Annotated in this window: 50 protein-coding genes (1 of these 50 running past the window's edge); 20 read left to right on the top strand and 30 right to left on the bottom strand. The window is 42.1% G+C overall.

The features are described 5' to 3' along the window. Nucleotides 1-157 precede the first annotated feature (157 nt). Genes V6E90_RS16740 through V6E90_RS16730 form a run of 3 tightly spaced genes read right to left on the bottom strand, consistent with a single transcriptional unit; the run spans nucleotide 158 to nucleotide 2,965 of the window. The gene (locus V6E90_RS16740; protein ID WP_016542465.1) at nucleotides 158-1,219 is read right to left on the bottom strand and encodes a DUF6670 family protein; all 1,062 of its coding nucleotides are present in this window, start codon (nucleotides 1,217-1,219) and stop codon (nucleotides 158-160) included. 16 nt (nucleotides 1,220-1,235) lie between these two features. Continuing rightward, nucleotides 1,236-2,069 carry a CDP-diacylglycerol--serine O-phosphatidyltransferase gene (gene pssA, locus V6E90_RS16735; RefSeq protein ID WP_016542464.1) on the bottom strand — a complete coding sequence of 278 codons (834 nt, stop codon included), beginning with the start codon at nucleotides 2,067-2,069 and terminating at the stop codon, nucleotides 1,236-1,238. 38 nt (nucleotides 2,070-2,107) lie between these two features. Then, nucleotides 2,108-2,965 (bottom strand): 23S rRNA (adenine(2030)-N(6))-methyltransferase RlmJ, encoded by an 858-nt coding sequence (locus V6E90_RS16730; protein ID WP_004802589.1) that lies wholly within the window; start codon nucleotides 2,963-2,965, stop codon nucleotides 2,108-2,110. Between the two features lie 442 nt (nucleotides 2,966-3,407). Here V6E90_RS16730 and V6E90_RS16725 point away from each other — a divergent pair, with 442 nt between their 5' ends. Beyond that, nucleotides 3,408-4,034 carry a 2OG-Fe(II) oxygenase gene (locus tag V6E90_RS16725; RefSeq protein WP_016542463.1) on the top strand — a complete coding sequence of 209 codons (627 nt, stop codon included), beginning with the start codon at nucleotides 3,408-3,410 and terminating at the stop codon, nucleotides 4,032-4,034. A gap of 63 nt (nucleotides 4,035-4,097) precedes the next feature. Continuing rightward, nucleotides 4,098-4,625: a hypothetical protein gene (locus V6E90_RS16720; RefSeq protein ID WP_332605962.1), complete on the top strand. Its 528-nt coding sequence runs from the start codon at nucleotides 4,098-4,100 to the stop codon at nucleotides 4,623-4,625. Nucleotides 4,626-4,655: 30 nt separating this feature from the next. On the opposite strand, the gene V6E90_RS16715 is transcribed toward V6E90_RS16720, so the two are convergent. The 4 genes from V6E90_RS16715 to V6E90_RS16700 form a co-directional block, all read right to left on the bottom strand. After that, entirely contained in the window at nucleotides 4,656-4,898 is a 243-nt protein-coding gene (locus V6E90_RS16715) for a DUF2789 family protein (protein WP_004802586.1), read from the bottom strand. Between the two features lie 157 nt (nucleotides 4,899-5,055). Further along, entirely contained in the window at nucleotides 5,056-6,042 is a 987-nt protein-coding gene (locus tag V6E90_RS16710; RefSeq protein WP_004655942.1) for a malate dehydrogenase, read from the bottom strand. Nucleotides 6,043-6,209: 167 nt separating this feature from the next. Beyond that, nucleotides 6,210-6,896 (bottom strand): ribonuclease T2 family protein, encoded by a 687-nt coding sequence (locus V6E90_RS16705; RefSeq protein ID WP_016542460.1) that lies wholly within the window; start codon nucleotides 6,894-6,896, stop codon nucleotides 6,210-6,212. Between the two features lie 27 nt (nucleotides 6,897-6,923). Further along, on the bottom strand, nucleotides 6,924-8,831 hold the full coding sequence (locus V6E90_RS16700; RefSeq protein ID WP_332605970.1) for a lytic transglycosylase domain-containing protein: 1,908 nt from the start codon (nucleotides 8,829-8,831) through the stop codon (nucleotides 6,924-6,926). 300 nt (nucleotides 8,832-9,131) lie between these two features. Here V6E90_RS16700 and miaB point away from each other — a divergent pair, with 300 nt between their 5' ends. From miaB to V6E90_RS16680, 4 genes are all read left to right on the top strand, one after another. After that, on the top strand, nucleotides 9,132-10,583 hold the full coding sequence (gene miaB, locus V6E90_RS16695) for a tRNA (N6-isopentenyl adenosine(37)-C2)-methylthiotransferase MiaB (protein ID WP_016542458.1): 1,452 nt from the start codon (nucleotides 9,132-9,134) through the stop codon (nucleotides 10,581-10,583). 39 nt (nucleotides 10,584-10,622) lie between these two features. Next, nucleotides 10,623-11,699, top strand: a complete 1,077-nt coding sequence (locus V6E90_RS16690) for a PhoH family protein (protein ID WP_004655946.1) — start codon at nucleotides 10,623-10,625, stop codon at nucleotides 11,697-11,699. Nucleotides 11,700-11,767: 68 nt separating this feature from the next. After that, the gene (gene ybeY, locus V6E90_RS16685) at nucleotides 11,768-12,253 is read left to right on the top strand and encodes an rRNA maturation RNase YbeY (protein ID WP_016542457.1); all 486 of its coding nucleotides are present in this window, start codon (nucleotides 11,768-11,770) and stop codon (nucleotides 12,251-12,253) included. 11 nt (nucleotides 12,254-12,264) lie between these two features. Beyond that, entirely contained in the window at nucleotides 12,265-12,564 is a 300-nt protein-coding gene (locus tag V6E90_RS16680) for an antibiotic biosynthesis monooxygenase family protein (RefSeq protein ID WP_016542456.1), read from the top strand. Nucleotides 12,565-12,635: 71 nt separating this feature from the next. On the opposite strand, the gene V6E90_RS16675 is transcribed toward V6E90_RS16680, so the two are convergent. Both V6E90_RS16675 and V6E90_RS16670 read right to left on the bottom strand, forming a co-directional pair. Next, complete coding sequence (locus V6E90_RS16675; RefSeq protein ID WP_332605959.1) at nucleotides 12,636-14,786, bottom strand: TonB-dependent siderophore receptor; 2,151 nt, start codon at nucleotides 14,784-14,786, stop codon at nucleotides 12,636-12,638. Between the two features lie 287 nt (nucleotides 14,787-15,073). Then, the gene (locus V6E90_RS16670) at nucleotides 15,074-15,961 is read right to left on the bottom strand and encodes an energy transducer TonB (protein ID WP_016542454.1); all 888 of its coding nucleotides are present in this window, start codon (nucleotides 15,959-15,961) and stop codon (nucleotides 15,074-15,076) included. Between the two features lie 243 nt (nucleotides 15,962-16,204). Between V6E90_RS16670 and V6E90_RS16665 the strand changes: the two genes are divergently transcribed. The 3 genes from V6E90_RS16665 to V6E90_RS16655 all read left to right on the top strand — a co-directional run bounded on the left by V6E90_RS16665 (nucleotide 16,205) and on the right by V6E90_RS16655 (nucleotide 18,448). Further along, entirely contained in the window at nucleotides 16,205-16,885 is a 681-nt protein-coding gene (locus V6E90_RS16665) for a hypothetical protein (protein ID WP_332605957.1), read from the top strand. Nucleotides 16,886-17,079: 194 nt separating this feature from the next. Continuing rightward, the gene (locus V6E90_RS16660) at nucleotides 17,080-17,784 is read left to right on the top strand and encodes a DUF3108 domain-containing protein (protein WP_016542452.1); all 705 of its coding nucleotides are present in this window, start codon (nucleotides 17,080-17,082) and stop codon (nucleotides 17,782-17,784) included. An 88-nt stretch (nucleotides 17,785-17,872) separates the two neighbouring features. Then, nucleotides 17,873-18,448, top strand: coding sequence for a xanthine phosphoribosyltransferase (locus V6E90_RS16655; protein ID WP_005239835.1), 576 nt, complete (start codon nucleotides 17,873-17,875; stop codon nucleotides 18,446-18,448). A gap of 48 nt (nucleotides 18,449-18,496) precedes the next feature. Here the strand turns inward: V6E90_RS16655 and V6E90_RS16650 are convergent, their stop codons facing one another. Next, on the bottom strand, nucleotides 18,497-19,321 hold the full coding sequence (locus V6E90_RS16650) for a YwqG family protein (RefSeq protein ID WP_016542451.1): 825 nt from the start codon (nucleotides 19,319-19,321) through the stop codon (nucleotides 18,497-18,499). 159 nt (nucleotides 19,322-19,480) lie between these two features. On the opposite strand from V6E90_RS16650, the gene thyA reads away from it, so the two are divergent. The 3 genes from thyA to V6E90_RS16635 are packed head-to-tail and all read left to right on the top strand — an operon-like array spanning nucleotide 19,481 to nucleotide 21,923. Further along, entirely contained in the window at nucleotides 19,481-20,323 is an 843-nt protein-coding gene (gene thyA / locus V6E90_RS16645) for a thymidylate synthase (protein ID WP_016542450.1), read from the top strand. 16 nt (nucleotides 20,324-20,339) lie between these two features. Next, nucleotides 20,340-20,849: a dihydrofolate reductase gene (locus V6E90_RS16640; RefSeq protein WP_065343703.1), complete on the top strand. Its 510-nt coding sequence runs from the start codon at nucleotides 20,340-20,342 to the stop codon at nucleotides 20,847-20,849. A gap of 18 nt (nucleotides 20,850-20,867) precedes the next feature. Continuing rightward, entirely contained in the window at nucleotides 20,868-21,923 is a 1,056-nt protein-coding gene (locus V6E90_RS16635; RefSeq protein ID WP_332605956.1) for an Lnb N-terminal periplasmic domain-containing protein, read from the top strand. Nucleotides 21,924-21,982: 59 nt separating this feature from the next. Here V6E90_RS16635 and V6E90_RS16630 read toward each other — a convergent pair whose 3' ends face one another. Next, nucleotides 21,983-24,220 carry a TonB-dependent siderophore receptor gene (locus tag V6E90_RS16630; protein WP_332605954.1) on the bottom strand — a complete coding sequence of 746 codons (2,238 nt, stop codon included), beginning with the start codon at nucleotides 24,218-24,220 and terminating at the stop codon, nucleotides 21,983-21,985. Between the two features lie 182 nt (nucleotides 24,221-24,402). Between V6E90_RS16630 and msrA the strand changes: the two genes are divergently transcribed. Then, nucleotides 24,403-24,927 (top strand): peptide-methionine (S)-S-oxide reductase MsrA, encoded by a 525-nt coding sequence (gene msrA, locus V6E90_RS16625; RefSeq protein ID WP_332605953.1) that lies wholly within the window; start codon nucleotides 24,403-24,405, stop codon nucleotides 24,925-24,927. Between the two features lie 53 nt (nucleotides 24,928-24,980). Here msrA and V6E90_RS16620 read toward each other — a convergent pair whose 3' ends face one another. From V6E90_RS16620 to V6E90_RS16600, 5 genes are all read right to left on the bottom strand, one after another. Further along, a complete protein-coding gene (locus V6E90_RS16620) occupies nucleotides 24,981-25,385 on the bottom strand; it encodes an ExbD/TolR family protein (protein ID WP_332605951.1) in 405 nt (134 codons plus the stop codon). Nucleotide 25,386: 1 nt separating this feature from the next. Continuing rightward, entirely contained in the window at nucleotides 25,387-26,007 is a 621-nt protein-coding gene (locus V6E90_RS16615; protein WP_016542444.1) for a MotA/TolQ/ExbB proton channel family protein, read from the bottom strand. A 42-nt stretch (nucleotides 26,008-26,049) separates the two neighbouring features. Then, nucleotides 26,050-26,799 carry an energy transducer TonB family protein gene (locus V6E90_RS16610; protein ID WP_016542443.1) on the bottom strand — a complete coding sequence of 250 codons (750 nt, stop codon included), beginning with the start codon at nucleotides 26,797-26,799 and terminating at the stop codon, nucleotides 26,050-26,052. A gap of 207 nt (nucleotides 26,800-27,006) precedes the next feature. After that, complete coding sequence (purU, locus tag V6E90_RS16605; RefSeq protein ID WP_016542442.1) at nucleotides 27,007-27,870, bottom strand: formyltetrahydrofolate deformylase; 864 nt, start codon at nucleotides 27,868-27,870, stop codon at nucleotides 27,007-27,009. A gap of 88 nt (nucleotides 27,871-27,958) precedes the next feature. Next, entirely contained in the window at nucleotides 27,959-28,657 is a 699-nt protein-coding gene (locus V6E90_RS16600; protein WP_004655980.1) for a TetR/AcrR family transcriptional regulator, read from the bottom strand. A 121-nt stretch (nucleotides 28,658-28,778) separates the two neighbouring features. On the opposite strand from V6E90_RS16600, the gene V6E90_RS16595 reads away from it, so the two are divergent. From V6E90_RS16595 to V6E90_RS16580, 4 genes are all read left to right on the top strand, one after another. After that, nucleotides 28,779-30,233, top strand: coding sequence for a coniferyl aldehyde dehydrogenase (locus V6E90_RS16595; protein WP_016542441.1), 1,455 nt, complete (start codon nucleotides 28,779-28,781; stop codon nucleotides 30,231-30,233). Nucleotides 30,234-30,401: 168 nt separating this feature from the next. After that, nucleotides 30,402-30,638 carry a 50S ribosomal protein L28 gene (gene rpmB / locus V6E90_RS16590; RefSeq protein ID WP_004649871.1) on the top strand — a complete coding sequence of 79 codons (237 nt, stop codon included), beginning with the start codon at nucleotides 30,402-30,404 and terminating at the stop codon, nucleotides 30,636-30,638. A 12-nt stretch (nucleotides 30,639-30,650) separates the two neighbouring features. Further along, nucleotides 30,651-30,806 carry a 50S ribosomal protein L33 gene (gene rpmG, locus V6E90_RS16585; protein WP_003654787.1) on the top strand — a complete coding sequence of 52 codons (156 nt, stop codon included), beginning with the start codon at nucleotides 30,651-30,653 and terminating at the stop codon, nucleotides 30,804-30,806. Nucleotides 30,807-31,012: 206 nt separating this feature from the next. Beyond that, a complete protein-coding gene (locus V6E90_RS16580; RefSeq protein WP_332605947.1) occupies nucleotides 31,013-32,728 on the top strand; it encodes a cation:proton antiporter in 1,716 nt (571 codons plus the stop codon). Nucleotides 32,729-32,782: 54 nt separating this feature from the next. Here the strand turns inward: V6E90_RS16580 and V6E90_RS16575 are convergent, their stop codons facing one another. Continuing rightward, the gene (locus V6E90_RS16575) at nucleotides 32,783-33,064 is read right to left on the bottom strand and encodes a hypothetical protein (protein ID WP_065343702.1); all 282 of its coding nucleotides are present in this window, start codon (nucleotides 33,062-33,064) and stop codon (nucleotides 32,783-32,785) included. 103 nt (nucleotides 33,065-33,167) lie between these two features. Continuing rightward, nucleotides 33,168-33,671 carry a DUF6586 family protein gene (locus V6E90_RS16570; protein ID WP_004655987.1) on the bottom strand — a complete coding sequence of 168 codons (504 nt, stop codon included), beginning with the start codon at nucleotides 33,669-33,671 and terminating at the stop codon, nucleotides 33,168-33,170. Nucleotides 33,672-34,023: 352 nt separating this feature from the next. Here V6E90_RS16570 and V6E90_RS16565 point away from each other — a divergent pair, with 352 nt between their 5' ends. After that, nucleotides 34,024-34,368, top strand: a complete 345-nt coding sequence (locus V6E90_RS16565; RefSeq protein ID WP_065343701.1) for an EF-hand domain-containing protein — start codon at nucleotides 34,024-34,026, stop codon at nucleotides 34,366-34,368. Nucleotides 34,369-34,380: 12 nt separating this feature from the next. On the opposite strand, the gene V6E90_RS16560 is transcribed toward V6E90_RS16565, so the two are convergent. The 8 genes from V6E90_RS16560 to V6E90_RS16525 form a co-directional block, all read right to left on the bottom strand. Beyond that, nucleotides 34,381-34,743, bottom strand: coding sequence for an ASCH domain-containing protein (locus V6E90_RS16560; protein WP_065343700.1), 363 nt, complete (start codon nucleotides 34,741-34,743; stop codon nucleotides 34,381-34,383). A 6-nt stretch (nucleotides 34,744-34,749) separates the two neighbouring features. After that, complete coding sequence (locus tag V6E90_RS16555; RefSeq protein WP_004802550.1) at nucleotides 34,750-34,995, bottom strand: RNA recognition motif domain-containing protein; 246 nt, start codon at nucleotides 34,993-34,995, stop codon at nucleotides 34,750-34,752. A 64-nt stretch (nucleotides 34,996-35,059) separates the two neighbouring features. After that, entirely contained in the window at nucleotides 35,060-37,039 is a 1,980-nt protein-coding gene (locus tag V6E90_RS16550) for an ATP-dependent helicase (protein ID WP_332605941.1), read from the bottom strand. 117 nt (nucleotides 37,040-37,156) lie between these two features. After that, nucleotides 37,157-37,729 carry an HdeD family acid-resistance protein gene (locus V6E90_RS16545; RefSeq protein WP_065343698.1) on the bottom strand — a complete coding sequence of 191 codons (573 nt, stop codon included), beginning with the start codon at nucleotides 37,727-37,729 and terminating at the stop codon, nucleotides 37,157-37,159. 177 nt (nucleotides 37,730-37,906) lie between these two features. Continuing rightward, nucleotides 37,907-38,665 (bottom strand): hypothetical protein, encoded by a 759-nt coding sequence (locus tag V6E90_RS16540; RefSeq protein ID WP_332605938.1) that lies wholly within the window; start codon nucleotides 38,663-38,665, stop codon nucleotides 37,907-37,909. Between the two features lie 89 nt (nucleotides 38,666-38,754). Beyond that, nucleotides 38,755-41,394 carry a type I DNA topoisomerase gene (topA, locus tag V6E90_RS16535; protein ID WP_016542433.1) on the bottom strand — a complete coding sequence of 880 codons (2,640 nt, stop codon included), beginning with the start codon at nucleotides 41,392-41,394 and terminating at the stop codon, nucleotides 38,755-38,757. Between the two features lie 33 nt (nucleotides 41,395-41,427). Next, complete coding sequence (locus V6E90_RS16530) at nucleotides 41,428-41,877, bottom strand: hypothetical protein (RefSeq protein ID WP_016542432.1); 450 nt, start codon at nucleotides 41,875-41,877, stop codon at nucleotides 41,428-41,430. A 157-nt stretch (nucleotides 41,878-42,034) separates the two neighbouring features. Beyond that, nucleotides 42,035-42,397: a winged helix-turn-helix transcriptional regulator gene (locus V6E90_RS16525; protein WP_332605937.1), complete on the bottom strand. Its 363-nt coding sequence runs from the start codon at nucleotides 42,395-42,397 to the stop codon at nucleotides 42,035-42,037. A gap of 114 nt (nucleotides 42,398-42,511) precedes the next feature. On the opposite strand from V6E90_RS16525, the gene V6E90_RS16520 reads away from it, so the two are divergent. Beyond that, the gene (locus V6E90_RS16520; RefSeq protein WP_332605935.1) at nucleotides 42,512-43,522 is read left to right on the top strand and encodes a zinc-binding alcohol dehydrogenase family protein; all 1,011 of its coding nucleotides are present in this window, start codon (nucleotides 42,512-42,514) and stop codon (nucleotides 43,520-43,522) included. Nucleotides 43,523-43,578: 56 nt separating this feature from the next. On the opposite strand, the gene V6E90_RS16515 is transcribed toward V6E90_RS16520, so the two are convergent. Then, nucleotides 43,579-43,824, bottom strand: a complete 246-nt coding sequence (locus V6E90_RS16515; RefSeq protein ID WP_016542429.1) for a SlyX family protein — start codon at nucleotides 43,822-43,824, stop codon at nucleotides 43,579-43,581. A 32-nt stretch (nucleotides 43,825-43,856) separates the two neighbouring features. Here V6E90_RS16515 and V6E90_RS16510 point away from each other — a divergent pair, with 32 nt between their 5' ends. Beyond that, entirely contained in the window at nucleotides 43,857-45,758 is a 1,902-nt protein-coding gene (locus V6E90_RS16510; protein WP_332605933.1) for an ATP-binding cassette domain-containing protein, read from the top strand. Between the two features lie 78 nt (nucleotides 45,759-45,836). Here the strand turns inward: V6E90_RS16510 and V6E90_RS16505 are convergent, their stop codons facing one another. From V6E90_RS16505 to V6E90_RS16495, 3 genes are all read right to left on the bottom strand, one after another. Next, complete coding sequence (locus tag V6E90_RS16505) at nucleotides 45,837-47,198, bottom strand: MFS transporter (RefSeq protein WP_023270858.1); 1,362 nt, start codon at nucleotides 47,196-47,198, stop codon at nucleotides 45,837-45,839. Between the two features lie 124 nt (nucleotides 47,199-47,322). Next, nucleotides 47,323-48,762 carry an NAD-dependent succinate-semialdehyde dehydrogenase gene (locus V6E90_RS16500; protein ID WP_332605931.1) on the bottom strand — a complete coding sequence of 480 codons (1,440 nt, stop codon included), beginning with the start codon at nucleotides 48,760-48,762 and terminating at the stop codon, nucleotides 47,323-47,325. A 4-nt stretch (nucleotides 48,763-48,766) separates the two neighbouring features. Then, nucleotides 48,767-49,652 carry the 3' portion of an aldo/keto reductase gene (locus tag V6E90_RS16495; protein ID WP_023270860.1) on the bottom strand. Its footprint extends 143 nt past the window's final position, so the window shows 886 of its 1,029 coding nt (coding positions 144-1,029); the start codon falls outside the window, past its right edge; its stop codon occupies nucleotides 48,767-48,769.

Genomic DNA, 49,652 nt, shown 5'->3' with positions numbered 1-49,652 from the left:
ACTTATCAACCAACCCAAGAATCTAACCATTTTAGCCAAATCCTTGTTTCTCAACAAGTTTTTATCTGCATCACCGCCGATGGATGTGCATTCTACAGTATTTCAGTTCAGGTGCAACCCCCTTTTTCAAATTTATTTAAATTATTAAATCAAGCGACTATTTTTTGCACAAATAAGGCTGAAAATGTGCGATTTGGTCGATTATTTGCTCAGTTTTATTTTTTTCTTGCCAGTGTAACGGCCTGCAATCGATATATTCACAGTATCCAGTCCCCTCATAGTTTTCATTTCCCCATAAGAGTTGATAGTGAAAGCTGCCCACATAGCCTGCAGCCAAACCAAATTTATAATCACCTCGGCTTTGTGCTGTCAGATGAAATACAACTGCATCATTTTCTGAATATTGCCATGTAAATTCTCGTGGTAAATACATGTCACGCCCATTCGGTGTTTGCACCTTTGGATAGACACGGCTGACATCAAAAATGACTTGATGATCATAAAGTACCGAATGTTGTTCATTCGATTGTATTTCAATGCGAGAAAAAACAATGTTATTCCATTGATTCCTAAGTTCAGACAAGATGATCTGAAAGTCTGAATTGACCTGAATAATTTGATAGGTAAAAAAGTGAAAGGCAATAAAAGGTAAATAGATGGCTCGGGCATGTTTTAAAATTCCCTGCGCCTCAATTTGATAGTGTTGTTTTTTATAGGTGATTTCCCCTTCACATTGGCAGCGTACATACCAGTAATCCCCTACCCCCCATTGCAAAGCTGAATGGTTTTCAATGTCCGTGCCAATATTGACTTTGAGCTGGCAACTGAGTTCCTCATCATCACGCTTAAAATAATAATTTGGGAAATCAACCTGAATATGATCAACATCTAGAAATTGATAACGATCTTGCTCTAATTGACACTGCTCTTTGGCGCTATAACTTTTGAGATGTCCGACAGTCGATAAACTACTGGCAACTAAAACCGTCGCAGTATCGATTGCAGTCGTGGTAATCGCACTGGCGTTATAACAAATGGGGATGCGAGGTTGGCCGATTAGGCTAATGAAATTTAAATAATGAAAGGGTTCAGGTAAATTGGGCAAGATCAAAGCCTGATAGACGATCTTAAATAAGCCTTTAGGTGGGTGGAACGTTAAAGCATCTGACTTATTAAGGTTCAGCTGCTTTAATTGATTGTTATTCATCAATATTGGCATACTGAACCTCCGTATTTTAACTTGTTATTTTGGCATCATTTTTTTTGGCAAATAGTGTCGTTACAAATCCTGAAAGGACGTAGATGATACAGACAATCAGTATCCCTACAGGAATGTTGTACGTGATTGCAGCAAAAATCAAGACCACAGGTAACATCACGACGAAAGGTACACGCTTACGGTCCATTTGTTTAAATGAATAGTATTTGATGTTGGAAATCATCAGTAAACCCACAGCAACCATAACCACTGAGTTAATCACTTGAATAACAATATCATTTAAATCAAAGATGAATGGATAATCACGGCCGACCCAAACCAATGAAATCACCGTCACTGCTGCAAGAGGACTAGCAATACCAATGAAGTAACGTTTATCTACAACACCAATCTGTACATTAAAACGTGCTAAACGGAAAGCTGCACAAGCCGTATAGATAAAGCAACAAGCCAAACCAATACGCCCAAGATCATGTAAACTCCAGCTATACATCAAGATCGCTGGGGCAACACCAAACGCCAACAAGTCAGAAAGCGAATCGTATTGCTCACCAAATGCACTTTGTGCACCAATGGCACGTGCCACACGACCATCTAATCCGTCAAGTAATGCAGCCAAGAAAATGGCATAGATCGCTTGATTAAAGTTTCCATTCATACTGGCAATAATAGAATAAAAACCAGAAAGCAGTGCGGCTGTTGTAATTAAATTCGGCCATAAATAAATACCACGGCGTTTCACTTTTTGTCCTTCGTGCGTATGCTCTTCTTCTTCTACTTCAAAAGTGATTCCATCAAAAGAATGATCTTCTTTATTCAAATTAGAATCAGGTTTAAGAGAATTTGTCATTATTTTCAATTCCTCGAGAATATTTGGACATTGATGGGTTATTCACCCACCAACCAACGCACAGCAGCATGTCCACCATTTTCACTCATGCGCAAATGTGGAAACAACCATTGTAATGCTTGATCCGCATCTTCTGAGAACTTCCAAGGTGGGTTAATTACCAATAAACCACAACCATTTAATCCAACTGGTGTGTCATCTGGCCATACGCAAATTTCACAAATGAGCTGACGGCGAATCCCCGTTTTCATCATTTTCTTTTCAAAACGCTCAATCATGGCGCGATCTTTGATTGGATACCACACAGCAAATACACCGGTTGGCCATTTTTTATGTGCGGCTTGGAGTATTTCAACCAATTGCGGGAAATCTTTACGCTCAATTTCGTAAGGAGGGTCAATCATGACCAATCCACGCTTTTCTTTAGGCGGAATGACACCCATCAAGCCTTCATAGAAATCACGCTCATGCAAACCCGCACGTTTATCGCGAATATTAAAATACAATTGCTGAAATACATCACGCTGCATTTCAAATATAGTCGCTTTATCAATATCACGCATGCCTTCAAGTGCAAACCAAGGTGAACCTGGATAAGCACCTTTACCCGAACCTGCACGCATATCTTCAACAATTTTAAGATATTGTTTTACACCTTCAGGCGCATTACGTTTAATCGAATCGTCAAGCTTGACCAAACGATGGATACCCGTTAAGAATTCACCTGATTTTTGTGCTTCCGACGTAGATAAATCATATTTACCTGCACCACCATGGGTATCGATATATCGATAAGGTTTATCTTTAGCATTTAAACGAGCGAGCAGTTGAAGCAAAAGTACATGCTTCATAACATCGGCAAAGTTACCCGCATGGAAATGGTGACGGTAATTCATGTTGACAATTTATTCCTCAATTCAGCAGGTAGTTTAACATGAAAATAGGGGCCGATGACATTTCACCTTGCGAGCTCTAGCTCTCATTGCGACTGTAGACATTTTTTAGCTGATACAAGGCATGGTTTACGAAATTTAGTATCCTAAATGAGAAAAACATAACGCTGTAGCAGCAAAAAACGTCACAGTCCTTGAGCTTCGCCTTGCGCTGCAACCAAAGCAATGCTTTGCTTTTGCTCAGGGTTATAGCTAAAACTACCCTAAACTTCGTTATGAAACTTGACAAGGGAATCGCCATTGCCTACGTTCCATGCCTCGTTTATGTCGTTTTAGCTTATAACGCAAAGCATGGTTGAAACGTCAGCAGCCCCTAAATTATTCTTTAGCGTTGATGTGATCGTCTAAAATTGTCCTGTAATCAACCCAATGTCACTGGAGTGCCATGCAAGCAACCTCTCTCCCCCAAGCTTTTAATCTTCAATCTTGGAATTTGGACCAAGTGCTGAATGATTTAAATGAATTTGGTTTTGCCTTGATTGATCAAGTGTATTCAGATGAATATGTACAAGCACTTGCACATGAATGTAGTGCTCATCTTGCAGAATTCAGAGCAGCTGGGATACAAAATGGTGTGGTCAGCCATATCCGCAGTGATCATATTTTATGGATTGATGGACAACTGCCGATTGCACAACAACATCTACAAACGCTAGAGCATTTATCGCAAGCATTGAATCAGGCCTTCTATTTAGGTATTAAAGAAGTTGAGGCTCATTTTGCCTGCTATAACGCAGGCGAATTTTATGCGTTGCATCGAGATAATCCGCAGCAGAAAAACGACCGAATGATTTCAACCGTGTTTTATTTGCATGAAAATTGGCAAGAGGATTGGGGTGGGCAATTACGCTTACAAGATAAAAAGGATCAATGGCATATCATCCAACCGCAACCGAATCGTCTGGCGATTTTTCAAAGTGACGTTTTGCACGAAGTCCTGCTTTCCAAACAACAGCGTTTATCGATCACCGCATGGCTACGCAGTGGCGGTTCTATTTGGAATCAGCGCTAAGACCTTTAAATTACTAAAAACACCCTTATATACCACGCATAACTGACGATTTTGGATCAATGAATGTCAAATGAAACTCAACAAGTGGTTGCTCGAATTGGTGAAACAGACCAACTCTATTTAGACAGCAATACTCCCGAACTTGCTCTAGAGCGTGCTGACCTACGTTTGCAATTAGTGGTACTGAGTCATATTCGTCAGGAACAATTGCATTTCTTGCAAGAAGCCATCGTACTGCTTGAACAAGCTCGTGTTGAATATGATGAAATGCCATTAAGCTTGTATTTAAATTTGTCTTTATGTTTAGCCAAAGCCTATATGATTTACTTTGAGTTGACTAAAGAACAACGCTTTGCCTTGATTACCCAACAGATCTTAAAACCTTTGGCATATACAGAACACTTAGATATTTATTTCTTCTTGGCTTACGCTTCAGCTGCTAAGCAAGAACTCGCACTCACACGGCATTGGCTAACGAAATACGTATCTTGCTTGGATCATGATTTAGAGTTATTACAACTCCACCCTGCATTTAATGCCATACGCCAAGAAGATTGGTTTAAAACCTTGATTCAAAAAAAAGCTCACTAATGTGAGCTTTTTTTTGATCGGACTAATGAATTATCTGGTGCTATCGACATGCAGTTGTTGATTCAACTCATCAATCACGATCGCCCACTCATCATCTTTATCCCAGTGACTTTTGAGAAAATCACGCTGTCCTGCACTCCAGAACTCAGCTTCATGTAACTTTTGATCAGCGGGTAGTTGATGAGTTTTCACAAAATTTTCGATTGCTGCCTCATCAGCCCCAAGCCCAAGTTGTTCGAATAAAAGCTCAAGTGTCGGTTGCTGTTCAAACATTGTTATTCTCCAAGTGATGTCCTTTATCAAAATAATCTAACAGTAAATCGCCTTGGGATGCAGCGATAGGTCTATCTTTTCTTGTTGTTTTTTGTTCTTAAGCGACATAAAAAAAGCACTCTCAAAGAGAGTGCTTTCAATTTATCAAAAAGATAAATTATTTAACCATGTCAGCAATTGCTGCACGTTCTTCTTCAAGCTCATTCAACGTGAAGTTGATGCGCTCACGGCTGAACTCGTCAATTTCTAAGCCTTGAACGATTTTGTATTCACCGTTTTCAGTTGTTACAGGGAAACCGAACATTACGCCTTCTGGAATACCATAAGAACCATCAGATGGAATACCCATCGTTACCCATTTGCCGTTTGTGCCCAACGCCCAATCACGCATATGGTCGATTGCAGCGTTTGCAGCTGAAGCAGCTGAAGACAAACCACGCGCTTCGATGATCGCAGCACCACGTTTACCAACAGTTGGAAGGAACACATCTTTGTTCCATGCCGCATCGTTGATTTTGTCTTTTAAGCTTACGCCATTTGCAGTTGCAAAACGGTAGTCAGCATACATTGTTGGAGAGTGGTTACCCCAAACAGTCATGTCTTCGATGTCAGAAACTGCAACACCTGCTTTTTGAGCAAGTTGAGTTAATGCACGGTTGTGGTCAAGACGTAACATTGCGGTAAAGTTTTTCGCTGGAAGATCTGGAGCAGATTTCATTGCGATGTATGCATTGGTGTTTGCTGGGTTACCAACAACCAATACTTTAACGTCACGGCTCGCAACTTCGTTGAGCGCTTGGCCTTGACCGATAAAGATTTCGCCATTCACTTTCAACAAGTCAGCACGTTCCATACCAGGACCACGTGGGCGAGAACCAACTAATAACGCATAGTCAGCATCTTTAAATGCAACTTTAGGATCATCAGTCCCGATCATGCCTGCCAATAATGGGAAAGCACAGTCATCAAGTTCCATCATCACGCCTTTAAGCGCTTGTTGAGCTTTCTCAAAAGGAACTTCAAGCAATTGTAAAATTACTGGTTGATCTTTACCTAACATTTCTCCGCTTGCGATACGGAATAATAAGCTATAACCAATTTGACCAGCAGCGCCTGTAACGGCAACACGAACGGGTTGCTTCATGTGATATTCTCCAATGAGATGCGTTTGCACGATTGAACGCTATTATTATTCAATCGAATTATCATAAACGGCAAAGATTGTACTCTAAAGCGAATACAGATGCATGTAAAAGAGAATGAATTTCAACGAAAGTCTAATAGAAAATACAAATCAAACTAGGTAAATACCTAGTAACTGCCTTTAATTGTAAATTCACTTGGGCAGCCCGTCACAATATGGCTTGCGCACTGTTTGTATTGACCATTTTTCTGATAGCAGACCCGTATTTCAGTCAAGACCGAATCAAATCTCGATGACTGGCAAGTAAAGCGAATACCATTCGGCGGTAACGATGGATTGAGCTTGGTAAATTGCTGTCTCAAGCTTTCTTTTTGTACTTCTATCGTATTCGGGCTAGTCAAATCTGCGGGGATTTTTAAACGCTCTGCAAAGTTAATAATGGTTCTAAAATATTGGCTGGCATTCATTGGCATACATCCACCCACATCCTGCCATAACTGCACACGTGCATTTTCATCAGGCATGACGCGCGCCACCACCTTGGCTTGTAAAGGTGAGAGTTTGGCAGACGTTTTGGTTGAGCAATCACGGTTGGGCGGTACTTCAGGCAATAAACTTGCAATGGTCAGTGAATAGCCTTCTAGACATTTGCGTTGCTTTTGTCTTGACGAATCAAAAGAGCACGCGGCGGGTGTCATCTGCACATGCATCACATAGCCCGTAACGTCTGAATTACTCGCAGCATGTAATGGCATAGCAAAAGACAAGACCAAATAACAAGCCAATGCCTGCAAAGATCTCATCAACTGCCCTGTGAGTAATTCGATTGGTTTCATCAAATGCAAAAACTTCATTATTTCACTTAAACATCTTGCTGTGTCTTAAGGCCCACTGCGTACAGGAATCGTGCTCATTCGTTTTTCTAACGATTGTGACCCCTGCCCTAACACCACGCCATAATGCGTGGCGTTGGTCATGACATGTTTAACATAGTCACGTGTTTCCAATAATGGAATGGTTTCAGTGTACTGATCTGCCGCCATATTCTGAGCATCTGGCTGCCAACGGCGCGCACGATTTGGGCCCGCGTTATAGCCTGCTGTTGCCAATACGGCATTACCGCTCAATTGACTTTGAATCATTGAAAGATAATAGGTGCCATAACGAATGTTGGTATTCATCTCACTCAGTGCCGCAGGATTATACGTTTCACCCATTTGTCTTGCGATCAGTTTGGCTGTGTTTGGCATAATCTGCATTAACCCCCCTGCTCCAACATGAGAGCGTGCGGAGGTTACAAAACGGCTTTCTTGGCGCATTAAACCATAGGCCCACGCAGGATCAATACCAGCATTGTAACTATGACTGGTTACGTTGCTACGATGTGGCGTAGCATAGCGATAAGTGTCGTTATGTCGAGACGTGGTACGATCCGCTGCATAGATTGCACGATCATACCAACCCATATCATGCGCGCGTTTCGCGGCAGCTAAAAGCAGACCATCGTCGTGTTGCAAATAGGCTTGACGAACTGCCCAGTTCCATTCACGGTTAGTATAGTTGGCAGGCGCATTGACATCTCTGAGTGCAAAAGCACGTCTAAAATGAATATTTTGATTCAGACGCTGAATATCTTGGGTGCTTGGCTGCTCATTATAAGGCTGATGGTTATAACGTTCGCCTAGACGATCTTTTGCCAACAAATTATGGTAGTCATCCCCAGCTTGTGCCAATTTGCGATAGATCTGCTGCGCCGCTTGTTTAGAACCACCATCTGAACGCTGTTCCGATGCACGTGCCAACCAATACTGCCAACGGTCTTCTTGCTTTTGCGTCACTGACATGGCATCAATCGCACGAATCAGACTTTCCCAAGCCCCGAAACGAATCGCCTGACGCGCATAAATTTCAGCTTCTTCTGGACTTAATGGATAACCATAACTTTGATCATAGGCATTTAATACTTCACGATTAAAGCCATTCTTCATCACGGTGGTGCCACCGACATAGCCAATGGTGCGATACAAATATTGTTGTACGGGTTGCGGAACATCCTGAGCAGCACGCTGTACATTGCCCAAGGCATTGGTTAAGTCACTATCTGCCACACGTCCCAAAGCAAAAATCAAATAGGCATAATCGGCATCATTGGCTTTCGGCGCACTCCACAAATAACCCAATGGATTGGCTTGAATTTGATTGAACTGTGCTAAAGAAAGATTCAAACCTATGGTTTGAGCAGTCGCAATCGCTGGCCCAGACTGGCCTGCACGCAGCTGTCCCCATAAACGTTGTTGACGATCTTGGGTCGTCATCAGTGGACTAGACAACATCAGACGACCTAAACCATTACATGATTCAGGTTGGGAATTGGTAGCGAGCCAAATGTCTTTATATTCTGCAAAAACCAGACTATCCCCTGTTTTTGCACGAACTTGCGCAACTGCACAACTTTCTTCTTGATCTGGATTGGTCACATAACTCAGTACAGGCTTGGCATCGGCAAAGCTTCCGAGTTTGACTTTTTCTTCCACATAATCAGCAGAGAGTTTTTCTGCCATTGCCGATTGCGGATAACGTTGCGCAAAGCTGATAATCGAAGCAGCGGGCTGAAAGCCTAAATTGGTATTGAGCTTCCAATATTCGGGATAATAACCCAAAGCATCATTTTGCATGTCAGATTGGTACTGATCGAGCAAAGCAGAATTGCCCGCATTGGCAGCACGCAAAGCATCATTAAATTGTTCATCTAAAGCATAGACAGACGAGCAGGCAATCATTCCTCCCATTGCAATAAAACAACGGAAGCTCTTCTTGTTATTCAATTTACGAGTTAAGGTTGTTCTAAAATTATGCTGCTTTTTCATCTTCATCAATATCTATGCTCAATTTTGCCCAGCCATTATAGTGTAATAAGTCTCGCCTTCCACTATTGTTGTGTTATGTAAATTACTGATTCATATTCATTAAAATTCACGCAATTTTATTCACAAACTGTCCATTTTTGTCAGTTTTTTATTCTCTGCGTTCGATCTAAAATACTGCTATAATCCGCCGTTTATTTAAATCCACCTTGTTTAGGAGCCTGCATGACGGTTCAAACATTCACTCCCAGTGCTGTAAAAGCTGCTTCAGAAAACACTGTTACCCAGCCAATGCACACCGCTGATGTTTCGATCAAGAAATTGTTTATTGAAACTCAAGGGTGTCAGATGAATGAGTATGACAGTCATCGTATGGCAGATTTGTTAGGTGATTCACATGGCTATGTGCTCACTGACAATCCAAATGAAGCAGACATTCTGCTCATGAATACCTGCTCGATTCGTGAAAAAGCGCAAGAGAAAGTATTCAGTGGTTTAGGTCGCTGGCGCAAACTGAAAGAACAAAACCCAGATCTCATCATTGGTGTGGGTGGTTGTGTTGCATCGCAAGAAGGTGACAACATTCAAAAACGTGCGCCTTATGTGGATATGATCTTTGGCCCACAAACGCTGCACCGTTTGCCGCAAATGCTAGATCAGCATCACGCTCAAATTGAAAAACCAAAGAAAGAAAAAATCAAATTGGTTGATATTTCTTTCCCAGATATTGAAAAGTTCGACTTTTTACCAGAACCACGTGTGGAAGGCTTCAAGGCATTTGTTTCCATCATGGAAGGTTGCTCGAAGTATTGTTCATTCTGTGTGGTCCCTTATACCCGTGGCGAAGAAGTGTCTCGTCCGTTGGATGATGTGTTGGCAGAAATCGCTGGCTTGGCTGAAAAAGGCGTACGTGAGATCAGCTTACTCGGTCAAAACGTCAATGGTTATCGCGGTGAAACCTTTGAAGGTGAAATTTGTACTTTCCCAGAATTATTGCGCTTAGTGGCAGAAATTCCAGGGATTGGTCGTCTACGCTATACCACTTCTCACCCGCTTGAATTCTCTGAAGATTTAATTCAATGCTACCGTGATTTACCGCAAATGGTTTCGCATTTACATCTACCCGTACAAAGTGGTTCAAACGATGTATTGCAAGCGATGAAACGTAACCATACGATTGATGTCTACATCGATAAAATTGCCAAATTACGTAAAGTCCGTCCAGATATGCATTTATCCAGCGACTTCATTATTGGTTTCCCTGGTGAAACCGATGCGCATTTTGCTGAAACACTGCAATTCATTAAAGATTTGGATTTCGATCATTCTTACAGTTTTGTTTACTCAAAACGTCCAGGTACGCCTGCTTCTGATTTACCAGACAGTACCCCTGAGCAAGTGAAAAAAGATCGCTTGGCTCAAGTACAAGAAGTGATTAAACGTTCGAGTATTGATAAAACGGATGCCATGCTCGGTAAAATTGAGCGTGTGTTGATTGAGAAAGTTTCTGATAAAGATCCAAATGTTTTGATCGGTACAGCAGACAATACACGTTTAGTGACATTTATTGGTGATGCCGCATGGATTGGACGTTTCGCAGAGATTGAGATCACTGAAATTAAAACTTTAAATTTAGTTTACGGAGAACTCTTGAATCTTGAACCTGACGTGGCGTAATGTAAGGGTATTCCTACAGAGCAACAAAAAGGGTTTATCTTGACTGCAGCGATTCGACGTACAGTAACGTTCCCTGAAATTCAATTGGAACGTTTGAAAAGCATGCTCGGTGCGTATAACGGGCATTTAAAACAAATCGAACAACGTTTAGATGTCAAAATTACTCACCGTGGCGATGCCTTTTATCTCGATGGTGATATAGAAGCGGTCGAAAGAGCCGAAGCACTATTGCAACGGCTCTATCAAGAATCAGAAATTTCCTCACAAATTAGTGCCGATGTGATTCATTTGATGATCCAAGGTTCACAGACGGACCGTGAACTGATGGATGATTCAGATCAAGAACATACAGGTCTCGACAGTGTTTGGTTACAGACCCGCAAAGGGCGAATTAACCCACGTGGCGCCAATCAAAAACGCTATGTGCAACGTATTTTACAAAGTGATATTTCCTTCGGTATTGGCCCAGCAGGGACAGGTAAAACCTATCTGGCGGTTGCTGCCGCGGTTGATATGCTGGAACGTAATGAAATTCAGCGAATCTTGCTGGTTCGCCCAGCAGTTGAAGCCGGTGAAAAGCTCGGTTTCTTACCCGGCGACCTCACCCAAAAAATCGATCCCTACTTACGCCCACTTTACGATGCCCTGTATGAAATGCTGGGCTTTGAAAAAGTAGCTAAACTGATTGAACGCCAAGTGATTGAGGTCGCTCCGCTGGCCTACATGCGCGGACGTACCCTGAATCACTCATTCGTCATTTTAGATGAAGCACAAAACACCACACCTGAACAGATGAAGATGTTCCTGACCCGTTTAGGTTTTGGTTCACGTGCCGTGATTACGGGTGACGTCACACAAGTTGACTTACCACGTGGACAACAATCAGGTTTAGCACAAGCATTACGTGTACTTGAAAATGTCCATGAGATTCATATCACCCGTTTCCATTCACGTGATGTGGTTCGACATCAATTGGTACAAAAAATTGTTGAAGCTTACGAAGGTTGGGACAGTGAACAGCAACGCCTGTCTGCTGAAGCCCGTGCCGAACGCAAAGCCAAACAAGAAGCACTGATCGCAGAAAATGATTCTGCGGCAGACGCGCAACACATTTAGAAAAATCCCCCTCACTCCCCTTAAGGTGCTTTAGTCGCCTCTTAGGGGGACGATTTTAAGGATCTACTTTGAAAATCAATTTAAGTCTTCAACAAGACTTTCAAGCTGCGGAATTACCACTCAAACGTGGTCAAATCAAAAAAAATATCGAAACTGCACTGCGTCATGTCGGTTTTGATGTCAATTGTGAAATTGGAATTGCCTGTGTTGATCTAGCTGAAAGCCATGAACTCAATCTGCAATACCGCGAAAAAGACAAACCGACCAATGTGCTGTCTTTTCCAAGTGATATTCCTGAGGAAATGCTCAGCTTACTCGATGCAGAACCTCTAGGTGACTTGGTCATTTGTATTCCTGTGGTTTTACAAGAAGCTGCAGAACAGCAAAAGACGCCAAGCGATCATTTCACCCATTTACTGGTTCATGGCGTTCTACACCTGCTTGGTTTCGATCATGAAACCAGTGAAACTGAAGCCGAAGAAATGGAAGCTTTAGAAATTGCGATTCTAAAAAAATTGGGAATCGCCAATCCTTACCAAGCCGATGAAAGCTAATCCAAGGTTCTATGTATATCGTTATTTTTAAAGCCACCATCAAACAACTTGATGCGACTTATTCAGAAATGGCGCAAAAGTTGAGACATAAAGCCTTGAGCCAATTTAACTGCATCAAGTTTGAAGCGTGTAGTGAAAATGGTTTTGAAATAGCACTGTCTTACTGGCATAAGCTTGAAGATATCAAGCAATGGCAACGCGATGCAGAACATCTGGTTGCTCAGCGTTTGGGTAAAGAAAAATGGTATCAGGATTTTAGTGTCGAAATCTGCACAGTTGAACGTGCTTATTCGAGTCAAAATAGCTTGTGAATAAGCGCGAACTTATCCACATTTTGAATAAAAAAACGGCTGCATTCAGCCGTTTTTTTATTTATCAAATTTTAGAACTGATAACGTAGCGTCAAAGTGACATTGCGAGGTGATCCATAAACCATACTGTTATTCCCGATGCCTGAATAATATTTTTTATCAAATACATTATTCAAATTAATCTGTGCTTTGATATTTGAGTCGATATCATAGCCCACCATTAAGTTTGTTAAAGCATACGCATCTTGGCTAATACGTTGACTGCCTTCTCCAGTATAAAATTTACTCTTATAGTTTAGCCCACCACCAACACTCCATTGATCCCAGGTATATTTGGTAAAGAGGTTGGCGCTGGTTCTTGAAGACATGGTTTGAACTTCATTCCCTTTTGCATCTTTGGCATTGAAATGTGCAACACCAAAACTTAAGTTCCAGTTGTCTCGAATTTCACCGTCTAATTCAAACTCAACCCCTTTGCTTTCAACGCTATCTACACTACGGTAGGCTTTTTCATTCGATGAGCTACCATTGGGATTAGGTACAAAAACACCATCAATCTCTTCTGGGACATTATCCTGTAAGGTTTTAAATACCGACAAAGCCGCATTCAATTTGCCGTCTAAAAACTCACCTTTTAAGCCAGTTTCATAGCTTTTACCTTCTCTTGGATCAAGATATTGGCGATTTGCATCTCGTTTATCTTCTGGCTTAAAGATACTGGTATAACTGGCATACCAAGAGTATTGATCCAGAAAATCAAAAACTAAGCCTGCATAGGGTGTAACTTCATTATTAAATTCCCGATTACCTTCACCATTGTCACTTTCATACTTCCAGTTTGATAAACGTACCCCTGTAATTAACTTCAATGGCTCCAATAAGCTGAACTTGCCGGCAAGATAAGCGCCTGTTTGTGTGGTCTTATTTGGGGGTTGATACAAGTTATTATTCTGAATTGCACCGATTAATGGAATATTTGGATGATCAAAATCAAGCACAGCACCTGAAGCAATTGGAGGCGTTCCTGAGTACCATTTATCTTTCTTGCTTTGGTTATACATAAAGCCTGCAACAACTTCCTGCTTTAAACCACCCAACATAAAAGGTGCTGAGAGATAGGTATCAATATTATTTTCTTTGGTCTGGGTGGCATCAGACCAAGTCATGAAAGAGCCGAGTGTATTGGTTGCTTTATCTAACTTCCCCCATGAATAGAGTAAAGCCGTGTCTTGTTTTACTTCTCGATAAGCATAGCTCACATTCAAATTGATATCGTTAAATAGATTCTGCTTCAATGTCGCAAACGCTGTGGTGGTATCGGTATTCCAGTAAGTCCAATCCGAACTCACCGATTTAGAACGATCGAAATGAGTTCGGGTACCATCGGTGTAAAATGCGGGCAATCCGCCCCAACGAACACCATTTCGCTCCAGATTCTGATAACCCGCACCGACTGAAAGGTACGTCTTATCCGTAATATCCGCATCCACAACCGCATAGACGACATTATTGGTTTTTTCGTAGCGATCCATATAAGAATCCGTATCCTCATGCTTCACCACGACACGACCACGGACACTGCCATCTGCATTTAATGGCGTTGAAATATCTGCTGAACTTGACCATGCATTCCATGAGCCCAAAGAAGTGCTGACATTCCCTGTCAACTCTTTCGCGTTGGCATGTTTTCGAATCATGTTGATTGCAATTGCAGGATTCCCAGCACCTGTCATCAAGCCATTTGCACCTTTCACCAGTTCAACTCGATCATACATGGTTAAATCAGGGTCATTGGCTTCCATCCCCACATTGCTTGGAACGCCATCAAACAGATAATAGTCGACGTCAAAACCACGCGCTGTTGGATATTGACGTTCATCCCACTGATTCACCGTCACGCCCGTGACGTTATTTAACATGTCCTGAAACGATGTAATATTGGCATCATCCAAATACTCACGGGTGAGAACTTTGACAGATTGTGGTGTTTCTCGAAGCGATAAATTGAGTTTAGTCGAAGTATTGGTACTTTTAGCGGTATAGCTTTTCTTTCCTTCCGTTACAGCCAGAGCTCCTTCATCTGCTTTTACTGTAATCGTTGGCAATTTTGCATTTTCTTTAGCCTCATCTTCTGCAAATGCCAAGGTCGGTAATAAGATTGCAGCCATCGCCCAGACCAAAGGGCGGGCTTTAAACAGATTTAAAGTTGGAGGTTGATGCATGAAATATATCCTTATTGCAAGGGAGCGGTCTTGAAAACATGCATCTCATTCCCCCGATAAATTTTAAGAAGGATGCATTTGTTTTCAAAAGGAGAGTTAACCAAAAACATATTGCAAATGATAATTGTTTTTATTATCAATTCAAGTTTCAAGCAATAAATTTACTTAATTGTTTTTATTGGATTTAAAAAAATATTCAAGATAATTAAAAAGTAATCAAATGATTTTTATGAATATTTATTTTTTAGTTTATCCATCATTATTTTCCAATAAGAAGTATACCTTCATTAGTGCACTTCAAATTCAGCATCGACGGGATCAAAACGCCAAGTCCGAATGATACGTAACTCAGAGATTTCTTTTTTCATACTGGCATCAAATGCGCCAAAAGGTGCACCACGGCGTACCGATGCTTTAGCTGCTTCATCCAAGATTGCATGACCAGAACTTTCAATAAGACGAATCGCTCGGATTCCTCCTTCAGCATTCAAAATCACCATTAAACGCACTTCACCCGCCAAGCGTTGTTGTTTGGCTTGATCGGGATAATAGCGATTCCCGTATAACTCGACTTTTTGGCGAAATTTATCTAAGTAAGCAGCAGATGCGTCTTGTTTGGCCTGAATCCCATCAACCGTTTTAATCCGTTGTTTACGGCTAAAATTTTGTTGGCGTTGTAAATATTGCGCTTCTAAGCTCGCCACCATGGCAGCTTTGGCTTGAAACTGACTTTGTAAATCATCCAGCGTCTTTTTACGTTCGCTCTGCTCAGCTTGCTTTTGCCAGCTTAAAACCGTCATGAGCACTTTTTCTTCGAATTTTAATTCCCGTTTTTGCTGAATTTTTTCCAGACTTTCTAACTCTTTTTCACCTGTGGTCGCATCGGCTTGCATCGGTGCAGGCAGATCACTCGACATACGGTGTGCTTCGCGGAAGTCACCAGAACCTTTTTGATCCGCTTGCGCCAAAAAGTCTGCATCTTTAACTTTTTCTGCACTTGGACGAACAGTGACGGCAATTTCTTTGGTCGAGGTGTCAGAGGGTGATGGCATGGTAAATTGAATGGCCAGCACAGCCCCATGAAGCAGCATCGCCAAAGCGACTGCCCCAACAAAAATTGGATCTTGCCACCAATAAGGAGACAGTTCTGAACGCAAATTTATTTTATTCAACATGGCATTTAAGCGACAAAAAATGTCCCATCCCCAGCGGTAGCACCGTATAAAAACCCAACCAATATTCAAATTTTTACAAAAATGTGATCCACTTATAGTTACAGTGTTTCCATACCATCATTTTATGAAAATGTAGCAATTAATTTTGCTACACTGCAAGTCAGAAATTTATTTTTATTTTTTAGTGAATACAAAGATTGTGGCATTGCTGTACTTATCAATTCACTTTCTGGAACAACTTTTATGCAAACGCTAATTTCATCCGTTGTTAAACGTCTACGTAAAGTTTACCAAAAAGCAGAAGAATTCATCGAAGAAGAAAGAGAATTTTCACTGTCACAAGTCTTTGTGAATGCCACCATGGAACGTTATGTCACCGAAAATGTGGGCATCATGCAAGACTTGCACGCCGACCTATATGATGGTTGGTTACGCTTATATACCACCCTTGATGTGAAAGGTCTGCATACCACCTTATCGGTTGATTTAAAGTTGATTCAAATGGAAATGAATCAAAATGTGCAACTGATGGTTTTTGAACAAATCAGCAATACCCACGTGATTGAAGCCAAATTCAAAAATATCTTTCAAAAATGGGGCTTTTATGTGGCGATCTGGTATTACCAAAAATTCCGTGAAGAAGATCCGCTTGGCAAAATCTTAGAACATTTTGAAGTGGTCAAAGTCCAAGATGATTTACTTTATCTAGATTTAAATCGTTGGTTAGGCAAAAAAGCCAGCATTATCGAAACCTTGAGTAAAGTCCATGTCAATCGCGCACGTGTCCGCCCTGCCGAGCTGATTGTTTGGGGCAATGTCAATCTTGCCGCAATTTTATCGCCATCCAACGAAGATGACTTTGAAGAAGACGATTTAAATGATACTGAAGTCACTCCGATTCAGCAAAAAGACAAAAAAGCATAAATCAGTTCGATTCAGGTGGCATATCATTGTAGATGAGATGCCACTGCACTACACATCTTCATGATTTATACGAAAAATTAACATGCGCTTAGTAAAAAACCTGATCTTTTCTACATAATCTACAGGCATAATATCTTTAAATCGTAATGATAAATGAGTAGTTCAATTCAGGATTGCTCAAAGGATATAGTGTTATGACAAAGAAATTATTGAACGTACTTGGTCTTACTTCGGCTGCCATTTTCAGTGCAAGCATCTCTAGTCATGCCTTGGCAATGGCGCCTTTCCAAGCCAGCTATCAATTCAGCTACAACAATAAAAACCTCGGTTCAGCAACACGCACACTATCTCAGCAAGGCAATAACTGGACCTATCAATTCAGTGCCAAAGCAGGTGGTATTGCGTCTGCATCTGAAACCAGTCAATTTAGTTTTGCTGACAACAAAATCAATTCACAGAAATTTAGCCGTAGCAGTAAAATCTTGATTCACAACAACACGATGAGTATTAACTTCAATCCAAACACTAAGGTTGTGAACACTAAAAAAGATGACACGGCTCGTTCATTTGCATGGCAAGCGGGTGCCTTGGATGAACTCAATGCTGAATTGCAAATTCGTGAAGACTTAAAAAGTAATGCATTGAAAACCAAATATCTGATTGCCGATGCAAAAGCATTGGATGAACGTCGCTTTGTGAAACAAGGCACTGAAAATGTCAAAACTCCTTATGGAACATTCAGTGCCATTAAAGTAGTGATGCAGCATGATAAACCTGAACGCAATACCGTATTCTGGTTAGCACCAAAACTTGACTATTTACCCGTCAAAATGGCGCATAACGATGGAAAATCATCATATGGTCTGCTTTTAACAGGCTATTCAGGTAAAACAAACTAAGCATCTGGTCAATTTTGGCTTGCATTTTTTTTGATGCTTTTTAAAATATGCCTTTGCTTGAACAAGCATCCGTTTAGAGGATTCTCCCGTGTACGCTTTAGAACAGAAAATCTTAAATGAAGGTATCGTTCTATCTGATCAGGTTTTGAAAGTTGATGCTTTCTTAAACCACCAAATCGATCCTGTGTTAATGCAGCTGATTGGTAAAGAGTTTGCCGCTCGCTTTAAAGATGCAGGTATTACTAAAATTATTACCATCGAAGCTTCAGGTATTGCACCTGCAATCATGGCAGGTTTAGAACTTGGCGTTCCTGTTATTTTTGCGCGCAAATACCAGTCATTAACACTGAAAGACGACCTTTACCGTTCTAAAGTGTTCTCGTTTACCAAACAAACTGAAAGTACCATTGCGATTTCCAACAAGCACATTAGTTCAAGCGATAAAGCGCTGGTGATTGATGATTTCTTGGCCAATGGTCAAGCCGCGCTGGGCTTAATTGATTTGATTCATCAAGCCAAAGCTGAAGTGGTGGGTGTCGGTATCGTGATTGAAAAATCATTCCAGCCAGGCCGCGATGTATTGCTGGAAAAAGGCTACCGCGTTGAATCGCTAGCACGCGTTAAATCTTTAGAAGGCGGCAAAGTCACTTTTGTCACTGAATAAGATGCAACACTGAGAAAAAAGCGGATGAAAACTCATCCGCTTTTTTATTTAACAACAATCCCAGTTGTATAGCACTTTGGAAAAGTCTCGTTTCTTTAGATCTTCTGGATGAATAAAGAAATTCCCCACACCCGAATCACCCCACATAATCTCGTTTTCCGCATCATCGGTATCGAGCTGAAACAACAGCACATAATCTTGAACTTTTTCATTATATTGACGTGGATCAGTTTGGGTAAAATACGGATAGCCACCTAAACGATGTCCACTTGCGGAAGCCAATTCATCATAAGGCTCGATAAAATCATCTTCAAAATCACCACCGTCAAATTGATCTTCAAAATCATAAAGGTCTTCAACCCCTAAAATTTTCGGCGCAAAAGCGAAATCACCCAAACTGATCGGCTGAGTGCTTAAAGCAAACTCAATCGAGTATTGTCCGGTAAATGGCAAATAATCATCTTCGCCCAATTGAACCTCAGAAAAGTCCTGTTTTAATTGTGATGCATCCTCAAGTACTTGATCAAAGTACAACACTTTAAAACCCGATTGCTGCTGTTGGTCATCAAAGTTCATCCCATACAAATCATCGGCAGCGATATAGAACTGTAAAATCCCCTGATTAGGAAAGTCAGGTAAATTGGGGATTTCGGCAAAATTAAACTGCGCCAATAAAGCCAACGGATTACCATTCGAATCGACTGGATAAGTCACATCCAGCGGTAAGTAAGGTTGTCCCCCAATTTTACTTTGCCATAAAGTTAACTCATCGCTGGGGGTGAGTTGCATGGTGACAGTTGGCAGAATAGTCGCCGAGATTTTTTCTAGATAGGGCTGCACACTGTTCGGCAAAGTTTCTGGTTTAAAATTCATTCTGTTGGTTATCCCTCTACTTATTTATAGAATGTAATATAAAACAAGTAAATAAATTCAGATAGCGGTTAAACATCCTTCTGCGACAATAACTGACGCTCAATTGCAGCATTATTTCTGATAAGATGAGCCCAGGCAAAATCTGCGGTAGGAATGACAATGCGTACATATTTAGACCTTTTACAACATATCCTTGACAATGGCGGTGACAAAGGTGACCGCACAGGCACAGGTACACGTTCAGTATTTGGTCATCAGATGCGTTTTGATCTTTCCAAAGGCTTTCCACTGCTCACCACCAAGAAAGTCCATTTCCGTTCGATTGTGATTGAGCTGCTTTGGTTCCTCAAAGGCGATACCAACGTTCAGTATCTCAAAGACAATAAAGTTTCCATTTGGGATGAATGGGCTACCGCAGAACAAACAGCACGTTTTGGTCGTCCAGAAGGTGAACTTGGCCCCGTCTATGGTCACCAATGGCGTAACTTTGGCGCAACCCAAAATGAAGATGGCAGCTATCAGCAAAATGGTTTTGATCAGATCAAATGGTTGATCAATGAAATCAAGACCAATCCAAACTCACGTCGTTTGATTGTGTCAGGCTGGAACCCAAATGAAGCCGGCAAAGTGGCATTACCACCTTGCCATACCCTGTTCCAATTTTTCGTACAAGACAACAAACTGTCCTGCCAACTGTATCAACGCAGTGCTGACGTATTTTTAGGTGTCCCGTTTAATATTGCCAGCTATGCCCTGCTGACTCATATGATTGCACAAGTCTGTGGTTTAGGTGTCGGTGACTTTGTCTGGACAGGTGGCGATACGCATCTCTATGCCAATCACTTTGAACAGGCACAGTTACAGCTTAGTCGTGAGCCACTAGCGTTGTGTCAATTAAAACTCAATCCTGAAATTACCGATATTTTCGACTTTAAATTTGAAGATATTGAAATTGTTGGGTATGAATCACACCCAGCAATCAAAGCACCTGTCGCAGTTTAAGTAGAGAGATATACAAATGGCATGGCAAGGCACTGAAGTTGTCCACGTAGTCGCAATGGATAAAAATCACTGTATCGGCAAAGGTAATGCTTTGCCGTGGCATATCTCGGCTGACCTAAAACACTTTAAAGCCATCACCCAAGGCGGTGTGGTGATTATGGGACGTAAAACACTTGAATCGATGGGACGCACCCTGCCGAATCGTGTCAATTGGGTGATTACCCGTGATCCTGAATGGCAATTTGAAGGGGTTAAGATCGCGCATAGTATCGAAGATGCACTCAATGCCGCACTTACAGACGTGCAACATTCAGAAAAAGCCGCCTTATTTATTATTGGAGGTGGAGAGATCTTTACTCAGACACTGGCTATTGCCGACCGCCTCGAGTTAACTCATGTGGATCTGGATGTTCAGGGCGATGCACACTATCCAAAAATCAGTGAAGATTTTCGTAAAGTAAACGCAGAGCAACATACTGATGAAAAGTCTGGTATCGCTTTTGAGTTTGCCACCTATCAAAAATAAAAATGGATTGCATCGGCCATGCATAATATTGGATCACGAGAGTTTTTCATCGCTTTAGGCGTCGGGCTTTTACATAGCCTATTTACTTTATTCGTGGTTCTTTCAAGTGTCTGGCTCTGTCTAGCCTTATGGATTCAACAGCCACTCGGTTCATTCTTTAGCCGAGTCAGCATTATTCTGTGGAGCCTGTTCGCACTCAGCTTAATTGGCGTCTATGTCAGCGGTCATCTAGTGAGTCGCCGCACCGATATCATTATTTATTGTGTCGCCTTTGCGTGTGCCTTAGTCTGGTATTTTTCCTTAGAGGCAAGACAAGATCGGGATTGGAATCCTGAAGTTGCAGAACAACTGAGTTATGAAAAGAATGGGGATCTGGTCAAGCTGCATAATGTGCGAAATTTTGACTGGCATGCCGATGGCAGTTATGACATTCATTGGGAAGATCGCAGCATTGATCTGAATAAAATTACGGGCATCAATGTCATTACCTCCTACTGGATGGGTCCACAAATTGCCCACACCTTAGTAAGTTTCAATTTTTCTGATCAAAAACCGTTGGTGTTCTCGATTGAAATCCGCAAGGAAAAAGGCGAAGACTTTTCTGCAATTGGTGGCTTTTTCCGTAAATACGAACTCAGTCTAGTGGCTTCCGATGAAAAGGATCTGATCTATACACGCAGTAATGTTCGTCATGAACAAGTCTATTTATTCCCGATCAGAATGCCTGCAACTGAGCGCAAAGCCCTGTTTATTGAATATCTGCATAAAGCAGATGAACTCCGTGCAGAAGCCAAATGGTATAACACGCTGACCAGTAACTGCACCACACTGGTCTTTGATATGGTTCAGGCAATTAATCCGCAGCGCTTACCCAAAGATTACCGCCTATTGGCCTCAGGTTATTTACCGAACTATCTCTACGATCTAAAAGCCCTCAATCAAAATTACAGCATGAATGAATGGTATCGCTTGGCACACATCAATCCCCGTGCCGAACAATATGAACAACAGCCGAACCAAAGCAGTGAATATTTCTCTCAAATCATACGTTCAGGACTACCCAACACCCAATAAAAGACCCCAAAATACTTTTTTGCATTTTGAGGTCTTTTCATCGGAATAAAGGAGTATTTCTAGAACTTCGCACGCAAGGTAAAAGTCACATTACGTGGCTCCCCCCAGTAGACTCCATTATAGAAACCGACATTGGTATAGTATTTTTTATCAAACAGATTGTTGATATTTAAATTAGCACTCAAATAATCATTAAACTTATAACTACCAAACGCATTAGCAAGCAAGTAGCTGTCTTGTGTGATCACCCCATTACCTACCGAATTAGCGGGTGCACCCCCCCATTCATCAGAGATTTCACTTTGCCAACTGACACCACCACCAATCGTCAAACGATCAGCACCCTGCCATAATTGAGCTGGTAAGGTATAACTGCTAAACAATTTCAACTGATTTTGCGGAATATTATTAACAGATGAAGCATTAGCCGAACTGATACTATTGACATAAGTATAGCCTGCACTCACATTCCAACCATCACGGATTTGTCCAATCGCCTCCAGTTCAAAGCCTTCAACCTTCAAACCAGACCCAGAAGACATATAAGCAGTTTGTACTTTGAAATCGGAAGGGGCTGCACCATTGGCAATTTGCTGTGCGACATCATCATTATAGGTTTTGTCCAGTACAGCCAAATCTTTCTGCTTAGATTGAAATATAGCGCCAGATACCAATAGTTTGCCATCCAGTACATCCCCTTTAATACCTATTTCGTAACTTTCCCCGATCTCAGGATCAAGGTAATTATTATTACGGTCTTTCTTGTCAGACGGAGTAAAAATGTCGGTATAACTAGCGTATGCCGTGAATGTATCGTTAATATCATACAGAACACCAAAGAATGGGGTAAATTCTTTGAAATCGCGTGTTTCGCCTGTAGTGGTAATACGATTTGCACCCCAACTTGAAGGCTGATCTTCAAAGGTGCTGTAACGTCCACCAATGATCACCTTAAGTGGGTCAGCAAGACTCAGGCGTACCGTAGCATAAGTCCCTGAAATTTTGGTCGTAGTTTCACCGCCTGCACCTGTTTTTGTCCATGTTGGCTTTGGAATATTACCTGTCCATTTACGATAATCAGCAATAGCGTTAGGATACAAAATAGTGGCATCAACATTTTCACTGTTTTCGGTCAGTTTATGCCCACTATACCCCACTACGATATCATGTTGACGGCCAAATAATTGGAATGGACCTGTTGCATAAATATCACCAGAAACAGTTTTGGTATCAGAATATGGCCAGATGCCACTCCACATGCCCAAACCACTACCATCAACTGGATTAGGGAAGCCGCTACCACCATAAGCTGTAATCCAGAATTCTTCGGCTTTACTATAAGAAAGTGATCCTTTAATTAACCAATCATTGGCAAACTTATGTTGAAGACTAGCATATACATTTTGGTTTTGCCGACTGATTTCATTCCACTTCGCAGCCACGCTAAAATCTCTTGGTAAGTTGGCCAGCGAACCATCTGCATTCCAGTAAGGGACTGCCCCCCAAGTAGAACCTTTAGGGTTATTATCCTGATATTGAAAACCAATCGATGCCAACGTATTCGCAGTAATATCCGCTTCGACTACCGCCATCGCAGCGGTTGATTCCAAAGAATAAAAATCCATATAGGATTCTTTATCAGTATGTGCAGCCATCACACGGCTTCGAACACTACCATCTGCTGTTAACGGAATAGATACATCTGCCTCAATACGAGTATTATCCCAACTACCAAATGTTGTAGCAACATTACCCGAAAATTCTTTCGATGGACGTTTACGTACCATATTGATTGTTGCTGAAGGATCACCTGTCGACCCAGTTAAACCAGAAGCTCCTTTAATAGTTTCGACCCGATCAAAAAAGAAGCTATCCAAACGCTGATCACTTCCCACTAAGGGAATACCATCTATTTGTTTGTTAGTAATAGCGAAACCACGTGCGTAATAGCTGGAACGTTCCGAGTCTAACTTGGTGACATAAACCCCTGGAGTTGCTGCTAAAATATCATCAATAATACTCAGCCCCCTTTGTTCAATCTGGTCTCGTGTCACCACACTGACGGATTGTGGAGTTTCTTTCAAGGATAAGTTGAGTTTGGATGCACTACGTGAAGATTTCGCTTTATAGTTCCCCGAATCTTCTGTTGTACTATCTTCTTCTGCCTTAACAACAATGGCTGGCAAATCAAAGTTTTGTTGTTTTATTTCTTCCCCTGAAAAAGTTACAGTTGAATATAATGAAATAAACACTGCGACAGAAACTTTATTATGCGTCTTATTTGAAATGCTAAACATAACATTAACCATATTGATAATGATAACTATTAACATTATTGTAATTTAAATTACAAACTGAAACAATTGATTTGTATAAATAATCATCTTAAATAAATTTTATATAAGGGAAATATATTTCATGAACTCACCGAATACGCTTAAACTAGATTTTTTTCGATCAACATCATAGGAAGACAATCATGCAACAAGCACTATTTGGTGGTGGATGTTTTTGGTGTGTCGAAGCCGTGTTTCTACAACTCAAAGGTGTAGAGAAAGTGGTGAGTGGTTATGCAGGTGGCATTAGTCAAAACCCGACTTATGAACAGGTCTGCCAAGGCACGACTCAACATGCTGAAGTCGTTCTGATTGATTTTGATGAGCGACAGATCAGCTATACGCAATTGTTGAATGTGTTTTTTACCACACATGATCCAACGACACTCAATCGTCAAGGCAATGATATCGGCACACAATATCGCTCGGTGGTGTATTACTTCAACGAAGAGCAAAAACAGCAGGCTGAACAGGTCATTCACGGTCTAGAAGATGAAGGACTGAATATCGTCACTGAGCTCAGCCCAGTACCGACGTTCTACCCTGCGGAAGAGTATCATCAGAACTTCTTTGCACGTAATCCATCACAAGGTTACTGTAACTTTAGCATTCCGCCTAAGCTATCCAAATTACGCGCCAAGTATCTTGATCTACTCAAAGATGCCTAAGCACAAAAAAAGCAACTCATTGAGTTGCTTTTTTATTGATATCACGTGTTGTCTTAGTTTTCACTGACGAACGCAATATCACTTAAACCTGCTTCACTGGCACGAGACATGACTTGTGCAACCGTATCATATTTTGATTCTTTATCTGCACGTAACTGCACAGTCGGTTTTGTCTCTGCTTGACCCGCTTCTTGGAAACGTTTCTCTAGCTCTTCTAAGCTAATGATCTGCGCATCCCAAGCCACCTCACCTTTATCATTAATACTAATGGTAATGGCTTTTGGCGGTGGATCGACAATTTCAGCAGTGGTCTTTGGTAAACTTAGTGGAATTGATGGGTTAGCAACCGTTGCTGTGACTAAAAAGATAATCATCAATACCAACATAATGTCGATCAGAGGAATGAGATTCATCTCATTCATGCCACTGTCGTGGTCTTCACCCAATTGAAAGCCCATCTTAAGCTTGACCTCCAACTAAACTTTGTTGTGTGGTTTTAGTTTCAGTCTTTACCGTTGTTTCTTGCTGCAACATGGTATCGATTAACAAGCTATGTGCTTGATCTTGTAAATCATGCGCCAAGCCACGGTTAAAGCGTACACAGATGTTGTAGGCCATCACCGCAGGAATCGCAACTGCAAGACCCAGACCAGTCATAATCAAGGCTTCACCTACTGGTGTGGCAACCTGAGCTAAGCCAGCTTGACCACTCTTACCTACCGCAACCAAGGCATGGAAAATACCCCATACCGTACCAAATAAGCCCACGAACGGCGCAAGTGAAGCGATGGTTCCAAGAACTGATACGCCTTTTTCTGCTTGAGATTTCTCTGCAGAGATTTGGCGAAGTAATGCTTGTTCAGCCACAGCTTTACGTTGTTCAAATGACAACGGTTGTAACTTTGCTTTGAGCGAAGCCAAAGCTTGTACCAGTTGCTTATAAGCCTGTTGTTTTAATTGGCGTGTTCCTAAAATGCGCAGAATGAAAATAGTCCACGTCGCAATCGACATTGCTAAAAGGATGAAATACAGTGTTTTACTTACTGCATCTGCATGTTGCCAATAAACTGAAAAGTTCATATACGAACTCCTGATTTAATCTGTCGCAAGGACTCAAATTTATTAAGGACTAAGATCAAACGGTTGCTCTGCTCGAATCGGGTAAGCAACACCATTTTCCATATACGGTTTAAATTTCGCACTTCTGACAGCACGTAAAACTTTTTCATCTAAATTCGGGACACCACTGCTACGTGTAATACGTGCATTGGTAATTTTACCTTTTTCATCCGCCTCAATCAGGACCATCACTGAACGTGTTTGGTTATCCAGATCTTTGGCTGTGACAGATAATTTTGGTGAACGACTCCACTGTACGCCTGAACCACCAATCGATACACGTTTTGGTGTTGGATCTGCAGCAGGTTGAGGTTTCACAACTTCCTGAACTGGTTGTGGTTTTTCAACCACTTTTTCAGTCACAGTGGTCACAACCTTGGTTTCCACCTTTGGCTCAATCTTTTGTTCAGTTTTTTGAAGTACAGGTTTTGGCGCCTCTTTGACCTGTTGAACCTTTTCAATCTTCTTCGGTGGCGGTAAAGGTTTTTCAACAACCTTCACTTCCTTCACTTCTTTTTTAGGTTCAGGTTTCGGCTTTTCTTTCGGTTTTGGTGGTTCAGGTTTTGGCGGTTCTTTAATTTTAACGAACTTCACCTTAAGCGGTTCTTTCTCGATTGGTCTTAACTCAATCGTTTTCATGTGGCTCACCGCCCACAGAACTCCTACATGTCCAATCACAACTGCAACTAAGGCAGCGATGATTTTCTTTTTCATCGGGTGTGGCGTGTTGAATGTAGCAGGAGATTGACTCATAAGAATCTAAGTACCTAATAGATGGTGACGCTTTCAAAAAAACGATTTCACTCATCGGATAGAACAATGAAAGTGCCGTAATAATAAATGAGAAGTGTTTTCATTTGCAACTGTTTTTTCTTGTATATTTGCTAGCCATTGAAAAATAGACATAAAAAAACATGCCTTGCGGCATGTTCTCTTTACATACTGTTACATGGCAATTGATTAGAAAACTACGGTCTTGTTGCCATCCACAATGATACGATCTTCCAAGTGCCATTTGACGGCACGCGCCAAGACATTACGTTCAACATCTTCACCCAACTCACGCAATTGCTCAACGTTGTAGTCATGGCTCACACGCTCAACATCTTGCTCGATAATCGGGCCTTGATCCAGATCAGCCGTCACATAATGTGCTGTTGCTCCAATCAACTTCACCCCTTTCTCATAGGCTTGCTTGTATGGGTTTGCACCAACAAAAGCAGGTAAGAATGAATGGTGGATATTGATGATTTTCATTTCCCACTGTGCGACAAAGTCTTCACTGAGAATTTGCATATAACGTGCCAAGATTAACAAGTCATTGCCCTGCATCATCTCATTAATCTGCGCATAAGCTTCGACTTTATTGTCTTTATTCACAGGCACCACATGGAAAGGAATACCAAAGTTTTCAACCGATTCACGTAAATCAGGATGGTTAGAAATGACTTGGGTAATTTCACATGGTAATGAACCACGCGCATGACGCCATAACAGCTCTAATAATGCATGATCAACTTTAGAAACCAGAATACCGACTTTTTTCAATTCACCGACGAAATTCAATTTCCATTGCATGTTGTAGCGTTCTGCAACATTGGCAGCAAAAGTCTGCATCAATGCTTCTTTACGCGATTGCAAATGATCAAGCTCAAACTCAACACGCATGAAATAACGCCCGCCTTGAGCTTCTGTTGCGTACTGATCAAGTGCGGTAATGTTTGCTCCCTGATGATACAAAAAGCTCGATACGGCTTGCACAATCCCCGGCTTGTCTTCACAAGTAATCAGTAATCGTGCTGTGTGGGCTGTAGTCGTGTTCATTTGGTTAATATCACTTATTCGAATCAAATTAAAATCAAGCCGAGCATTCTAACCCTTTTTTGCTATTGACTAAATAGCTGCTGACGATCTATTCATCATCATTTTTAAGATTGGATAAGCTGGCAAATAAATCTGATGGTCCCAGTGATTTCAGTAATTGCTCATAAGTTTGACGACTTTCACCCATTAAATACGGGCCTTCCAAGAACACCATTTGGCGTAAGGCCTGCCAAACCCACTTTTCTTCAAGGCGGTTATTATCGCTAATATGCCCCGACATATATAAAAAGTTGGTCCAGTTTGTCAGCACAATCCACAAGTTAATGATCAAAGCTTCAATTTCTGAATCCGTCATCTTCATCAGACCAGCATCTACAAAGGCACGATAAATTTTTTGCCCTTGCTGCATCACCTGCCCTGCAAAACGTGGATAGATTTTGCGGAAGTCTTCATTATTTTCAACCAGATGATAGACATCGCGGTGAATAAAACGATAAGCCCACAACTGATTACTCAGCACTTGGAAATAACTGATTTTATCGTTGGCATTCAATGGGCGATCCGTCGGCAAGGCCAACATTTCCAGGGTTTCTGCCTGATACTGTTGTGCCAGCTCCTTAATAATTTCCTGCTTATTACGGAAGTGATAATACAGATTGCCAGGGCTAATCCCCAACTCAGCCGCAATGTGATTGGTGGTGACCGAACGCTCTCCACGCTCATTAAACAACTGCAAACTGATTTGCAAAATTCTATCTTTTGTTTTGTTCGGTTTAGCGTGCGACATTGAGTTTAACCATCTATAACATTATCAATAGGTTATAAAACAAACCTATAAAGCGACTTGACACTTTAGAGTATTTACTCTAAAAATTAAAAAATAATAAGCTTTCTTTTGGTCTACTCCTATGAACAGTCAAACAAAAACAACCGCTATGACACCTCATGTTGATGTAAAACGGCTGCATGATTTGCTTGAACAGCAAAAAGCAGCTTACCAACGTCATCCTGTTCCAAGCGCCAAAGAACGTATTGAACGCTTAGCCCGTCTTAAAAGTATCTTGGTAAAATATCAAGATCAATTTGCTAACGCAATTAGTCAAGACTACGGCAATCGTGCCGTAATGGAAACCAAAATTGGCGAAGTTCTGACTTGTCTAGAGCATATTAAATACTATAGCAAGAACCTAACTGAATGGATGAAACCATCTAAACGCCATATCAGCATGTTACACCAACCAGCCAAAGGGTGGGTAGAATATCAGCCACTCGGTGTTATTGGGGTGATTGCACCGTGGAACTATCCTTTATTACTTTCTGTTGGCCCACTGATCTGTGCCTTGGCAGCGGGTAACCACGCTATGATCAAAATCTCAAGCGCATCGTCAAACTTTGGTTATGTGCTTGAAAATGCATTGGCTGAAGCCTTCCCTCAAGAATTGGTCGCTGTTGTAAACGGCGGTGGTGTTATTTCAGATGCATTCAGTCATCTGGCATTCGATAAGATGATTTTCACAGGTTCAACCTCAGTGGGTAAAACCGTGATGGCTGCTGCAGCAGAGAATCTTGTCCCTGTGATTTTAGAGCTTGGCGGAAAATCGCCTGCACTGGTTCATTCAGCCATGAACATCCGTGATGTGGCGCAGCGTATTGCCGTGGGTAAACTCTGGAATGCAGGTCAGACTTGTGTTGCACCTGACTATATGTTCTTGCCTAAAGGCAAAACAGCAGAGTTCACCAAGCACTATAATGACTTTGTAACCACCATGTATCCGACTTTGCGTGACAATAAAGACTACACTTCAATTGTGAATGACAAACAGTACAACCGCCTGCAAGGCTATTTGGAAGATGCTCGCGATCAAGGTGCGACAATTGTTGAACTAAATGCCAAAAATGAGTCTTTAACAGAAGTTCGTAAGATTGCACCAACCTTATTAACAGGTGTGACCACGGAGATGGAGATTATGCGGAATGAAATCTTCGGTCCGATTCTGCCTATTTTAGAATATGAACATATCGAAGATGCATTGCAATTCATTAATAGTCGCCCTCGCCCCTTAGCGTTCTATTACTTCGACATTGATAGTGCACGTGCGGATTATGTGGCTAGCCGCACTCACTCAGGGCACTTCGGGATCAACCAGACGCTGACTCATGTGGCACAGGATGACCTGCCATTTGGTGGTATTGGCGCATCAGGTATGGGCAAATATCACGGTAAAGAAGGTTTCTTTAGCTTCTCACATGAACGCTCAATGATGTCGAATCCTGTCAGCCCTAAACTTTACAGTTTAAAATTCATCCTTCCGCCGTATAATAAAGCCACGCATAAACTGCTTTTGAAAACACTATTTCGTTAAGCTGGTTAAGGCATGAGCTATCACACCAGTTCATGTCTTGTTTTTACCAAATTCGCTTGTCTTTTAATCGTATTTTTGGTATAAAACGCCCCTTGAATGATTTCATCCGTTTACTTGAATGGCTAGTTGCACGAAATTGTGCTGTATAAACTAGCAATGGAGTTCACCATGTCTAAGGTTTGCCAAGTTACCGGCAAGCGTCCTATCGTTGGTAACAACGTATCGCACGCAAACAACAAAACCAAACGCCGGTTCGAGCCGAACCTGCACCACCACCGTTTTTGGTTAGAAAGCGAAAAGCGTTTTGTACGTCTTCGTCTAACCACTAAAGGTATGCGTATTATTGATAAATTGGGTATCGAGAAAGTTGTTGCTGATCTCCGTGCTCAAGGTCAAAAGATCTAAGGAGTCTGAACAATGCGTGATAAGATTCGCCTCGTTTCTACAGCTGGTACTGGTTATTTCTATACCACTACTAAGAACAAACGTACTATGCCGGAAAAAATGGAAATCAAAAAATTTGATCCAAAAATCCGTCAACACGTAATTTTCAAAGAAGCTAAAATTAAATAATTTTAGTTCTTTAAGAAAAACGGCTTCATTTGAAGTCGTTTTTTTTGCCTAAAAAATAGAAACTACAATTTACATGATTTTTTTTGATAAATAAAAAAATTGTCATCAACAAATTCGATTTTAGTTGTTACACTTTATTTGTTGTTTTCTTGGCATGCTTTATGCTCATTTATTTCTACCTTAACCGCAACGATTAAGGAACTCAAATGCCACATGATGTTGATTTAATTATATTACTTGCTGTTGGTTTTGGTATGGCCCTTATTTTTGGCTATATCGCAGCTCGTTTACGCTTACCTCCTTTAATTGGCTATCTCGTTGCCGGCATTATTATTAGTCCAAATACGCCTGGTGTGGTCGGCGATATCCAACTGGCCAATCAGTTAGCCGAACTCGGGGTGATGTTCCTCATGTTTGGCGTGGGGATGCATTTTTCGCTTAAAGATTTACTGCAAGTACGCCGTATCGCCCTTCCTGGTGCAATTTTGCAAATTGCGGTCGCGACTTTACTCGGCATCGCCGTTTCCATGTTTTGGGGGTGGAGCTTCGGTGCAGCACTGATTTTTGGTTTAAGCTTATCTTGTGCCAGTACCGTGGTGCTCCTGAAAGCATTGGGTGATCGCGGCTTACTTGATTCCGTTAACGGAAAAATTGCCGTTGGCTGGCTTTTGGTTGAAGATCTGGTCATGGTCTTGGCCTTGGTACTGCTACCTGCAACAGCCGTGTTGCTCGGTGGTCAAGCATTACCAGGGACAGATACCTCACAAAGCATCTGGATCACCATTGGCATTACCCTGCTCAAAGTCACTGGTTTTATCGCCTTTATGCTGATTATTGGTAAACGCTTAGTACCAATGATCATGCAGTTCGTGGCACGTTTAGGGTCGCGTGAACTGTTCACCCTTACCGTTGTTGCCGCCGCAGTTTCAATTGCCTACGGTTCTTATGCCGTGTTTGGGGTATCAATGGCACTTGGTGCATTCTTCGCAGGGATGGTGGTCAAAGAGTCTGACTTTAGTCATCGTGCCGAAGAAGAAACCCTCCCCTTACGTGAAATCTTCTCGATTCTATTCTTTGTTTCGGTCGGCATGCTGTTTGACCCGAGCATTTTGGTTGAAGAACCATTACGTATTTTAGCCGTGGTTGCCATCATCATGGTCGGCAAAACACTTGCTGCAATGGCTTTGGTCCTATTCTTCCGTTATCCAATCAACACGGCCTTAACCGTCGGTGCCAGTTTGGCGCAAATCGGTGAGTTTTCCTTTATCTTGGCAACACTCGGCTTATCGTTAGGTTTATTGACGGCTGATGCACAAAACCTGATTCTTGCCGGTGCATTGTTTTCGATTACCCTCAACTCATTTGTGTTCTCTGCGATTGAGCCGGTACAACGCTGGATTCGTGAGCGCTCGCATTTGGCCCGTATGTTAGAACGTAGTGGTGACCCATTGGCCATGTTGCCAGATGAGGTTGATCAAGCTTACCTGCGTGATCAGGTGGTGATTATCGGTTATGGTGGCGTTGGTCGTCGTATCAGTGAAAATCTGATGCAACAAAATATTAAAGTGGTGATTGCTGAAGAAAATCGTGAAATCGTAGAAAAACTACGTGAACAAGGCATTGCAGCCGTCAGCGGTGAAGCGACTGAACCGAATGTGTTAATTCAAGCCCATATTCAACATGCCCGTTTACTGGTGATTTCACCAATGGATATTCTAGACATTCACCGTATTGTCGATATTTCCAAACAGCTTAATCCTGAAATTCAGGTCTTGATCTGTGCAGAAAGTAAAGAAGAAGCAGTGGTGATTCGTGAAGAAAATATTGGTGAAGTGTTCTACGCCAAAGAAGAAATGGCCAAAAATATGAGTCATCATATCCTCAGTCAAATCGAATTGGCGCATCAGTCTGAAGCCCATTAACTGGTTTGAAAGCACAAAAAAGCGTACTTGAAGTACGCTTTTTTGTTTTTGAGATCAGCTCAAATGTGTTGGCTGTTCATCTACCACTTCTGCTTGCCACTGATTCATCTGTTTTTCTAACAGACCAAACAAAGCCGCTTGAATCATGTGCTGTGCAACTGTTGGAGTCTGATCACCCAGAATTGCTTTTACTTCGTCACTAAACTGAATCTTGACCAAAGGTTCATGTTCTTCAGAACCCGCATTGCGCAAAGCCAGCTCACCACCTTCGAGTTGAACCAATTCAAGAACGGCTTCTTGATTACCAAATAATTCTTTTAACTGTTGCATTGACATAAATTTTCTCCATGCTTCAACATGGTGGCAAAGTATTTTGCGCTCACGTCTTATTTATATAAGTACTGTTGGCTTAAATTTCAAGTCATCTTCAAGATTTGACTTAGAACTCCACCATTTCATTACGAAAACCATCAATTAAATGACTTAACTCACGGTGCCATTCACGTAAGATTTTCGCATCAGGTAACCACGCTTGTGGGCTTTGTGTGACTTTAATAATCAGATTTGAAGAAGTTTCATTTTCAGGTTCTGGTGCTGTTGGCTCGGGTGCGTATTGACACATACGGTATGCACGTTTCAACTCTGCCACAAAACCGTCTTTTGCCAATTGCTGTAACACCAGCACTTCCGGTGAAACCTGCCCTTTATCTGCCATATGCTCTTCAATCGACTTAAAGGTGGGCTGCAAATCATTGAGACGGTAATAACGAACCAATTCCTGCAAGAAGGCTAAAATTGCGCCGTGTAAATGAAATACTGCTGCCTCACGGTAAGCCTGTGCCTGCTGAATATGTTCAGTTTGCTCAGCTTGTTGACATGCAAGACGAGCAAAATACAGTTTCTGATTGGTGCGATCAGCATGATAACGAGCAACACGAGACATAATATTTTCCTTCAAGATCCTTTCGCTTGGTTTGGGGTCTGTTGATATTTCACAGATGCGTGCGACAGAGGGCATTTTTTAGATGCTACAAGGCAGGTCTTATGTAATTTAGTTATTCTAAATAAATAAGACATAACGCAGTAGCAGCAAAAAATGTCCCTGTCCCGTAGGGTTATGGCTAAAACATCCATAAACTGCGTTATGAAACTTAACAAGGGAGTCGCCATTGTCTTCGTTTCATGCCTTGTTTATGTCATTTTAGCCGATAACGCAACGCATGGCTGAAATATCAATAGACCCTACTTAAGATTAAATGCTTTAATGATAAAATCAATATCTTTTGAGCCTGTCCATGCGCCATATTCAACAAGCCATACTGAGCTTAATATGCTGTATGGCCATTCCCATCGCTTATAGCTGTGAACCTGCTGGTTTAGACTGGGAAAAGCTCTATGCCGATTACGATCTCAATCGTGATCAAATGATCGATCAAAATGAATGGAAGCAACTGATTCATTTAAAAGACCAACCTGTTGCTTGGCAGAAACAGGTATTCGCAATTGACCCCAAACGAATGAAAATTTTTAAAGCACTCGATCAAGATCAGAATGGCTTAATCGACCAGCAAGAAATCAACAATATCTATGGCTATTTCATCAACCCTTGTCAGGGCTGGGGACAAACATGGGGTAAATAAGATTGAGATAAGTTACTCAATCTCCAGCTCAATCGAATAAAGTTTTCGCTTGGCCATGACTTGAAGCGGTGGATCAATCGGACGAATATTACGAATGACCCAAGCCAAATAGCCTTCATTCCAAGCCGATGCACAAGCGGCTTCCACTTCATCCACTCGCCAAGCATGTACGGTTTCGATATCGACCAAGGCAACGGCCAATCCCAACTCTTCATCCCCATCATTCAAAAGAAAATTTTGATTCTCGACAATCACCACATCTTTCAGTGGCAAAGTTTCAGGTTGCCATGAGCGAATCTCAAGGGTTTTAAGCCCTTGTACAATCCGCTCAGCACTCGGAGCAACAATCGATAAAGCCGTATATTGCTTTAACATTGATAATTAAGCTTTGTCATCCGCAGCTTTGACACGAATACCTTGGCTCTTTACTTTCAAGGTATTTAAACCTTTGATCGCTTTAATCGCTTCACGTGGATTTGGCATTTCAACAAAACCGAAACCTTTCGATTTACCCGTTGCTTCGTCTTTGACCACGACACAAGACTCAACTTTTCCATATGCTTTGAATAAGTCGAGAATTTCTGCATCAGTCACATTACGGTCTAAATTACGAACTAAAATTTTCATGCTAAAGCCTAAAAGATGATTCACTGTTTATGCAATGAATCAAAAGAAATTGAATCTCGCTAGTTTAATCGAAATCAAGGCCAAAACCTAAATTGATTGCGCTAGTACGAGAACGATTGCTTTGTCCATAGGCACGTGGAATATCTCGATGAATCTGAACATCAACTAAATGTTGAGGTAAATCATTGAGGAAGTAGCTTTCTATTTTTCTTCCTAGCTCGTCATATTGATCCTGCGACCATAAATTTAAATTTTGTTTGGTCAAAATCAATTCATCTTCGGCACGGGTTAAGGCCACATAGAGTACACGGCGTTCTTCTTCGACATCATCAAAATCGCCTTGTGCGCGTGCATGAGGATATTGATTCGGAGAAACATGCGGGACATAACAGACTTTTTGTTCAGCCCCTTTGGCTGAATGGATCGTAATGAGCGTGACTAAATCTTGATCTGGGGTTTTATCAATTTCTGAAATGGAAATTGGATCCAATACATATTCTTCTAAGAACTCACCGAGAGAGTTGTGTTTGCGTGCCAATTGCTTAACCAGATCAAAGTCTTTGACACGGCGAGTCCAGTCTTTGGTTTTATAATTATTTTCCAGCTGTTCATTTAATGCATCTAGTGCCAGACCGATACAGGCTTCGACATGTTGCTGTAACACATCCAGTTGCATCAAAATCAAAATCGCTTGTTGTGGCACTTTGCCGTGTCGCTCTAGACGTTGGCAACGTGCTTCGATATCAGGAAGCTGAATCAACTCCTGTGCCAACTTACTGGCACCGACATCGCCTACACCATCCCAGAGTGTTAGGAAACGCATCCAGGCCAAGTCATCCTGCGGGTTAACACTGACCCGCAGCAGACTGAGTACGTCTTTGACATGTGCTGATTCTAAAAGCTTCACCCCACCAATAAAACGATAAGGGATATTGGCAGCGATGAGTGCACCTTCTAGATAACGCCCACTAAAGCCAGAACGCAGCAGTACCATGTGCTCTGCCCAAGCCGCACCCTGCATATGACGACGATTCAAATCTTGAATAATCCAATTGGCTTCTTCAAACTCATTGCTCAAGATATGCAGTTGTGGCTTTAAACCTTTGCCCCGATAAGCCTGTAGATGCTTGCCATATTCAATTTGGCTCTGCGCTAGCAGCCAATTGGATAAATCTAAAATACCTTGGGTCGAACGATAATTCATTTCCAAAGTCAGGACTTCAGCATCCGGTACGCGTTCTTTAAAGTGATGGATATTTTCGAAGTCAGCACCACGGAAGCCATAAATAGATTGTGCATCATCTCCCACACAAAACAATTTGACCTTGCCCACTAAAGGTTGCAGTAAAGCCCATTGCAGTGGATTGGTATCCTGCATCTCATCGACCAATAAGGCTGAGCAGAAACCCGTGACCCATCTCACCAACTCAGGTGAGTTTTGCAAATGCACTGCCACGATAGATAGGATGTCATCATAATCCAAAAAGCTCCGTTCTTGCTTACGTTGCTCATAGGCTTTCATCAACTCGGCAATCTGCGCCTTATACTCCAGCGCTTGCGGTAACTGTTCAACCAAAGCATCCGAGAGTTTGGTTTTGGTATTCCGCGCATAAGAATACAGATCACATAGCTCCGCAGCCTTTGGCAAGACATTGCCCTTATCTTTACCACGCAATAGGCGGAACATCAGCAATTGATCATCTCGATCAATAATACTGAACTGGGTCAAACCAAAAGCGCGTGGGTTACGGCGCAAGAGATACATACAAAAGGTATGGAAAGTTGAAGCACGTAAACCTTTAGCCTGTATCCCCATATGCTGTTCCACCCGTGTGACGATTTCGCTTGCCGAACGTCGGGTAAAGGTCAAGATTTGAATCTGTTGTGCGGGCAAGCCCTGATCAATCAGATATGCTGCTCTGGCGACAATGGTTTTGGTTTTACCACAGCCCGCCCCTGCCAAGACCAGACAATTTTGTGCAGCCGTGGTGGCTGCCTGTTTTTGTTGTGGATTCAGTTCATCAATTAGCTTGGCAAGCGTCATACAGTCGGTCAATTAGAAATGAAGGACTATTTTAGCAGACTAAGGCTATCGAGATGTTTTCCGCTACAAAAACAAAAAGAGCATGTAAATACATGCTCTCGCTTTGGGATGTGTCGCTTAAACTGTAGTTGAACTATGCGGTAATTGTTTAATCGCCCCTGCAAAGGTCAAATAATTAATCCCTTGGAACAAAATATCAATCGCAAGGAACATCCCCAATACCCAGAAAGGTGAATCAGGCGAAGATAAAATCAAAATCCCAGTTAATAGGGTTAAGATGCCTGAGAACAGTACCCAGCCCCAACCTGAAATCGGTCTGAGAATAAAGGCATTCACGCTACGGATAATTCCCGCAATAATTAAGGCAATCGCCAAGAAACTGGTGAGTACCACGGCAGTAATCACGGGGGTGGTAAAAGCAAAATAACCGGCTGCCAGATATAACACCCCAAACAAGGCCCATAACCAGCGCGTGCCCCCTTTAAATACCATAAATGCAGCGACAAAATGCAAAATACCACCCAACATCATCAGCACACCAAATAATAAGACCGCCGATAATGTCGCAAAGGGTAAGGCTGCTAAAAGAACTAAACCAAAAACGACCAATAATATGCCTAAGAGCAGATACCATTTACGATCAGCATGCAGCTGATTGCGAATTAGATCGTTACCCACTGTTTTCATCATTATTTACTCTTTTATCATCAATGTTATATCCCTATATTGATCGTGTTTTTCACTGAGTTCTGTATAAGGCATGTTGAGAATTAATGACGGAATGTCAGAAAACGGAGCCTTTCTCTGATTTTTTTAAGTTGTATCCCTCTTTTCAAAGATATGGAGAAGTTGAAACTTATCCACAATTTATTTGATCCAGCCGATTTCTTGTGCAGTTAGTACGCTAATTACCGTTTGTTCTAAATCATTTGGCATTTTACTTTTGTGCTCGGACAACGGAATCCGTCCCCCCATAATTTCAGCTTTTACCTGTGGATAGAATGGTTGTTTATCCGCCTGCGCATAACCTATCGGGAAAAGAGGTTCACCATTGGCAAGACTATATTTATCGGCCGCACCAAAGCCATGCAATAACTCATGTACCAACACCACATTATTTTGCTGTGCTTGTTTAACCGAAGCAAATAGATTGACCGATCCAATTCGCCCACGTTCCAGTGCTGTCGAGTGCTTGAGTTCCCGATTCAGTTTCGGGTCATAATAATTCAGATATAAGGTGAGACTGGGTGAACCATCAATAGATTGGTGCTGTTTCCATGCATAGAATCGGAACTTTAAACTCCATAGAATATTATTCAAAATATTCGCTTGCTCAGCCATTTTCGGTGGCGTTTGTTGTAACTCACGTCCTATCTGGATCATGAAATAACTAGGCTGTCCTCGATATTGCTGGCTGTTTTTTTCTAAATATTGCTTGACCTCGGTAAAGTTATCTTGCTGCAAACCCTGAATATACTGTTGTGTACTGGCAAGACCATCGGCATTAATCGGATGCAACAGTACATGAATCGGCTGATTCCAATCCTGATTTTGATCACGATAAGCATTGACTGCAACAACCAATAACACCAGCAGCAAACAGGCAACTCGAATATTTTTCCACATGAATTTCACCCCAATTCAAAATCATTGTTATTTTTCTTTATTCAATAAAAATGCCAGCAATCGCCAGCATTTTCTTTCATCTTAAAAAGTTAGCCTTCTACCCATTTTCCATCTTGGAACACCAAACTCCACTTGGTCTGCTTACCTTCAGCGGTCTCAGAACCTACATATTGCGCTTGATTCTTACGGCTGAATTTCACGACCGTTGGATTACCTTCAGGATCGACATCTGGCGCTGCTAACAAGAACTGGTATTTTGGATCAAGCTGCTCGGCAACACTGCGTAATTCAGCCACTTTCGGTGCACGCGTTTCACGGATTTTCGGGAATTTGCTGGCAGCCAAGAAGAGACCTGCTGCACCATCACGTAACACAAAGAAATCATCATGTTTGGCTGAACGTAAGTGTTCCATTTTGATTGGATCAACACGCGGTGGTGCGGGTTGGCCACTCTTCAATACTTTACGGGTATTGTCACAGCTTGAACAAGCGAAGTACGGACCAAAACGACCTGTTTTCAACTGCATTTCGCCATCACATTTATCACATGGAATGGTCGGACCATCATAGCCCTTGATCTTGAATTCGCCTTCTTCAACTTCGTAGCCATCACAATCTGGGTTATTACCACAGACATGCAATTTACGGCCACCGTCAACCACATAACTGTCCATTGCGGTACCGCATTTAGGACAACGATGTTTCGACATCAAATCAGCAGTTTCAGCACCATCATCATCCGACAAAGCGGCTAAAGACTCGACTGGGGTTAAGTTCAGTGTGCCTTTACAACGTTCTTTCGGCGGCAAGTTATAACCCGAACACCCCAAGAAAACACCCGTGGTTCCAGTACGGACTTGCATTGGGCGTGAACATTCTGGACATGGCACATCCGCCACTTCGACAGGCTGATTACGACGCATGCCGCTTTCACCCTGCGCATTGGTTAAACGCTTTTTGAAGTCACCATAGAACGTATCCAGCAATTCTTTCCAGTTCCGCTCCCCCATGGCAACACGGTCTAACTGGCCTTCTAAATCTGCAGTAAAAGCATAATTCATCAGGTTATTAAAACTTTCATCCAGACGGTCGGTGACAATCTCGCCCATCTTCTCGGCAAAGAGACGACGGTTTTCCAGTTTGACATAGCCACGTTCTTGAATAGTCGAAATAATCGCAGCATAGGTCGATGGACGACCAATGCCTTTTTTCTCTAATTCCTTAACCAAAGAGGCTTCGGTAAAACGCGCAGGTGGCTTGGTAAAGTGCTGGCTCGGATCAAGCTTTTCTAACTTGAGCACTTCACCTACTTTTACCGCTGGCAGTAAAATATCATCATCGGACTTGTTCGCACCACGCACGCGAGTAAAGCCATCAAAAACCAAGGTTCGGCCTTTGGCTTTTAACTCAACATTTGACGCCTCAACGGTTAAAGTAGACGATAAATATTCTGCTGGTGTCATTTGGCAAGCGACAAACTGACGCCAGATCAAATCATATAAACGTTGCGCATCACGCTCAACTCCAGCAAGTTTGTCACCCGTTAAGCCAACATCAGATGGGCGAATCGCTTCATGGGCTTCTTGTGCCCCTGCTTTATTGCCGTAACGATTTGGCTTGGCTGGTAAATATTTATCACCAAAATTTTGCTGAATATGATTACGCACCATATTCACGGCGTCATCGCTCAAAAAAGTTGAGTCGGTACGCATATAGGTAATAAAACCACCTTCATACAAACGCTGCGCCAACATCATGGTTTTCTTGACTGAGAAACCTAGGCGTGTACTGGCCGCTTGTTGTAAGGTTGAAGTGATATACGGTGCACTTGGATTAACCTTGGTTGGTTTATCTTCACGTAATGCAACTTTATATTCCGCATCTTTTAATACGTTCAATAACGCATCAGTTTCTGCTTTATTTTTTAGTTTAAGGGTTTTGCCCGCTTGCTTAACCGCTTCAAGGCGAATGTCATCTTTCTTGGAAATAGTGTCTGCAAACACCTGCCAGTATTCTTCAGGAATAAAGGCACGGATTTCACGTTCACGCTCGACCACCAGTTTCACTGCAACCGATTGCACACGACCTGCCGATAAACCACGGGCAATCTTTTCCCAGAGCAATGGCGACACCATAAAGCCCACTACACGGTCAAGGAAACGACGTGCTTGCTGCGCATTAACTCGGTTTAAATCGAGGCGTGTTGGCTGTTTAAACGCTTCTTGAATGGCATTTTTGGTAATTTCGTTAAAGACCACACGATGGTAGCGACTGTCATCGCCACCAATCACTTCTCTTAAATGCCAAGCGATCGCTTCCCCTTCTCTATCCAAATCCGTTGCGAGATAGATTGCATCAGCATCTTTGGCGAGTTTTTTTAGTTCGGCAACGACATGTTCTTTGCCTGGAAGCACTTCATAATGCGCAATCCAATCATGCTCTGGATCAACCCCCATACGGTTGATGAGTGCAGACTGTGCTTTTTCAGCTTTCTGTTCATCGGTGAGTTTGGTACGGGTTACGGGCTTCTTTTCAGTGGATTTCGCCCCGCCTCCTGTCGGTAAGTCACGCACATGACCCACCGATGACTTCACCACATATTGTGAACCCAAATATTTATTAATTGTTTTCGCTTTTGCAGGCGACTCCACAATCACTAAGGCACGTTTCTTTGCAGCAGATGCGGGAGCTGCTGTGCTTTCTGAAGCAGAGCGTGGAGTTTTCGCCATAATAAATCGTTTTTCCTATGTTTAATCAGTGAATTAGCGCTGTGCTAGTTCATGTAAATAAGCTTTCATATCTTCAAGCTGTGTGGCTTTCAGGTCTGTTTCTTCATCCCAATACAGCCCGACACAGTTTGCCTGCATATCAATAGCATAAACTCCTTTTAATGCAATGGTTAAATCATTAAATTTCTGATCACCTTGCACCACCTGAAGCTTGCCATCCACCACTCGAGCACGCATCAGGGCTAAACGAGCCTCTGGAATAAGCACACTATAATAGGCCACCATGCTGGCACGTTTTTCCGATGCCATTGGAATCTTGGTCCATTCTGGTGCGGCAATTAAACGTGGATGTAATCCCATTTTACGCGCCTGATCACGCATCATGCCCAATGCCTTTTCTCGTGGGCTGACGCGCAAGCCAAAAATCGAGCCAAGTACAAACAGTACAATCGCTACCGTGATCCAAATTCCAATATTACTCATAAAGTCGCCCAAAACTTCCTTTTATTAGCGTTACATAAGTTGAATCCAAAAGGCAAGTTACAATATAAAAAATAATCTAGATTCAACCAATCCTTTAAAACAAGCCATTTTCAGACTGTTAAAAGGTGAAAACTTAAAATGCTGTCACCCACTTATTTTATTCACTGTGCGAGAGTTTTCCGAATTGGTCCAAATGCGCATCGCCCCAATGTTTTAATGCAACAATAATTTGTTCCAGACTACGGCCTAAATCTGTTAAGCAATATTCAACTTTTGGCGGGACTTGGGGATAAACCTCTCGATGCAGAATGCCATCCTGTTCGAGTTCACGCAGCTGATTGGTCAGCATTCTCTGGGTAATACTTGGGACACGCTTGCGAATTTCATTGAAACGCAAAGTGCCTTCATTGAATAAATGCCAGAGAATCACGCATTTCCACTTACCGTCAATCAAACTGATCGCAGCTTCAACCGAACAGCCTGGAGAACAATCAAAACTGGAATGTCGCATTTTTGCCATTTTACAGTATCCTTTTTGACACTATGAGCGTTATTTGTCTGTAGTCACTAAAATTAAGCTTAGGTTATGCTGAAACTCGAATCAAGTGGAATCCAATCCAGAGGAAACATAACCATGAAAGCTGTGGCCTATCAACATGCGGGTGACATTACATCAGTAGATGCACTGGTCGATATTGAAATGGATATACCAACGGCACAGGGACACGATTTGCTAGTGCGTGTACAAGCGATTTCAGTCAATCCTGTTGATGCCAAAATCCGAAATCATAAAAGTGCTGAAGCGAATCAGTGGAAGGTATTAGGCTGGGATGCTGTCGGGATTGTTGAAGCGATTGGTGAACAAGTCACTCAATTCAAAATTGGCGATCAAGTCTGGTATGCCGGTGCGCTCAACCGATCAGGCAGTAATAGTGAATTACAATTGGTTGATGAGCGTATTGTTGGGCATGCCCCCCAATCACTCAATGCAAGCGAAGCAGCAGCACTGCCTTTAACTGCAATTACCGCATGGGAAATGCTGTTTGATCGATTAGCGGTTCCTCAGCTTGCTACTGAGAAGACTACGATTTTAGTGATTGGCGGTGCAGGTGGCGTGGGTTCAATGGCCATTCAGTTGTTGAAACAATTAACCAACCTCACAGTCATCAGTACTGCATCTCGACCAGAAACATCTGAATGGGTCAAGCAATTAGGTGCAGATTATGTCTTGGATCATCGTCAAGCTTTAGCGCCACAAATTCAGCAGCTTGGCTTAAATGCCCCTTTATATGTATTTTCAACCACGCAAACCGACCAGCATCTCGCGGATATTGCCGAACTGATTGCAGCACAAGGGCATTTTGGATTAATTGATGATCCCGAACAACTCGACATTAAAGCTTTTAAATCAAAGTCTGTTTCGGTGCATTGGGAGTTTATGTTCACGCGCTCCATGTATCAGACTGAAGATATAATCAAACAAAGTCACTTGTTAAATCAGGTTGCAGCCTTAGTAGATGCAGGGAAAATTAAAACCACAGTGAGTCAAATGCTCTCCCCCATCAATGCAGAAAACCTGAAACGTGCGCACCAACAAATCGAAAGTGGCACCACCAAAGGGAAAATTGTCTTGCATGGCTTTTAAACGCATCACATTCATACGACTACGATGCGAAGTCTGGGCTTCGCATCGCTCATATCTTAATAATGCGGCGGGCGATTGCTCATCGGATCAAAAGGCGCAATGCCTTCAGCCAAGTCTGAGGCCTCAACACGTTGATAGAGTATCTGCATTTGCTTTTTCAAATCTGCAATTTCTTTGGTCTGAATCGCGAGTTGATCATTCAATTGTTCAACTAAATCGTCCAAAAATGCAATTCGGACTTGCAAATCTTCAATGGGTGCGGAAAATGACGCGTGATCATCAAATTTTTGTGGTTTAGTCATTTCAGACCTCATCTGAACTTTTAGGAAACATTATGGCCTATATTACTTTAAGGGATGTCCATCTCGCATTTGGCGGACCTGCCTTACTCGACGGCGCGAACTTTAATCTGGAACGTGGCGAGCGAGTCTGTTTAATTGGTCGTAATGGCGAAGGTAAGTCTACTTTATTAAAACTGATTGAGGGAAGCTTGTTACCCGATAACGGTGAAGTTTCGATTCAAAATGGTTTAACTGTTTCAATGTTAGCCCAAGATGTACCAATGGACTCAGGCAAAGTCGCCGACATCGTTGCCGATGGTGCTGGTGAAGCTGCCATTGTGTTGAAAGAATACCATGAAGCCAGTGATGCTTGTGTCTTAGGCGATATGGACGCTTGCGACCGTATGGGTATGTTACAGCACAAACTGGATCAACTGGATGGTTGGACATTAGAAAACAAGGTTAACTCAATTCTAAGTAAAATGGGACTTGATCCCAATGCCGATCTAGCTGATTTATCAGGTGGTCGTAAACGCCGTGTACTGTTAGCGCGTGCCCTACTGACTCAACCTGATGTTTTATTGCTGGACGAACCAACCAACCATTTGGATGTGGAAAGTATCGAATGGCTTGAAAAGTTCCTGCTCGATCAAAACAATCTCACTTTATTGTTTATTTCGCATGACCGTTCATTTGTGGACAGTATTGCGACCCGCATTGTCGAACTTGATCGTGGTATTTTACGTGGCTACGAAGGTAACTATTCGCGCTATCTCGAACTGAAAGCGCAGCAAATGGAAGCTGAAGAAAAACAAAATGCTTTATTTGATAAAAAGTTAGCGGAAGAAGAAGCTTGGATTCGTCAAGGAATTAAAGCGCGTCGTACCCGTAATGAAGGTCGTGTCCGTGCCTTAAAAGACTTACGTGAGCAGTCTAAAGCACGTCGTTCACAACAGGGCAAAGTCAGTATGGCAACGCAAGAAGCCAACCGCTCTGGTAAGTTGGTGTTCGAGATTGAAAACTTAAGTGTCGGTTACGACAACAAAGTACTGATTAATGATTTCTCTGCAATCGTCTTACGTGGCGACCGTATCGGTTTGGTCGGTGACAACGGTGTCGGTAAAACCACCTTGATCAAAGCCATTTTAGGCGAGATCGAACACGGCGGGACAGTGAAAACTGGTACGCAGCTAGAAGTTGCCTATTTTGATCAGTTGCGTAATGCACTCGACTTGGAAAAAACCGTGATGGCCAACGTGTCTGAAGGTTCCGACTTTGTTGATGTGAATGGTAACCGTCGTCATATCTATAGTTATCTGCAAGACTTTTTATTCTCACCAGAACGTGCCCGTACACCGGTTAAAGCTTTATCAGGCGGTGAGAGAAACCGTATTCTGTTAGCAAAACTGTTACTCAAGCCATCAAACTTGATCGTGATGGATGAGCCAACCAATGACTTGGATATGGTGACACTTGAGTTGCTTGAAGAAATGCTGTCTGACTACAAAGGCACGTTGTTACTGATCTCACATGACCGTGCTTTCATGGACAATGTCGTGACTTCAACTTGGGTGTTTGATGGTAAAGGTCAGATTGATGAATACATCGGTGGCTATCAAGATTACTTGGAACAGCGCCCTGACCAAAAAGTGGTTGACCAAAAAAGTGATGTAAAAAAAGCGCAAGCCAAAGCTGAAGCAGCGGCTGCCGCAGCAGCACCGAAAAAAGTGAAGCTCAGTTATAAAGATCAGCGTGAGCTTGAACAACTGCCTGCTGAAATTGAAAAACTGGAAACTGAACAAGCAGCATTATCAGAAAAATTGGCGGATGGCTCATGGTTTGTTTCAGATGCCAATGCTGCAACTGCAGCCAGCCAACGTTTAGCAGAAATTGAAGAATTGCTGTTGGAAAAGCTAGAGCGCTGGGACATTTTAGAAAATATGTCGAAAGGCTAAATATGCGTAGATAAAAGGCTCCTAATGGAGCCTTTTTCTTATTCAGTATCATGTAAAATCCAATCGAATAGACTGCATTTATCGTAGCTCTTTTGAAGCCGTATAAGTCTTTATTTCATCAACTTCGGATGCCTCGACCAAAGATAGATTCTTGGTTTCAGGGGCCCATAAAATCGAAATAATAGTTCCAAACACAAGAATACACACCAGTATTAGCATCGTGGCAGTCATGCCGATCTGCAACAGACTGATCGGAAGAATAAAGGTACTTGCTGCCGAACCAAAGCGACTCACCGCTGTGGCGATCCCAATCCCACTAGAACGCACTTCGGTCGGAAAACTTTCTGCGGGAAAAACACCAACTAAATTACTCACTGCAGATAAAATCATCGTAAAAGCAGCGAACAAGAGTACCAAGGCCCAATTCAAACTTGCAGGCAATATTGTAATCAACAACAAACTGACTGAAAGCAGCACAAAGGCATAGATTAAAAAACCGCGGCGGGAAAATTTGTAGGTACAGTAAATACCGATCACGGCACCGAGTAGCAGCATCAAATTGAGGATCGTTTCAGTGGTGAAATCATTAGATAACTGCATTAACTCTAAAATCATCGGCAGAAAGGTATAGATTGCAAAATACGGCATCACAATGCAGGTGAAAAAGATGCAGTTAAACAAGGTCCGTTTAAGGTATTTTTGACTAAACAATAATTTGATACTGGAGAAATTATTTTGCTGTGCCACCTGATCTGTTTCACTCTCAATCGTGACATGTGCTCCAAAATATTTATGCACAATGGCTTGCGCTTCTTCTTTTCGTCCATGTTGCATCAACCACCGCGGCGATTCAGGTGTGCCGATTCGCGCAATTAAAATAATTGCAGCAGGGATAGCTGTCGAGGCGAGTAAATAACGCCATGTGTCAGGTCCAAGATCTAAATCAATTACAAATTTTGCAATGAATGTTGCCAATACATAGCCAAATGTCCACACCACACTAAATGAGCCTAAAATTGCACCACGACTTTGTTTAGGTAAAAATTCCGCCAACAATGCATGTCCAACGGTATAGTCCCCACCCAGCCCAATCCCCATGAGCACGCGACACAGAAACAGTTCTAAAGGCGTAGAAGCATAGAACTGGGCAATCGAACCAATCAGAACTAAAATGAAGCTAATACAAAAGATCTTCTGCCGACCTAATTTATCTGAAATAAATCCAAAAAATAAACTTCCGACAAATAACCCAATTAGAACAGCACTTCCGATTGCCCCCTGCCAAAAGGAATCTAGCTGCATCAGTGGGGTAATTAAAGTGAAAACCATTCCAATCAAACCAATGATATAACCATCGGTTAAATGTGCGCCGAAAGTTAAAGCCGTTATTTTCAAATGAAATTTGTTCAATGGCACATTATCAATATTTACGGTATTCATATACGCTCCCATTCCATGGAGTAAAATTGAATAATTCTTCTATCCAAACATTTAAAAAGTGATGCTGACTCCAGCAAAGCTAGATCCCAATCCAATTCGATTGAGTTCTAGCCTGATGAGCTGATCAAGCAAGGCCACCCAGCAAGATGTACTTGATGTTTTGATATTCTTCTAAACCATACTTTGAGCCTTCCCGACCAAAGCCAGACTCTTTTACACCACCAAAGGGTGCTACCGCAGTCGAAATAATGCCCTCATTAATGCCCACCATACCGACTTGTAGTTGCTCGGCAACCCACCATGTTCGTTTCAGATCCTTGGTATAGAAATATGCAGAAAGTCCATATTGAGTATTGTTGGCCAGAGCAATCGCTTCTTCATCTGATGCAAAGGAGAAACATACTGCGACAGGCCCAAAAGTTTCCTCATGCGCAACCAGCATTTGGTCATTGGCATGCTGAATAATCGTGGGTTCATAAAAGAGCCCACCGAGCTGATGTGGCTTACCTCCCGTCACAATTGATCCACCCTTAGCAACAGCATCATCAATATGACGCTGTACTTTGGTAATCGCAGCCTGATTAATTAATGGCCCTTGCGTTATCCCCTCTGCAAAGCCCTGACCGACTTTGAGTTTCTGAACCTCTGCCGTGAGAAGTTCAATGAAAGATTCATAGACCTTTTCATGAATATAAAAGCGATTGACACAAACACAGGTCTGCCCCGTATTTCTATATTTTGATGCCATTGCACCCTGAACCGCCGCCTCTAAATCAGCATCTTCAAACACAATAAAAGGTGCATTTCCACCAAGTTCAAAAGAGGTTTTCTTTAAGGTATCTGCTGCTTGGCGCATGAGTAGCTTTCCAGTCGCAGTTGATCCTGTAAAACTAATTTTCTTCACTTTTTCTGAGCTTTGTAAGGTTTTCCCAATCTCTCTAGCATCACCAGAAACAACATTAAATACGCCTGCTGGAACGCCTGCTTGCTCTGCCAAAACAGCAAGTGCAAAAGCTGAAAGCGGTGTTTCTTCCGAAGGTTTTAAAATCATGCTGCATCCTGCTGCCAATGCAGGAGCGACTTTACGCGTGACCATGGCCAAAGGAAAATTCCAAGGGGTAATCGCGGCGACCACACCGACAGGCTCCTTGGTGACCATGATTTTGGTTTGTGCCTTAAATGTGGGGATAATATCGCCGTAATTACGTTTCGCTTCTTCAGCAAACCACTCAAAGAAACTGGCTGCATAGGCAACCTCACCTAAAGCCTCAGCCAGTGGTTTGCCTTGTTCTTCAACAAGAATCTCGGCCAATGGCTGTCGATATTCAAGCATCAATTCGCCCCAGCGTTTCAGGATTTGAGCGCGTTCGGCAGCCAATGTTGTTTTCCATGTCGCCAAAGCTTGGTCTGCCGCTTGAATCGCCTGTTGCGTTTCTTCTGCTCCACAATTTAAAACTTGAGTAATGCGTTGTGCAGTTGCTGGATTAAAAACGGGATAACTATTCGCTTGACTCGCTAACCATTGACCATTAATAAAACTGGTATTTTTCTTTAAATTTAGCATCTTATTATACCCCTACATCCACAAAACAGCCTTTAGCCTCACGCGCAATACGTGGAATCCGTTTCTCACTGGTGTAATCATTAATCAGGTCGCAAGGGGTATAATTACGATCAATTTCATATAATTCATCTTCGTTGAATTGAGTCTCTAAGGCTTGTATTGCGGTTTTAAATTGATCTACGTTATCAGCGCCTACCAACATACTGTGAATGCCAGGGCGCTGCAGTACCCAAGCCTGTGCAACCTGTGCCATGCTCAATTTTTTGTTTTCAGCAACTTTGCCCACAGACTTTACAATTTCAAAACTCACTGCATCGTTATACATCTGCTGGGTAAAGAAATCTGTGCTATTGCGAGTTGAACTCAGTTCACCACTTAAAATGCCACGGGCTAAGGGACTGAATACTGAAACGCCAATCCCTTGATCCATACAGAAAGGAATCATTTCCCGTTCTTCTTCCCTATAAGCACAATTCAATTGCAATTGCATATTGATCGGTTTGACAAAACCATTGCGTTCACATGAAATTAAGATTTTTGCCAACTGCCCAACTGTCATGGTTGAAACACCAAAATAACGTGCTTTTCCAGACTTAATAATTTCATTCATCGCTGACAGTGTTTCATCAACAGGACTATCGACATCAAAGAAATGCAGCATATAAATATCAACATAATCTGTCCCAATACGCTTTAAAGATTGATCGATGCTACTGAGGATATTCTTTCTGGAATGCCCGACTTGATTAATGCCTCCACCTGTTCCATAGCCAACTTTGGTTGTAATCACCAGCTCATCACGATTAACCAGTTTTTGAATGATTCCACCAACCACTTCTTCGCCTTTTCCAGCCGAATAAAAATCAGCAAGATCAATAAAATTGACACCT

This window comes from Acinetobacter sp. ESBL14, assembly GCF_036668815.1.
GTDB classification, from domain to species: Bacteria; Pseudomonadota; Gammaproteobacteria; order Pseudomonadales; family Moraxellaceae; genus Acinetobacter; species Acinetobacter gyllenbergii.
The sequence above is the reverse complement of the archived record's forward strand: the minus strand, read 5'-3'. Positions and strand labels throughout refer to the sequence as shown.

What these genes read in the sequence shown, in the direction of transcription:
- V6E90_RS16620 (WP_332605951.1), bottom strand. Translation starts at nt 25,385, where the DNA reads ATGGGCTTTCAATTGGGTGAAGACCACGACAGTGGCATGAATGAGATG.
- V6E90_RS16565 (WP_065343701.1), top strand. Translation starts at nt 34,024, where the DNA reads ATGCGCCATATTCAACAAGCCATACTGAGCTTAATATGCTGTATGGCC.
- V6E90_RS16700 (WP_332605970.1), bottom strand. Translation starts at nt 8,831, where the DNA reads ATGGGAGGAATGATTGCCTGCTCGTCTGTCTATGCTTTAGATGAACAA.
- V6E90_RS16530 (WP_016542432.1), bottom strand. Translation starts at nt 41,877, where the DNA reads ATGAGTAATATTGGAATTTGGATCACGGTAGCGATTGTACTGTTTGTA.
- V6E90_RS16500 (WP_332605931.1), bottom strand. Translation starts at nt 48,762, where the DNA reads ATGCTAAATTTAAAGAAAAATACCAGTTTTATTAATGGTCAATGGTTA.
- V6E90_RS16650 (WP_016542451.1), bottom strand. Translation starts at nt 19,321, where the DNA reads ATGAATTTTAAACCAGAAACTTTGCCGAACAGTGTGCAGCCCTATCTA.
- V6E90_RS16705 (WP_016542460.1), bottom strand. Translation starts at nt 6,896, where the DNA reads ATGAAGTTTTTGCATTTGATGAAACCAATCGAATTACTCACAGGGCAG.
- V6E90_RS16555 (WP_004802550.1), bottom strand. Translation starts at nt 34,995, where the DNA reads ATGAAAATTTTAGTTCGTAATTTAGACCGTAATGTGACTGATGCAGAA.
- V6E90_RS16610 (WP_016542443.1), bottom strand. Translation starts at nt 26,799, where the DNA reads ATGAGTCAATCTCCTGCTACATTCAACACGCCACACCCGATGAAAAAG.
- V6E90_RS16640 (WP_065343703.1), top strand. Translation starts at nt 20,340, where the DNA reads ATGGCATGGCAAGGCACTGAAGTTGTCCACGTAGTCGCAATGGATAAA.
- V6E90_RS16525 (WP_332605937.1), bottom strand. Translation starts at nt 42,397, where the DNA reads ATGGCAAAAATGCGACATTCCAGTTTTGATTGTTCTCCAGGCTGTTCG.
- purU (WP_016542442.1), bottom strand. Translation starts at nt 27,870, where the DNA reads ATGAACACGACTACAGCCCACACAGCACGATTACTGATTACTTGTGAA.
- V6E90_RS16635 (WP_332605956.1), top strand. Translation starts at nt 20,868, where the DNA reads ATGCATAATATTGGATCACGAGAGTTTTTCATCGCTTTAGGCGTCGGG.
- V6E90_RS16675 (WP_332605959.1), bottom strand. Translation starts at nt 14,786, where the DNA reads ATGCATCAACCTCCAACTTTAAATCTGTTTAAAGCCCGCCCTTTGGTC.
- V6E90_RS16740 (WP_016542465.1), bottom strand. Translation starts at nt 1,219, where the DNA reads ATGCCAATATTGATGAATAACAATCAATTAAAGCAGCTGAACCTTAAT.
- V6E90_RS16550 (WP_332605941.1), bottom strand. Translation starts at nt 37,039, where the DNA reads ATGACGCTTGCCAAGCTAATTGATGAACTGAATCCACAACAAAAACAG.
- V6E90_RS16595 (WP_016542441.1), top strand. Translation starts at nt 28,779, where the DNA reads ATGAACAGTCAAACAAAAACAACCGCTATGACACCTCATGTTGATGTA.
- V6E90_RS16615 (WP_016542444.1), bottom strand. Translation starts at nt 26,007, where the DNA reads ATGAACTTTTCAGTTTATTGGCAACATGCAGATGCAGTAAGTAAAACA.
- V6E90_RS16580 (WP_332605947.1), top strand. Translation starts at nt 31,013, where the DNA reads ATGCCACATGATGTTGATTTAATTATATTACTTGCTGTTGGTTTTGGT.
- V6E90_RS16670 (WP_016542454.1), bottom strand. Translation starts at nt 15,961, where the DNA reads ATGTTGAATAAAATAAATTTGCGTTCAGAACTGTCTCCTTATTGGTGG.
- V6E90_RS16540 (WP_332605938.1), bottom strand. Translation starts at nt 38,665, where the DNA reads ATGTGGAAAAATATTCGAGTTGCCTGTTTGCTGCTGGTGTTATTGGTT.
- thyA (WP_016542450.1), top strand. Translation starts at nt 19,481, where the DNA reads ATGCGTACATATTTAGACCTTTTACAACATATCCTTGACAATGGCGGT.
- V6E90_RS16730 (WP_004802589.1), bottom strand. Translation starts at nt 2,965, where the DNA reads ATGAATTACCGTCACCATTTCCATGCGGGTAACTTTGCCGATGTTATG.
- rpmG (WP_003654787.1), top strand. Translation starts at nt 30,651, where the DNA reads ATGCGTGATAAGATTCGCCTCGTTTCTACAGCTGGTACTGGTTATTTC.
- miaB (WP_016542458.1), top strand. Translation starts at nt 9,132, where the DNA reads ATGACGGTTCAAACATTCACTCCCAGTGCTGTAAAAGCTGCTTCAGAA.
- V6E90_RS16570 (WP_004655987.1), bottom strand. Translation starts at nt 33,671, where the DNA reads ATGTCTCGTGTTGCTCGTTATCATGCTGATCGCACCAATCAGAAACTG.
- V6E90_RS16715 (WP_004802586.1), bottom strand. Translation starts at nt 4,898, where the DNA reads ATGTTTGAACAGCAACCGACACTTGAGCTTTTATTCGAACAACTTGGG.
- msrA (WP_332605953.1), top strand. Translation starts at nt 24,403, where the DNA reads ATGCAACAAGCACTATTTGGTGGTGGATGTTTTTGGTGTGTCGAAGCC.
- V6E90_RS16725 (WP_016542463.1), top strand. Translation starts at nt 3,408, where the DNA reads ATGCAAGCAACCTCTCTCCCCCAAGCTTTTAATCTTCAATCTTGGAAT.
- V6E90_RS16600 (WP_004655980.1), bottom strand. Translation starts at nt 28,657, where the DNA reads ATGTCGCACGCTAAACCGAACAAAACAAAAGATAGAATTTTGCAAATC.
- V6E90_RS16545 (WP_065343698.1), bottom strand. Translation starts at nt 37,729, where the DNA reads ATGATGAAAACAGTGGGTAACGATCTAATTCGCAATCAGCTGCATGCT.
- V6E90_RS16630 (WP_332605954.1), bottom strand. Translation starts at nt 24,220, where the DNA reads ATGTTTAGCATTTCAAATAAGACGCATAATAAAGTTTCTGTCGCAGTG.
- V6E90_RS16560 (WP_065343700.1), bottom strand. Translation starts at nt 34,743, where the DNA reads ATGTTAAAGCAATATACGGCTTTATCGATTGTTGCTCCGAGTGCTGAG.
- V6E90_RS16505 (WP_023270858.1), bottom strand. Translation starts at nt 47,198, where the DNA reads ATGAATACCGTAAATATTGATAATGTGCCATTGAACAAATTTCATTTG.
- V6E90_RS16710 (WP_004655942.1), bottom strand. Translation starts at nt 6,042, where the DNA reads ATGAAGCAACCCGTTCGTGTTGCCGTTACAGGCGCTGCTGGTCAAATT.
- V6E90_RS16510 (WP_332605933.1), top strand. Translation starts at nt 43,857, where the DNA reads ATGGCCTATATTACTTTAAGGGATGTCCATCTCGCATTTGGCGGACCT.
- pssA (WP_016542464.1), bottom strand. Translation starts at nt 2,069, where the DNA reads ATGACAAATTCTCTTAAACCTGATTCTAATTTGAATAAAGAAGATCAT.
- topA (WP_016542433.1), bottom strand. Translation starts at nt 41,394, where the DNA reads ATGGCGAAAACTCCACGCTCTGCTTCAGAAAGCACAGCAGCTCCCGCA.
- V6E90_RS16680 (WP_016542456.1), top strand. Translation starts at nt 12,265, where the DNA reads ATGTATATCGTTATTTTTAAAGCCACCATCAAACAACTTGATGCGACT.
- V6E90_RS16520 (WP_332605935.1), top strand. Translation starts at nt 42,512, where the DNA reads ATGAAAGCTGTGGCCTATCAACATGCGGGTGACATTACATCAGTAGAT.
- V6E90_RS16665 (WP_332605957.1), top strand. Translation starts at nt 16,205, where the DNA reads ATGCAAACGCTAATTTCATCCGTTGTTAAACGTCTACGTAAAGTTTAC.
- V6E90_RS16515 (WP_016542429.1), bottom strand. Translation starts at nt 43,824, where the DNA reads ATGACTAAACCACAAAAATTTGATGATCACGCGTCATTTTCCGCACCC.
- V6E90_RS16575 (WP_065343702.1), bottom strand. Translation starts at nt 33,064, where the DNA reads ATGTCAATGCAACAGTTAAAAGAATTATTTGGTAATCAAGAAGCCGTT.
- rpmB (WP_004649871.1), top strand. Translation starts at nt 30,402, where the DNA reads ATGTCTAAGGTTTGCCAAGTTACCGGCAAGCGTCCTATCGTTGGTAAC.
- V6E90_RS16660 (WP_016542452.1), top strand. Translation starts at nt 17,080, where the DNA reads ATGACAAAGAAATTATTGAACGTACTTGGTCTTACTTCGGCTGCCATT.
- V6E90_RS16720 (WP_332605962.1), top strand. Translation starts at nt 4,098, where the DNA reads ATGTCAAATGAAACTCAACAAGTGGTTGCTCGAATTGGTGAAACAGAC.